57 protein-coding genes (2 of these 57 only partly in view) are annotated in these 54,421 nt (G+C 71.5%); 37 read left to right on the top strand and 20 right to left on the bottom strand.

Annotated features, from left to right (window positions below):
• A protein-coding gene (locus LH62_RS04590; RefSeq protein ID WP_052213704.1) for a cation:proton antiporter crosses the window boundary here: on the top strand, nt 1-790 show its 3' portion. 443 nt of this gene lie to the left of the window's left edge; the window shows 790 of its 1,233 coding nt (coding positions 444-1,233); the start codon falls outside the window, past its left edge; its stop codon occupies nt 788-790.
• Here LH62_RS04590 and LH62_RS04585 read toward each other — a convergent pair.
• Complete coding sequence (locus LH62_RS04585; protein WP_043358395.1) at nt 765-1,496, bottom strand: ABC transporter ATP-binding protein; 732 nt, start codon at nt 1,494-1,496, stop codon at nt 765-767. The genes LH62_RS04590 and LH62_RS04585 overlap by 26 nt on opposite strands.
• Before the next feature lie 2 nt (nt 1,497-1,498).
• Entirely contained in the window at nt 1,499-2,227 is a 729-nt protein-coding gene (locus LH62_RS04580) for an ABC transporter permease (RefSeq protein WP_236552469.1), read from the bottom strand.
• Nucleotides 2,228-2,634: 407 nt separating this feature from the next.
• Between LH62_RS04580 and LH62_RS04575 the strand changes: the two genes are divergently transcribed.
• From LH62_RS04575 to LH62_RS04525, 11 genes are all read left to right on the top strand, one after another.
• Nucleotides 2,635-4,104 (top strand): lytic transglycosylase domain-containing protein, encoded by a 1,470-nt coding sequence (locus LH62_RS04575; protein ID WP_144404375.1) that lies wholly within the window; start codon nt 2,635-2,637, stop codon nt 4,102-4,104.
• A gap of 154 nt (nt 4,105-4,258) precedes the next feature.
• Complete coding sequence (locus tag LH62_RS04570) at nt 4,259-4,474, top strand: hypothetical protein (protein WP_043359570.1); 216 nt, start codon at nt 4,259-4,261, stop codon at nt 4,472-4,474.
• A gap of 77 nt (nt 4,475-4,551) precedes the next feature.
• Nucleotides 4,552-6,684, top strand: a complete 2,133-nt coding sequence (locus LH62_RS04565; protein WP_043359568.1) for an acetate--CoA ligase family protein — start codon at nt 4,552-4,554, stop codon at nt 6,682-6,684.
• A 1-nt stretch (nt 6,685) separates the two neighbouring features.
• Nucleotides 6,686-7,546, top strand: a complete 861-nt coding sequence (locus LH62_RS04560; protein WP_043359566.1) for a MaoC family dehydratase — start codon at nt 6,686-6,688, stop codon at nt 7,544-7,546.
• Between the two features lies 1 nt (nt 7,547).
• Complete coding sequence (locus LH62_RS28035) at nt 7,548-8,138, top strand: 3'-5' exonuclease (RefSeq protein ID WP_052213702.1); 591 nt, start codon at nt 7,548-7,550, stop codon at nt 8,136-8,138.
• A gap of 184 nt (nt 8,139-8,322) precedes the next feature.
• Complete coding sequence (locus LH62_RS04550) at nt 8,323-9,018, top strand: 3-oxoacid CoA-transferase subunit A (RefSeq protein WP_043359564.1); 696 nt, start codon at nt 8,323-8,325, stop codon at nt 9,016-9,018.
• 12 nt (nt 9,019-9,030) lie between these two features.
• Nucleotides 9,031-9,669 (top strand): 3-oxoacid CoA-transferase subunit B, encoded by a 639-nt coding sequence (locus LH62_RS04545; RefSeq protein ID WP_043359562.1) that lies wholly within the window; start codon nt 9,031-9,033, stop codon nt 9,667-9,669.
• Nucleotides 9,666-10,736 carry an acyl-CoA dehydrogenase family protein gene (locus tag LH62_RS04540; RefSeq protein WP_043359559.1) on the top strand — a complete coding sequence of 357 codons (1,071 nt, stop codon included), beginning with the start codon at nt 9,666-9,668 and terminating at the stop codon, nt 10,734-10,736. The genes LH62_RS04545 and LH62_RS04540 overlap by 4 nt, the downstream gene beginning before the upstream one ends.
• Nucleotides 10,733-11,506: an enoyl-CoA hydratase/isomerase family protein gene (locus LH62_RS04535; protein WP_052213701.1), complete on the top strand. Its 774-nt coding sequence runs from the start codon at nt 10,733-10,735 to the stop codon at nt 11,504-11,506. The genes LH62_RS04540 and LH62_RS04535 overlap by 4 nt, the downstream gene beginning before the upstream one ends.
• A 4-nt stretch (nt 11,507-11,510) precedes the next feature.
• A complete protein-coding gene (locus LH62_RS04530; protein ID WP_043359558.1) occupies nt 11,511-12,680 on the top strand; it encodes an acyl-CoA dehydrogenase family protein in 1,170 nt (389 codons plus the stop codon).
• Nucleotides 12,681-12,734: 54 nt separating this feature from the next.
• Entirely contained in the window at nt 12,735-13,412 is a 678-nt protein-coding gene (locus tag LH62_RS04525) for a haloacid dehalogenase type II (protein ID WP_043359556.1), read from the top strand.
• A gap of 36 nt (nt 13,413-13,448) precedes the next feature.
• On the opposite strand, the gene LH62_RS04520 is transcribed toward LH62_RS04525, so the two are convergent.
• The 5 genes from LH62_RS04520 to LH62_RS04500 form a co-directional block, all read right to left on the bottom strand.
• The gene (locus tag LH62_RS04520; RefSeq protein WP_144404374.1) at nt 13,449-13,709 is read right to left on the bottom strand and encodes a hypothetical protein; all 261 of its coding nucleotides are present in this window, start codon (nt 13,707-13,709) and stop codon (nt 13,449-13,451) included.
• Between the two features lie 33 nt (nt 13,710-13,742).
• Nucleotides 13,743-15,026, bottom strand: a complete 1,284-nt coding sequence (locus LH62_RS04515) for an erythromycin esterase family protein (RefSeq protein WP_043359554.1) — start codon at nt 15,024-15,026, stop codon at nt 13,743-13,745.
• The gene (locus LH62_RS04510) at nt 15,026-15,235 is read right to left on the bottom strand and encodes a hypothetical protein (RefSeq protein ID WP_043359552.1); all 210 of its coding nucleotides are present in this window, start codon (nt 15,233-15,235) and stop codon (nt 15,026-15,028) included. Before LH62_RS04510 ends, LH62_RS04515 begins: the two co-directional genes overlap by 1 nt.
• A gap of 84 nt (nt 15,236-15,319) precedes the next feature.
• Nucleotides 15,320-16,756 carry a UdgX family uracil-DNA binding protein gene (locus tag LH62_RS04505; RefSeq protein WP_043359551.1) on the bottom strand — a complete coding sequence of 479 codons (1,437 nt, stop codon included), beginning with the start codon at nt 16,754-16,756 and terminating at the stop codon, nt 15,320-15,322.
• On the bottom strand, nt 16,753-18,009 hold the full coding sequence (locus tag LH62_RS04500; RefSeq protein ID WP_043359550.1) for a putative DNA modification/repair radical SAM protein: 1,257 nt from the start codon (nt 18,007-18,009) through the stop codon (nt 16,753-16,755). The genes LH62_RS04505 and LH62_RS04500 overlap by 4 nt, the downstream gene beginning before the upstream one ends.
• A gap of 54 nt (nt 18,010-18,063) precedes the next feature.
• Between LH62_RS04500 and LH62_RS04495 the strand changes: the two genes are divergently transcribed.
• The 5 genes from LH62_RS04495 to LH62_RS04475 all read left to right on the top strand — a co-directional run bounded on the left by LH62_RS04495 (nt 18,064) and on the right by LH62_RS04475 (nt 22,082).
• Complete coding sequence (locus tag LH62_RS04495) at nt 18,064-18,504, top strand: hypothetical protein (RefSeq protein ID WP_144404373.1); 441 nt, start codon at nt 18,064-18,066, stop codon at nt 18,502-18,504.
• A gap of 22 nt (nt 18,505-18,526) precedes the next feature.
• Nucleotides 18,527-19,582 (top strand): type III polyketide synthase, encoded by a 1,056-nt coding sequence (locus LH62_RS04490; protein ID WP_043359547.1) that lies wholly within the window; start codon nt 18,527-18,529, stop codon nt 19,580-19,582.
• A complete protein-coding gene (locus LH62_RS04485; RefSeq protein WP_043359545.1) occupies nt 19,582-20,262 on the top strand; it encodes a methyltransferase domain-containing protein in 681 nt (226 codons plus the stop codon). The genes LH62_RS04490 and LH62_RS04485 overlap by 1 nt, the downstream gene beginning before the upstream one ends.
• The gene (locus tag LH62_RS04480; protein WP_043359544.1) at nt 20,255-21,301 is read left to right on the top strand and encodes an NAD(P)/FAD-dependent oxidoreductase; all 1,047 of its coding nucleotides are present in this window, start codon (nt 20,255-20,257) and stop codon (nt 21,299-21,301) included. The genes LH62_RS04485 and LH62_RS04480 overlap by 8 nt, the downstream gene beginning before the upstream one ends.
• A 304-nt stretch (nt 21,302-21,605) precedes the next feature.
• The gene (locus LH62_RS04475) at nt 21,606-22,082 is read left to right on the top strand and encodes a GFA family protein (protein ID WP_043359543.1); all 477 of its coding nucleotides are present in this window, start codon (nt 21,606-21,608) and stop codon (nt 22,080-22,082) included.
• A gap of 57 nt (nt 22,083-22,139) precedes the next feature.
• Here the strand turns inward: LH62_RS04475 and LH62_RS04470 are convergent, their stop codons facing one another.
• Genes LH62_RS04470 through LH62_RS04460 form a run of 3 tightly spaced genes read right to left on the bottom strand, consistent with a single transcriptional unit; the run spans nt 22,140 to nt 25,122 of the window.
• Nucleotides 22,140-23,111, bottom strand: coding sequence for a tripartite tricarboxylate transporter substrate binding protein (locus tag LH62_RS04470; protein WP_043359541.1), 972 nt, complete (start codon nt 23,109-23,111; stop codon nt 22,140-22,142).
• Between the two features lie 27 nt (nt 23,112-23,138).
• Complete coding sequence (locus LH62_RS04465; RefSeq protein ID WP_043359538.1) at nt 23,139-24,110, bottom strand: tripartite tricarboxylate transporter substrate binding protein; 972 nt, start codon at nt 24,108-24,110, stop codon at nt 23,139-23,141.
• Nucleotides 24,111-24,141: 31 nt separating this feature from the next.
• Entirely contained in the window at nt 24,142-25,122 is a 981-nt protein-coding gene (locus LH62_RS04460) for a tripartite tricarboxylate transporter substrate binding protein (protein ID WP_043359536.1), read from the bottom strand.
• A 143-nt stretch (nt 25,123-25,265) separates the two neighbouring features.
• Between LH62_RS04460 and LH62_RS04455 the strand changes: the two genes are divergently transcribed.
• The 6 genes from LH62_RS04455 to LH62_RS04430 all read left to right on the top strand — a co-directional run bounded on the left by LH62_RS04455 (nt 25,266) and on the right by LH62_RS04430 (nt 31,479).
• Entirely contained in the window at nt 25,266-26,597 is a 1,332-nt protein-coding gene (locus LH62_RS04455; protein ID WP_052213700.1) for an MFS family transporter, read from the top strand.
• Between the two features lie 51 nt (nt 26,598-26,648).
• Complete coding sequence (gene lpdA / locus LH62_RS04450) at nt 26,649-28,040, top strand: dihydrolipoyl dehydrogenase (RefSeq protein WP_043359534.1); 1,392 nt, start codon at nt 26,649-26,651, stop codon at nt 28,038-28,040.
• A gap of 61 nt (nt 28,041-28,101) precedes the next feature.
• Complete coding sequence (locus LH62_RS04445; RefSeq protein WP_201445420.1) at nt 28,102-29,181, top strand: DNA adenine methylase; 1,080 nt, start codon at nt 28,102-28,104, stop codon at nt 29,179-29,181.
• Nucleotides 29,181-29,444: a PGPGW domain-containing protein gene (locus LH62_RS04440; RefSeq protein WP_043359532.1), complete on the top strand. Its 264-nt coding sequence runs from the start codon at nt 29,181-29,183 to the stop codon at nt 29,442-29,444. The genes LH62_RS04445 and LH62_RS04440 overlap by 1 nt, the downstream gene beginning before the upstream one ends.
• A gap of 102 nt (nt 29,445-29,546) precedes the next feature.
• Nucleotides 29,547-30,758, top strand: coding sequence for an MFS transporter (locus LH62_RS04435; protein WP_052213699.1), 1,212 nt, complete (start codon nt 29,547-29,549; stop codon nt 30,756-30,758).
• Between the two features lie 70 nt (nt 30,759-30,828).
• Nucleotides 30,829-31,479 carry a hypothetical protein gene (locus tag LH62_RS04430; protein WP_052213698.1) on the top strand — a complete coding sequence of 217 codons (651 nt, stop codon included), beginning with the start codon at nt 30,829-30,831 and terminating at the stop codon, nt 31,477-31,479.
• Here LH62_RS04430 and LH62_RS30995 read toward each other — a convergent pair.
• Nucleotides 31,465-31,620, bottom strand: a complete 156-nt coding sequence (locus tag LH62_RS30995; protein ID WP_160299771.1) for a hypothetical protein — start codon at nt 31,618-31,620, stop codon at nt 31,465-31,467. The genes LH62_RS04430 and LH62_RS30995 overlap by 15 nt on opposite strands.
• Nucleotides 31,621-31,782: 162 nt before the next feature.
• On the bottom strand, nt 31,783-32,607 hold the full coding sequence (locus LH62_RS04420) for a helix-turn-helix domain-containing protein (RefSeq protein WP_144404372.1): 825 nt from the start codon (nt 32,605-32,607) through the stop codon (nt 31,783-31,785).
• A 53-nt stretch (nt 32,608-32,660) separates the two neighbouring features.
• Between LH62_RS04420 and LH62_RS04415 the strand changes: the two genes are divergently transcribed.
• From LH62_RS04415 to coaE, 3 genes are read left to right on the top strand one after another with little or no spacing between them, the layout of a single operon-like run.
• Nucleotides 32,661-33,908, top strand: coding sequence for an MFS transporter (locus LH62_RS04415; RefSeq protein ID WP_043359529.1), 1,248 nt, complete (start codon nt 32,661-32,663; stop codon nt 33,906-33,908).
• Nucleotides 33,909-33,945: 37 nt separating this feature from the next.
• The gene (locus LH62_RS04410) at nt 33,946-34,785 is read left to right on the top strand and encodes a shikimate dehydrogenase (protein ID WP_043365156.1); all 840 of its coding nucleotides are present in this window, start codon (nt 33,946-33,948) and stop codon (nt 34,783-34,785) included.
• Nucleotides 34,782-35,375, top strand: coding sequence for a dephospho-CoA kinase (gene coaE / locus LH62_RS04405; RefSeq protein ID WP_043359525.1), 594 nt, complete (start codon nt 34,782-34,784; stop codon nt 35,373-35,375). Before LH62_RS04410 ends, coaE begins: the two co-directional genes overlap by 4 nt.
• Nucleotides 35,376-35,382: 7 nt before the next feature.
• Here coaE and LH62_RS04400 read toward each other — a convergent pair whose 3' ends face one another.
• A complete protein-coding gene (locus LH62_RS04400) occupies nt 35,383-35,838 on the bottom strand; it encodes a septal ring lytic transglycosylase RlpA family protein (RefSeq protein ID WP_082012344.1) in 456 nt (151 codons plus the stop codon).
• A 229-nt stretch (nt 35,839-36,067) separates the two neighbouring features.
• Between LH62_RS04400 and LH62_RS04395 the strand changes: the two genes are divergently transcribed.
• Genes LH62_RS04395 through LH62_RS04375 form a run of 5 tightly spaced genes read left to right on the top strand, consistent with a single transcriptional unit; the run spans nt 36,068 to nt 39,168 of the window.
• Nucleotides 36,068-36,265, top strand: a complete 198-nt coding sequence (locus LH62_RS04395; protein WP_043359522.1) for a hypothetical protein — start codon at nt 36,068-36,070, stop codon at nt 36,263-36,265.
• Between the two features lie 25 nt (nt 36,266-36,290).
• Nucleotides 36,291-37,013, top strand: coding sequence for a DNA polymerase III subunit epsilon (dnaQ, locus tag LH62_RS04390; RefSeq protein ID WP_043359519.1), 723 nt, complete (start codon nt 36,291-36,293; stop codon nt 37,011-37,013).
• 49 nt (nt 37,014-37,062) lie between these two features.
• Nucleotides 37,063-38,043, top strand: coding sequence for an SDR family oxidoreductase (locus LH62_RS04385; protein WP_043359518.1), 981 nt, complete (start codon nt 37,063-37,065; stop codon nt 38,041-38,043).
• 41 nt (nt 38,044-38,084) lie between these two features.
• Nucleotides 38,085-38,882 carry an SDR family NAD(P)-dependent oxidoreductase gene (locus tag LH62_RS04380; protein WP_043359516.1) on the top strand — a complete coding sequence of 266 codons (798 nt, stop codon included), beginning with the start codon at nt 38,085-38,087 and terminating at the stop codon, nt 38,880-38,882.
• A gap of 31 nt (nt 38,883-38,913) precedes the next feature.
• Nucleotides 38,914-39,168, top strand: a complete 255-nt coding sequence (locus LH62_RS04375; protein WP_043359514.1) for a hypothetical protein — start codon at nt 38,914-38,916, stop codon at nt 39,166-39,168.
• Here LH62_RS04375 and LH62_RS04370 read toward each other — a convergent pair.
• Nucleotides 39,146-39,922 (bottom strand): HpcH/HpaI aldolase/citrate lyase family protein, encoded by a 777-nt coding sequence (locus tag LH62_RS04370; RefSeq protein WP_043359511.1) that lies wholly within the window; start codon nt 39,920-39,922, stop codon nt 39,146-39,148. The two genes, LH62_RS04375 and LH62_RS04370, sit on opposite strands and share 23 nt — an antisense overlap.
• 77 nt (nt 39,923-39,999) lie before the next feature.
• On the opposite strand from LH62_RS04370, the gene LH62_RS04365 reads away from it, so the two are divergent.
• From LH62_RS04365 to LH62_RS04355, 3 genes are read left to right on the top strand one after another with little or no spacing between them, the layout of a single operon-like run.
• Nucleotides 40,000-42,870, top strand: a complete 2,871-nt coding sequence (locus tag LH62_RS04365) for a molybdopterin oxidoreductase family protein (RefSeq protein WP_043359509.1) — start codon at nt 40,000-40,002, stop codon at nt 42,868-42,870.
• On the top strand, nt 42,867-43,607 hold the full coding sequence (locus LH62_RS04360) for a 4Fe-4S dicluster domain-containing protein (protein ID WP_043359507.1): 741 nt from the start codon (nt 42,867-42,869) through the stop codon (nt 43,605-43,607). Before LH62_RS04365 ends, LH62_RS04360 begins: the two co-directional genes overlap by 4 nt.
• Nucleotides 43,604-44,524, top strand: a complete 921-nt coding sequence (locus LH62_RS04355; RefSeq protein WP_043359505.1) for a DmsC/YnfH family molybdoenzyme membrane anchor subunit — start codon at nt 43,604-43,606, stop codon at nt 44,522-44,524. The genes LH62_RS04360 and LH62_RS04355 overlap by 4 nt, the downstream gene beginning before the upstream one ends.
• A 44-nt stretch (nt 44,525-44,568) precedes the next feature.
• Here the strand turns inward: LH62_RS04355 and LH62_RS04350 are convergent, their stop codons facing one another.
• Entirely contained in the window at nt 44,569-45,630 is a 1,062-nt protein-coding gene (locus tag LH62_RS04350) for an SDR family oxidoreductase (RefSeq protein WP_043359503.1), read from the bottom strand.
• Between the two features lie 99 nt (nt 45,631-45,729).
• On the opposite strand from LH62_RS04350, the gene LH62_RS04345 reads away from it, so the two are divergent.
• Complete coding sequence (locus LH62_RS04345; RefSeq protein ID WP_043359501.1) at nt 45,730-46,110, top strand: helix-turn-helix domain-containing protein; 381 nt, start codon at nt 45,730-45,732, stop codon at nt 46,108-46,110.
• A gap of 134 nt (nt 46,111-46,244) precedes the next feature.
• A complete protein-coding gene (locus tag LH62_RS04340) occupies nt 46,245-47,789 on the top strand; it encodes an ABC transporter substrate-binding protein (RefSeq protein ID WP_052214934.1) in 1,545 nt (514 codons plus the stop codon).
• 43 nt (nt 47,790-47,832) lie between these two features.
• On the opposite strand, the gene LH62_RS04335 is transcribed toward LH62_RS04340, so the two are convergent.
• The 5 genes from LH62_RS04335 to LH62_RS04315 form a co-directional block, all read right to left on the bottom strand.
• Nucleotides 47,833-48,660 carry a hypothetical protein gene (locus tag LH62_RS04335; protein WP_043359499.1) on the bottom strand — a complete coding sequence of 276 codons (828 nt, stop codon included), beginning with the start codon at nt 48,658-48,660 and terminating at the stop codon, nt 47,833-47,835.
• Entirely contained in the window at nt 48,657-50,099 is a 1,443-nt protein-coding gene (locus LH62_RS04330; RefSeq protein ID WP_043359497.1) for a hypothetical protein, read from the bottom strand. The genes LH62_RS04335 and LH62_RS04330 overlap by 4 nt, the downstream gene beginning before the upstream one ends.
• 82 nt (nt 50,100-50,181) lie before the next feature.
• Nucleotides 50,182-50,871 carry an amino acid ABC transporter permease gene (locus LH62_RS04325; RefSeq protein WP_043359495.1) on the bottom strand — a complete coding sequence of 230 codons (690 nt, stop codon included), beginning with the start codon at nt 50,869-50,871 and terminating at the stop codon, nt 50,182-50,184.
• 1 nt (nt 50,872) lies between these two features.
• Nucleotides 50,873-51,691, bottom strand: coding sequence for an ABC transporter substrate-binding protein (locus LH62_RS04320; protein WP_043359492.1), 819 nt, complete (start codon nt 51,689-51,691; stop codon nt 50,873-50,875).
• Between the two features lie 11 nt (nt 51,692-51,702).
• Nucleotides 51,703-52,611: a dihydrodipicolinate synthase family protein gene (locus LH62_RS04315; RefSeq protein ID WP_043359490.1), complete on the bottom strand. Its 909-nt coding sequence runs from the start codon at nt 52,609-52,611 to the stop codon at nt 51,703-51,705.
• On the opposite strand from LH62_RS04315, the gene LH62_RS04310 reads away from it, so the two are divergent.
• Nucleotides 52,610-54,421, top strand: partial view of an FAD-dependent oxidoreductase gene (locus tag LH62_RS04310; RefSeq protein WP_201445418.1) — the 5' portion only. The gene runs 1,110 nt beyond the window's last position; the window shows 1,812 of its 2,922 coding nt (coding positions 1-1,812); the start codon lies at nt 52,610-52,612; its stop codon lies off the right edge, out of view. The two genes, LH62_RS04315 and LH62_RS04310, sit on opposite strands and share 2 nt — an antisense overlap.

Here is a 54,421-nt window from a genome sequence, read left to right as displayed (position 1 = left end):
GGTCGCGGTCGGCTGGCTGGTGGTCGAGGACCTGGCAATGGTCGTCGCCCTGGTGCTGGTGCCGGTCGGCGCCGCGCTGATCGACGGCCGCGTGCCAGCGGGGATGCTGACCGGCATGGGCGTCGGGCCGCAGGCGATCCTGCTCTCGCTGCTCGTCACCCTCGGCAAGGTCGCGGTCTTCGTCGCGCTGATGCTGGTGGTCGGCAGCCGGGTGATGCCCTGGGTGCTCTCGCTGGTGGGCGGGCTGCGCTCGCGCGAGCTGTTCTCGCTCGCCGCGCTGGTCGCGGCGCTCGGCGTCGCCTACATCGCCTATGTCGCCTTCGGCGTATCCTTCGCGCTGGGCGCCTTCCTTTCCGGCCTGGTGCTCGGCCAGTCGCCGCTCAGCCAGAAGGCGGCGGAGCAGACCCTGCCGCTGCGCGATGCCTTCGCCGTGCTGTTCTTCGTCTCGGTCGGCATGCTGTTCGACCCGGGGATCCTGGTGGAGCAGCCCTTCGCCGTCATCGCCGCGACGCTGGTGGTGATGCTGGGCAAGTCCGTCGCAGCCTGGGTCATCGCCCGGCTGCGGGGGATGAGCGAGGCGGAGGCGCTGATGATCGCCGCCTCGCTCTCGCAGATCGGCGAATTCAGCTTCATCCTCGCCGGGCTCGGCGTGGCGGAGCGGGTGATGCCGGCGATCGGGCGGGACTTGGTGCTGGCGGTCGCGCTGCTGACCATCGCGCTGAACCCGGCCGTCTTCTGGCTGGCGGACCAGGCGGCCGCACGCGTTACGTTGGTCCGAGGAGGTCGGTGACGGTTCCGTCCTGGGCGATGCGTCCTGCGTCGAGGCGGATGACGCGGGTGCACCACTCGCGGACGATGTTCATGTCGTGGGAGGCGAGGACCAGGATCTCGGCCTTGGTGATGAGGTCCTCGAGCTTGGCCCGCGCGCGCTGCATGAAGTCGGCGTCGCCGGCGAGGAACCACTCGTCCATCAGCAGCACCTCGGGGTCCATTACGGTGGCCATGGCGAAGGACAGCCGGACCGACATCCCGGCCGAGTAGGTGCGCACCGGCACGTCGAGAAACTCGGCGAGGCCCGAGAAGGCGCCGACCTCCTCGGCCAGGGCCGTGCTTTCCGCCTCGCCCAGGCCGCGGAACAGGCCGCGGAGCACGATGTTCTCCCGCCCCGTCGCATGCGGGTCCATCCCCGCCGCCGGGTCGATCAGCGCGCCGATGCTGCCCGCCACCTCGAGCCGGCCGCCGACCGGCTCGTAGACCCCGGCCAGCGTCCTGAGCAGGGTGGTCTTGCCGGCGCCGTTGTGGCCGATGAGCGCCACCCGCTCGCCGGGGCCGATGCGGAAGCTCAGCTCGCGCAGCGCCGAGACCACGACGCGGCTGGCCTCGTCCTGGCGCAGCCGGAGCGGCGAGTTGGCGAGGATGCGCTTCTTCAGCGAGCGCGCACCCAGGTGGTAGAGCGGGAACTCGATGGTCACCGCCTCGGCATGGATGTGGGGCATGCTCAGACCCAGAAGGCGATGCGGCCGCGGAAGCGGATAAAGAAGCCGAGCGCGAGCGCGGCCATGGCGGCGGTGAAGAGGCAGGCCGCGGCCCAGACGCCGGGCGAGGCGCCGCCCTCGACCAGCGGCCCGCGCACCGTCTCCATCACGACGTAGAAGGGGTTGAGCACCAGCCAGTCCGCCTTGCCGGGCCCGAGCAGCTCGGGCTTCCACAGCACCGGCGACAGGAAGAAGGCGAGCTGCATGACGCTGCCGACGATCGGGGGGATGTCGCGGAAGCGGGCACACAGCATGCCGAGGAAGAGGGCGAGCGCGCAGGCGTTGACGCCGAGCAGCACGAGCCCCGGCAGCGCCCAGAGCGCCTCCCAGCCCGGCCAAACGCCAGTGAAGAGGAAGACGGCGAGGATGATGGGCAGGCTGTGGGCGGCGATGACGGCGTTGCGCCAGACGCAGCGGAGGATGTGGACGGTATAGGGCAGCGGCAGCTGCCGGATGATGCCCTCGGCGCTGGTCAGGCTGGTGCAGGCATCGGTGACGATGGTGCTGATGGTGTTCCAGGTGATCAGGCTGACGGCAATGAAGGGCAGGTAGTCCGCCAGGCTCATCTTGAACAGCGAGGAGTAGAGCAGCCCGAGCCCCACCACCATGAAGGCGTTCGACAGCGTCAGCCAGAACGGCCCCAGCACCGAGCCGCGGTAGCGGTTGCGGATGTCGAGCGAGGCCAGCGCCATCGACAAACGCCACCGCCGAACCCCCGTCGCAATGTCCCCCAGCGCCGTCGCACGGCGCCGCGGAACACGAGCATCAAAAAGATAAAGCGCCTTGGGCCGCGCCCCGGGCATGGCAGTTCCATCCGGCATGGCCGGGCCTATAGACCGGAATTCCGCCCCGCCGCCAGGGTGGCGCAACTTTGAGTCGCAATCCGTAACAGGCAAGTGTAGGACTGCGCACAGTATTGCGATGCCAAAGCAGCCTTGCCGGCAGACCGGACGACCGTGTAGGGCTAGTGCTTCAGGACGTAGAACGTCCGCCAGGTCTTCGGGGCAAGCCTGGGACTCCAAGCCGTGGGGACGGCCGGGGGTCCATGGGGGGCAGGCTTCGGAACCCGGTGGTCCCAGACCCGGTGGAGCGAATGGGGATGCCCGAAGGGAACAGGACATCGCGTGACGGCATGGCCGGCGGGACAGGGCGCGTTGCGCGCCTGGCACAGCCGGCGATGGCGCTCTCGGTGTTGGCCATGCTGGCGGCCTGCGGCCAGCAACAAGCGACCCGGCCGAGCACCGGCCACCATGTTGCCGTCACGCATGGCAGTTACAACCGCCCGGCCAGCTACAACCCGCCGGGTCCGCCCGGCGACCCGTGGGGGCCGTATATCCGCCAGGCCGCCCGCCGGTTCGACGTGCCGGAGCGCTGGATCCGCGAGGTGATGCGCCAAGAATCCGGCGGCCGCAGCTCCGCCACCAGCCCGGTCGGCGCCATGGGGCTGATGCAGGTCATGCCCGGCACCTACCGCGAACTCCAGGCGCGCTACGGCCTCGGCGACGACCCCTACCACCCCTATGACAGCGTCATGGCGGGCGCGGCCTATATCCGGGAGATGTACGACCTTTACGGCTCGCCCGCCTTCCTCGCCGCCTACAATGCGGGGCCGCGGCGGCTCGAGGACTATCTCTGGAACAGCCGGGGCCTGCCGGCCGAGACGCGCAACTACGTCGCCCGCATCGGCCCCAACATCGTCGCCCACCATCCGAGCCGCCGCGCGGCGCCGGAGATCTATGCCGCGGCCGAGATTCCGCTGAGCATCCCGGCTGGCCCCCGCCGCATGGACCAGGCGACGATGATCGCACTGCGCGAGCAGCGTCAGGCGGTCGATCCCGGCGTCCAGGTGGCCCAGCTTCCGGCTGGCCCGGTTGTGCGGATGGAGCCGATCCCGGATGGCAGCACCTATGCGGCGCCCGCCGCCCCGCCGGTGCAACTCGCCTCGCTCGACACCAGCTCGGTCGTCCGCATGGACCCGATCCCGGACGGCTCGACCGCCGAAGGCGCGCAGCGGCTGATGGCGTCGGAAGCCCGCGCTGCCGAGTCGCTGGCCGCCCCGCCGGCACCGCCCGCCGCGCGGCGCGACCCGGGCTTCGCCGCGCCGGTGGCACGCGCCCAGGCCAGCGCATCTGCGGCGCCGCGCCCCTCCGTGCTCGCCTCGGCCAATACCGCCTCCGCCTCGCGCCCGGCAGCGCGCGGCTTCGCGCTCCAGCCCGGCCCGGCCCCGTCGCAGCCGGCGCTGCTGCAGGGCTTTGGCGGGATGGTGTCGACAGCCCATGCCAGCAGCCTGCCCGTCTCGCTCCGCCCCGGCGCCGCCCGCGCGGCCACGACAGGGGCCTGGGCCGTCCAGGTGGGCGCCTTCGCCAGCGAGAACCTGGCCCGCAGCGCCGCCAACGCGGCCCGCGAGGCCGGTGGTGGCCAGGCCCAGGTGCAGCCCGTCGCCGCCGGCCGGGGCAAGCTCTACCGCGCCCGCGTCACCGGCTTGTCGCAGGGCTCCGCCCAGTCGGTCTGCGAGCGGCTGCGGCGCAGCGGCGCCTGCATGGTCCTGTCCCCCGACGCCCAAAGCTGATCGCGCCGGGGACCCCGCCTGCCTCCCGGTGGTTGCGCGCAACCACCAGCCAGGAGCATGGTCCGCAGTCACCGGACCGCGGATCATGCTCTGGCCTCCCGTTTGGTCGCGCGATTCACGCCTCCGGCGATCACGCTCTAGTGCCGGAGCCGCCATGCCAAGCCTCGATCCAGAAACCCTGCACCGCTTCGCCCCCAACCTCCCGTTCGGCCTCCCTCCGGGAGGCGACCCGGACGAGGAGGATGAGGAGGACGATTTCGACGAAGACGAAGACGAAGATGAGGACGAGTTCGACGAGGACGAAGACGAGGAATTCGACGAGGACGAGGACGAGGACGAGGATGAAGAGGATGGCGAGGAGGAGACCTGACCTCTCCCTCTTGCCCTGATAGCCCGTCTCCCCCAGGCTGCGGCCCGTTCAAGGACCAAAAGGGGGAAGATCCAGGGATGTCTGCCGCTGCCGCGCCAACGGGGCTTTCGGGCTTCGCTTCCCTCGACCCCCTGGTGCGGCCCCGCTCCGTCGCGGTGATCGGTGCCTCCGACGAGCCGGCCCGCATCGGCGGCCGCCCCATCGCCTACATGAAGGAACGCGGCTTCGCCGGCCCGATCTGGCCGGTGAACCCGAAGCGTCCGACCGTCCAGGGCCTGCCCGCCTTCGCCTCCATCGCCGAGCTCCCCGCAGCGCCCGACGTCGCCATCATCGCCGTGCCCTCGGCCTTGGCCATCCAGGCGCTCGACGAACTCGGCGCCAAGGGCTGCCGCGCCGTCATCTGCTTCACCGCCGGCTTCGCCGAGATGGACGAGAAGGGCGCCGCCGCCCAGGTGCAGATGACCGAGGTCGCCCGCCGCCACGGCATCCGCCTGCTCGGTCCCAACTGCCTCGGCGTCTTCAACGACGCGATCCGCTTCTACGGCACCTTCACCGCGAGCTTCGAGAAGGGCTGGCCGATCCCCGGGCGCATCGGCATCGCCTCGCAATCCGGCGCCTACGGCACGCACATCTTCTCGGCGGCGCTCGACCGCGGCATCGGCACCCAGGTCTGCATCACCACGGGCAACGAGGCCGAGGTCGCGCTCGGCGACGTGCTCGGCTGGATGGCCCAGGCGCCGGAGGTGGACGTCATCTGCGCCTATGCCGAGGGCATCCGCGAGCGCGAAAGCTTCCTCGCCGCCCTCGACCTGGCGCGCCGCAACCGCAAGCCGATCGTGATGATGAAGGTCGGCCGCAGCCAGCTTGGCGGCGCTGCGGCGCAGTCCCACACCGCCTCCATCGCCGGCGACGACGCGGTGACGCAGGCGGTGCTCGACGAGTTCGGCGTGGTGCGGGCGCGGACGACGGAGGAGATGCTCGACATCGCCTATGCCGCCACGCGCCGCATCTACCCGGCCAAGAACACCCTCGGCGTGCTGACCGTCTCCGGCGGCGCCGGCGTGCTGATCTCGGATGCCGCCGAGGCCACCGGCCTCCCCATGCCGCCCATGCCGGAGGCGGCGCAGGCCAAGCTTCGGGCGCTGATTCCCTTCTGCGCCCCACGCAACCCGGTTGACTGCACCGCGCAGGTGACGAACGACCTGAAGCTCATCTCCACCTTCGCGGAGAGCGTCGCCGTCGATGGAGGCTACAGCTCCATCCTTTCCTTCTGGTCGCAGACGGCGGCCGGCCGCAGCCTCGGACCCAAGCTGCACCAGGAGATGCGCGCCGTCCGCGAGGCGCATCCCGACCGGCTCTGGGTGATGTCCATGCTCGCGCCCAACAAGGTCCGCGACTACGAGGCCGATGGCTGGCTGTGCTTCGAGGACCCGTCGCGCGCCGTCGTCGCCATCGAGGCGATGGGCCGCTTCGGCGCCGCCTTCGCCCGCGCCGAGGACCCCCGCACCGACATCCCGCTGCCGGACGTCGAGCTGCCGGCGATGACCCCGAGCGAGGCGGTGGCGAAGTCGCTGCTCGCCGGTGCCGGCATCCCCGCCGTGCCCGAGCACGCCGCCCCCGACAGCGAGGCCGCCGTCGCCGCGGCCGAGTCCATCGGCTATCCGGTGGTGCTGAAGATCCTGAGCCCCGACATCATCCACAAGAGCGAGATGGGCGGCGTGCTGCTCGACATCGCCGATGCGGCCCAGGTGCGCCAGGGCTTCGCCACCCTGCTCGACCGCGCTCGCCATCATGCGCCCGCGGCGCGCATCGAGGGCGTGCTCGTCGCCAAGCAGATCAAGGGCGCGGTGGAGATGGCGCTCGGCGTCTTCCGCGACCCGGTCTTTGGCCCGGTGGCGATGGTGGGCTTGGGCGGCATCTTCATCGAGGTGCTGAAGGACGTCGCCTTCCGCCGCTGCCCCTTCGACACCGCGGAGGCGGATCGGATGATCCGCTCGCTGCGCGGCTTCCCCCTGCTGGATGGCGCGCGCGGCCGGCCGAAGGCGGATGTGGCGGCGCTCGCCAAGGCGCTCTCGGCGCTGTCCGCCTTCGCCGTCGCCGCCGGGCCGCGGCTCGGGGGGGTGGATGTGAACCCGATGCTGGTGCTGCCGGCAGGGCAGGGCTGCTACGCCGCCGATGCGGTCATCGAGCTTCAAGGGGGGAGCCACTGACATGCCGATCAACCACGACCAGCTGATGAACTACCCCGTGCCGGAGGTCCGCCAGACCCTCCGCTGGCAGGATGTGGCGCTCTACAACTTCTCCATCGGCCTCGGCCAGGACCCGATGGACGAGCAGCAGCTCGACTTCGTCTACGAGCCGCGGCTGAAGGTGATGCCCTCGATGCCTGTGGTGCTCGCCTCGCCCGGCTTCTGGGCGCGCAACCCGGATACCGGCATCGTCTGGCAGCAGATCCTCCATGGCGAACAGGGCCTCATCCTGCACAAGCCGCTGCCGACCGAGGGGGAGCTGATCGGCCGCACCCGCATCACCGGCCTCGTCGATCGCGGCGAGGGCAAGGGCGCGCTGATGTATTCCGAGCGCGAGATCCTCGACGCCAAGACTGGCGAGCTGCTCGCCACCTCCACCTCGACCAGCTTCATGCGCGGCAATGGCGGCTTCGGTGGTCCCACCGGCCCGGTGAAGCAGCCGCACCCGGAGCCGGAGCGCGCACCCGACATCACCCTCGACCTGGCGACGCGGCCGGAGCAGGCGCTGGTCTATCGCCTCAATGCCGACCTCAACCCCCTGCACATCGACCCCGAGGTGGCGAAGGGCGCCGGCTTCCCCCGTCCGATCCTCCACGGGCTCTGCACCTTCGGCACCGTCTGCCATGCCCTGCTGAAGTCGCTCTGCGACTATGACACCACGCGCTTCGGCTCGATGGACCTGCGCTTCTCCTCGCCCGTCTTCCCCGGCGAGACCATCCGCACGGAGATCTGGCAGGAGGAAGGCGGCGCCGCCTTCCGCGCCCGCGTCGTCGAGCGCGACAAGCAGGTGATCAGCAACGGGCGTTTCCGCCACGCCGGCTGACATGGCCTGGTCGCCCGGGACCTGGACACTCGGCCCCATCACCGTCTTCGACACCGAGACCACCGGGGCCGGCGCGGGCGACCGCGTCGTCTCCCTCGGTGCCGTGCGGCTCGACGCGGCGCTGGAGCCGGAAGCGACGCTGCACCTGGCCTTCTCCCCCGGCATCCCCTGCCATTGGGGCGCCATTCGGGTGCATGGCATGTCGGATGCCTTCCTCGCCTGCCATCCGCCCTTCGAGGCGCATGCCGACGAGGTCGCGACCTTCTTCAATGGCCATGCCGCGGCGGCGCACAACTTCGCCTTCGACCGGCGGATGCTGGGCGGCGAGTTCGCCCGCCTCGGCCTCGACCCGCCCTGGGGCACCGGCCTCTGCACCATGCAGGCCTGGCGCCGCGCCTATCCCGGCGAGCGGGTCGGCCTCGCCCGCGCCGCCGCCGCCTGCGGCTTCGAGCGCGAGACGGCGCTGCACGGCGCGCTGGAGGATGCCTGGCTCGCCGTCCAGTTGCTCCGCCACCTGCACGGCCTGCCGTCGGTGCCGATGCGGCTTCACGGCATCACCAACGGCCCGGCGCATTCCCTCGCCGAAGCCTGAGGCCGGTGCCCTTCCGCGGCTTCGCTGCGGAAGGCGGGACGATGCCCCGGTAAGGAGGCCGACCTTCCGGGGCCCCCGCGGCGCCGCGCAGCGGTGTCGTGGGAGAGAGAATCGATAGCACGCTAAGGGGCTGGACCGGCGGCCCCGGTGGCGGTACTGCAATGCACCCCCGGGAGGGACAAGGATGATCAACAAGATCGTGCAGTCGGTGGCCGATGCTCTGGCCGGCGTGAAGGATGGCTCCACCGTGCTGATCGGTGGCTTCGGCAGCGTCGGCCAGCCCGACGTGCTGATCGAGGGGCTGATCGAGCAGGGCGCCCGCGACCTCACCATCGTGCTGAACAATGCCGGCTCCGGCCGCATCGGCGTCGCCAAGCTGATGGACCAGGGCCAGGTCCGCAAGATCGTCTGCTCCTTCCCGCGCAGCAAAGACCCGGTCGTCTTCGAAACCCTCTACCGCGAGGGCAAGATCGAGCTGGAGCTGGTGCCCCAGGGCACGCTGGCCGAGCGCATCCGCGCCGCCGGCGCCGGCATCCCCGCCTTCTTCACCGCGACGGCAGCCGGCACCCTGCTCGCCCGCGGCAAGGAGAGCCGCGAGTTCGACGGCAAGACCTACATCATGGAGCGCGCCCTCAAGGCCGATGTGGCGCTGGTCGAGGCCTGGGAGGCCGACCGCTGGGGCAACCTCGTCTACCGAGGCTCGGGCGGCAACTTCAACCCGATCATGGCCATGGCCGCCGAGCTGACCATCGCCCAGGCGCAGCACATCCGCGAACTCGGCGAGCTGCATCCGCATATGATCGGCACGCCCGGCGTCTATGTGAACCGCGTGGTCCAGGTGGACCGCGGCGGCGACTGGCTGAAGCCCGAGCAGAACTGAGGAGGAGCCGTCATGCCCTTCAACCGCGACCAGATGGCCGCCCGCCTCGCCGATGACGTGCCGGAAGGCTGGTGCGTCAACCTCGGCATCGGCATGCCGACCATGGTGGCCAACTACGTGCCCCCGACGCGGGAGGTGATCTTCCAGTCGGAGAACGGCGTCATCGGCATGGGCCCGGCGCCGAAGGAAGGCCAGGAGGATCCCTGGCTGATCAATGCCGGCAAGCAGCTCATCACCTTGGCAAAGGGCGCCAGCTTCGTCGGTCATGCCGACAGCTTCGCCATGATCCGCGGCGGGCATATCGACCTTTGCGTCCTCGGCGGCTTCGAGGTGGCGGAGAACGGCGACCTCGCCAACTGGGCGACCAGCGAGAACGACACGGCCCCCGCCGTCGGCGGTGCCATGGACCTCGCCGCCGGGGCGAAGCGCCTCTGGGTCATCATGGAGCACACGACGAAGGACGGCCGGCCGAAGATCGTCGAGCGCTGCGGCTACCCGCTGACCGGCCTCGCCTGCGTCAACCGCGTCTACACCAACCTCGCCGTGCTCGACGTCGTGGAAGGCAAGGGCTTCGTCGTCCGCGACCTAGCGCCGGGCGTCACGCTGGAGGAGGTGCAGGCCAAGACCGGCGCCACGCTGCACACCCAATGAGCGCCGCGCTCAGCGGGGAGGACCGCGCCGAATCCATCCGCATGATCCGGGACAGCGCCGCCGCGGTGGCGCCCACGGGCGGTGACATGAAGCGGGTGCGCGACCTCCGCTTCCAGACCCCCGGCTTCGACCCGGCCGTGCTGCGCCAGATGGGCGAGATGGGCTGGATCGGCCTCCGCCTGCCGGAAGCGGCCGGCGGCGCCGGCCTCGGCCTCGGCGAGGCCTGCGCGCTCGCCGAGGAGCTGGGCGGCGCCCTGGTGCCGGAGCCGCTGATCCCGGCGATGCTCTCGGCCTCGCTGCTCGCCGCCGTCGGCGCCGGCCCGCTCGAGCGCGTGGTCTCCGGCGAAGCGCTGGTGCTGACCGCCTGGCAGGAGCGTCCCGACACGCTGGAGGTGCCCGGCAGCCCCGACGCCCCCCGCCGCTTCCTCCCCATGGCTGCCGGTGCCGCCGTCTTCCTGCTGCCGGTTCGCGAGGGCGGCCGCATCGCCCTCTACGAGCAGCAGGCCGGCGCCGGCCTCGCCACCGAGCAGACCCAGGATGGCGGCCATCTCGGCACGCTGGAGCCCAACCTTGGCTCGGCCACCCGCATCGCCGACGACATCGGCGAGGCGCTGTCGCTCGCCCTCGACGAGGCCGCGCTGCTGACCAGCGCCTACCTCCTCGGCGGCATGGACCGCGCCTTCGCCATGACGCTCGACTACCTGAAGACGCGCCAGCAATTCGGCAAGATCATCGGCACCTTCCAGGCCCTGCAGCACAAGGCCGCCGATGTGCGGATGCAGATCGCGCTGACGCGGGCCAGCATCGAAGCCGCGGCCGCGACGCTCGATGCCGGCGCCACGGGTGATGCGCGCCGCGCGGTCATCTCCCGCGCCAAGGCCCGCGCCGCCTCTTCGTCCATGCTGGTGACGCGCGAATGCATCCAGCTGCATGGCGGCATCGGCTACACCGACCAGTACGATGTCGGCCTCTACCTGCGGAAGGCGATGGTGATGGCCAACCTCTACGGCAGCGCCGCGCTGCATCGCCGCCGCTTCATGGCCACGAGCCCGGAGATCGAGGAATGAGCGAGACCATCGCCCGCATCGTCTCCGAGCGCGAGGGCGGCGTCCTCATCCTGACGCTCGACCAGCCCGCCCGCCGCAACGCCCTCGCCATGCCGCTCCGCGTGCAGATGATCGATGCGCTCCGCGCCGCCCAGGGCGACAAGGCCACGCGCGCCATCGTCGTCACCGGCGCCGGTGGGCATTTCTGCTCCGGCGGCGACATCTCCGGGATGGACGTGAACTCGGCCATGGAAGGCCGCGAGCGCATGCGCCTCTCGCATGAGCTGATCCGGCTGATGGTCCTCGGCAGCGTCCCCGTCGTCGCCGCCATCGAAGGCTACTGCGTCGGCGCCGGCCTCTCCATCGCCTGCGCCTCCGACACCGTGGTGGCCGCCGAGGATGCCCGCCTCGCCGCCGGCTTCGGCAAGATCGGTCTGATGGCCGATCTCGGCCTGCCCCACACCCTGCCGCTCCGCGTCGGCCAGGGGAAGGCCCGGCAGATCCTGCTCTACCACAACCAGATGACGGCGACGGAGGCCGAGCGCATCGGCCTCGTCGACCATGTCGTCCCCAAGGGCCATGCCCTGGCGACCGCCATGGAGAAGGCCCGCTTCCTCGCCGAGCAGGCCCCCGCGCCGATGGCATTGACCAAGCAGATGCTCGGCGAGGGCCTCGACCGCGCGCTGGAACAGGAGCGCCACTTCCAGTCGACGCTCTTCCTCACCAAGGATTTCGCCGAAGGCCGCGCTGCCTTCCTCGGCAAGCGCACGCCCGCCTTCAAGGGAGACTGAGCCGATGGACGCCATCCGCATCCCCGCCCCGGCCGAGCTCGACGCGCTCGACGACGAGCATTTCCGCCAGGTGGTTCGCGCCTTCCTGCACGAGAACTACCCCGACGACCTGCGCAACCCGCCGAAGCGCCTGCACTGGGACGAGAACCGCCCCTGGTACATGAAGCTCGCCGAGCGCGGCTGGCTCTGCCCGGGCTGGCCGAAGGAGCATGGCGGCCTCGGCCTCTCGCCCGCGAAGCAGATCATCCTCACCGAGGAATACGAGCGCTACGGCGTGGCGCGGACCAACGACCACGGCATCGTCATGCTCGGCCCGCTCGTCATCAAGTACGGGACGGAGGAGCAGAAGCAGCGCTTCCTGCCGAAGATCCTGACCGGCGAGCATATCTGGTGCCAGGGCTATTCCGAGCCCAATGCCGGCTCCGACCTCGCGGCGCTGCGCACCGAGGCGGTGCTCGACGGCGACGAGTATGTGGTCAACGGCCAGAAGATCTGGACCACGCTGGCGACCGACGCCAACTGGATCTTCCTCCTCGTCCGCACCGACCGCCAGGCGAAGAAGCAGGAGGGCATCTCCTTCCTCCTCGTCGACATGAAGACGCCCGGCATCACCGTCCGGCCGATCATCAACCTCGAGATGCATGACGAGTTCTGCGAGGTCTTCTTCGACAATGTCCGCGTGCCGAAGGAGAACCTGGTCGGCCAGCTCAACAAGGGCTGGGACATGGCGAAGGCGTTGCTCGGCTTCGAGCGCATCTTCCTCGGCTCGCCGCGCCAGTCCGGCTACGCCCTCTCGCGCCTCAAGCTCCTCGCCGAGCGCATGGGCATCTGGGAAGATGCCGAGTTCCAGGACCGCTATGCCCGCCTCCGCCTGGAGTTCGAAGACCTGAAGGCGCTTTACGGCACCTTCGTCGAGAAGCTGAAGCGCGGCGAAAGCCTCGGCCCCGACGTCTCCATGCTGAAGATCCTGCAGACCGAGCTGTTCCAGGCGATCACCGACACCATGCTCGAGATCGGTGGCGAGAATGCCGGCCTGCTGGAGCCGATGGAGGGCAACCGCGACCTCAACATCGGCGGCCTGTTCATCCAGGCCCGGCCGGCCACGATCTACGGCGGCTCGAACGAGATCCAGCGGAACATCCTGTCGAAGAACGTGCTCGGCCTGCCCGGCTGAACGCGTCCCCCTCTTCCCCGCGGCGTTGCTGCGGGAAAGAGAAGGGAAGCCGCCATGCCCGCTCGCCCCGCCGCCATCGCCTTCGACGTTATCGAGACCCTCTTCCCGATCGAGCCGCTCGGCGCCGGGTTGGAGGCGATGGGCCTGCCGCGCGCCCTGCTGCAGGGCTGGTTCGCCGCCAGCCTGCGCGACAGCTTCTCGCTCGCCGCCATCGGCGCCTTCCAGCCGCTGCGGGCGGTGATGGAGGCCAATCTTGATGACCTGCTCGCCCGGCACGGCCGCAGCGCTCCGGCGGCGAAGAAGGCGGCGGTGCTCGACGGCATGGGCAGCCTGCCGCCGCATGGCGACGCAGCCGAAGCCGTGACGCGCCTCGCCGATGCCGGGCTGACCCTGGTCGCGCTCAGCAATGGCGGGGCGGAGGCGACGGAGGCGCTGCTCAGCGGCGCCGGGCTGCGGGACCGGTTCAGCCAGGTCGTCACCACCGCCGAGATCGGCCTCAGCAAGCCGCGGCGCGAGGTCTATCTCGGCGCGGCCGAACGCGCCGGCACTGATCCGGCGCGGCTGATGCTGGTTGCGACCCATCCCTGGGACACGAACGGTGCCAAGGCAGCCGGGCTGATGGCCGGTTTCGTCGCCCGTGGGCGGCCCTATCCCTCCATCCTGACGCCGCCCGACCTCCAGGCGGAGTCGCTGGCCGGGATCGCAGGGTCCATCATCGCCCTGCCAGGCTGAGCCCCGGCACCGGCGGTGGCAGGCCTCCGCACGAGTTCAGGATGACGGTGCCGCCTCTCTCGCGGAAGCCGCGTCCGGGCCGGCCGCGGCCTCCCGCCGGGCTTGCCAGCGCTCGAGCGAGGCCCGGAAGCGGCCGCGCCCCGCCTCGGCACGCGCCTTTGCCAATTCCTCCATGAAGAACTGGCGCTGCACCGCGTCCATGGCCCGCAGCATTTCCTGCTGCCGCGCCGGCAACTCGTCCAGCGGCTTGCGATGCCCGGCGACCGAAAGCGCCAGGTCTCGCAGCAGCGCCTGCATCGGCTCCGTCACGCCAACCATGTCCGGTGCCTCTCACATGCCAAAGGGATAGGTCTCCGCCGCCCCGGCTTCCGATGCCAGAGACAGCGGCTGCACGGCGCTTGTTTCCTCGAACCAGAGGAAGCCGTCGAACTGGTCCGGCAGCACCGCCTGGAAGTAGTGGCTGCGCCGCTCCGTCTCCGGACGGTAGATCACGCCGATCGCCCGTTCCAGCCGCGGCTCGCGCAGCGCCTCGCGCAGGCGGGGCTGGCGCAGGTCGAGCAGCGCCCGCGGCGGCAGCCCGGCCTCGCGCATTCGAGCCTCGTGGCTTCCGGAGAGGGCGGGGCGCACCGGCTTCACCCGCATCGGCCCGCCCCAGTCATCGGCCGCGGCGACGGTGCCGCGATCCGTGCCGAAGCCGATCAGCGCCGCTTCCGCGCCAAAGGCGGTGCGGCAAAGCTCGCCGATGTTGAACTCGCCCTGCCAGCCCATCTCGGTCGCGGCGGCGTTGCCGATATGGCTGTTATGCGCCCAGACCACGGCCTTCGCCCCCGGCCCGCCATGGTCGAGCAGCACGCGGAGCGTCTCGAACATGTGCCGGTCGCGCAGGTTCCAGCTCTCGGTGCCGCTGCGGTACATCAGCCGGTAGTATTGCTCGGCGGCGCGCACGACGTGGGCATTCTGCTGCGCATCGAACAGCGCCTCGGGGTCGTCCCGGCCGAGCCGTTCCTCGAGCAGCGCGTTGAGCTGGGCGAGGACAGCCGGCTCGCAGGGGTCGCGGTCGCTGAAGAGGATCGCCCGGCCGTAATCCTCGGGCTCGGCCTGCCAGGGGCTGAGGCAGCCATAGCGCCGCCGTGCCGCCCGTGCCGCCTCCGGGTCGTGCAGGTCGAGATAGGCCAGCACCGCCTCGATGGAGCCGCCGAGCGAGTAGATGTCGAGGCCGCGGAAGGCCACGCGCGCCTCCGGTGCCAGCCCGGTGTTGTGGCGGCGGAGCCAGGCGGCGAAGTCCCGGACCTCCGCATTGCGCCACATCCAGCTGGGGAAGCGGGCGAAGGCCGGCCCGTCCGCCGGCGGGGCCGGCAGGTCCCGCACCCAGCGGTCGAGCTGTGCCGCATCGGGCCAGTCGGCCTCGACGGCGACAATGGTGAAGCCGTGCCGCTCGACCAGGCGGCGGGTGATGGCGGCGCGAGCGCGGTAGAACTCGCTGCTGCCATGCGTCGCCTCGCCGAGCAGCACCACGCGCGCTGCGGCGAAGCCGTCGATGCAGGCGCCGAAGCCGGCATCCTCGAGCGGCGGCAGGGGCGCCGCCGCCGCGCGCAGGGCTTCGGCATCCAGCATCAAGGTTTCTGGTTGCTCCGGCCGCTGGCGCCGCCGGTCACGCCGCCCGCGCCACCAACCCCGCCGCCGCCCATGGCGCCGTCATTGGTGGCGTTCGGGTCATAGTCGGTCGGCCCGCCCTCGGCGAAGCCCGGCACCCGGGCCTTCACCTTCTCGTCCGCCGGCTTAACCGGCTCGTCCGGCATCAGCCTGTCCTGGTCCTGCGCCATGGTCTGTCCTCCGATCCCTATTAAGCGGATGGAACAGGCGAAGGCCCCGCCCGGTTCGGGGCGAGGGGCGCAACATGCGGCCGGTTACTGCACCTCGCGCCAGGCGCCCTTCAGGTCGCCGAGGAAGCGGGCGTATTCGCGCTCCTTGCTCTCCGGGTCCGGCAGCCGCAGCAGGTAGGAGGGGTGGACAGTCGGGAAGACCGGCACCCCATCCTCGCTCCGCACCACCTCGCCGCGCACCTTGGTGATGGCGAGCGGCTTGCCGGTCAGCGCGCGCAGCGCCGTGGCGCCGAGCGAGACCACCAGCCGCGGCCCGACGATCTCGATCTCCCGCCGGAGGAAGGGCCGGTAATGCGCGATGTCGCCCGCATCCGGCGACTGGTGCAGCCGCCGCCGGCCCGTCGGCTTGAATTTGAAGTGCTTCACCGCGTTTGTGACATAGGCCTCGGCGCGGGGGATGCCCGCCTCCTCCAGCGCCCGGTTGAACATCCGCCCGGCCGGCCCGACAAAGGGCTTCCCGGCAATGTCCTCCTCGTCACCCGGCTGCTCGCCGACGAAAAGTAGCGCGGCGCCGATGGGCCCCTCGCCGAAGACGGCCTGGGTGGCATGCTCGGCGAGCGGCCCCCGGTCGGCCAGCACCTCGGCGCGTAGGGCGGCGAGGGCGGCGGTGGGGTCCTGGGTGGCGAAAAGATCGGCTGGCATGGGCGCCTCAACGTCCGCCGCGAGGACCCGTTGCCGCCGCGGTGCGGCCGGGGTCGCCCCGCGCGCCACCATCTCCGCCACGCGGCGCGTCGCCTCGGCCATCAGCCGCGGGATGTCCTGCGCTTCGGGCAGGTTGCGCCAGTACTTCACCGGCATCTCCGCCCGCATGGCGGCGGGCTTCAGCCGCGCGGGGTTGAAGATGCTGGCGAAATAGGCCCGCCACAACTCCTCCTTCGCATCTTCGGCCGGCGCGTCGGCCCGCCTGCCGCCGGCGCCCATCCGCAGGTCCTCGCCGTCCCAATGGGCACTTGCCTCGGGCGTCAGGATGGACCAGCGCATGCCCGCGAAGCGGCGGACGAAGAACCCTGCCTCCGCCTCCAGGATGTGGTGGTCCGGTTCGAACCAGGCGACGTAGCGCCCCTCCGGCGCCTCGCGGAAGCGGACGAAAGCATGCATCTTGTGCGCGTCCCGCCGCACCGCCTTGGCCATCCCTTGCGCGCGAATCACCTCCGGGTCGGTCGCCACCTCCAGCAGCCCGTGCTCGCCATGGGTGATGCGCCAGAGCAGCCGGTAGAGCAGGGCGAAGCGCTCCTGGTCCCGGTGGCGGATGACCACCTCTGCCAGCTCGGGGAAGGCCCGCGGCACGCTGATCGTTGCCCGCCGTGGCTCCGGCACCGCCTCATGGGCGAACAGCCCCGCTGCCTCGCCGGCGAGGTGCCAGGCGACGCGCTCCGGCGCCACCTCGGCCGCCAGCAGCCGCCGCGCCGCCTCCCGCCAGGCGGGGAAGTCGGCGGGGCCGGGGAGGGCTATGCCGATCACAGCAGTGCCATCTGCACCGGCTTGGCGAAGCCGGTGCGGGGCGCGACCAGCGCCCGCAAATCGAGCCGGTCCGTCACCCGCGGCCGGTGATCCGCGGTGACGAGGAAGGGCAGGAGCTTCGCCAGCGGCAGCCGCAGCCGCGCCAGGTCCTCGCTACGGATCGCCCGGTGCCGCCGCGCCGTCAGCAGCCTGTCCACCGTTTTCGCGCCGAGCCCGGGCACGCGCAGCAGCCGCTCCCGCGGCGCCCGGTTCACGTCCACAGGGAAGTCGCCCCGGTGGCGCAGCGCCCAGGCCAGCTTCGGGTCGATGCCGAGGTCGAGCATCCCGCCCTCGCCGCCGGCCATGATCTCGTCGAGCGAGAAGCCGTAGAAGCGCAGCAGCCAATCCGCCTGGTAGAGCCGGTGCTCCCTGACCAGCGGCGGCGGCTGCGGCGGCAGCATGCGCGACGCATCGGGGATCGGCGAATAGGCGGAGAAATAGACCCGCTTGAGCCCATAGCTGCCATAGAGATTGGCCGTCGTCCCGAGCACCGCCCGGTCGTCCGAGGCATCGGCGCCGATGATCATCTGCGTGCTCTGCCCGGCTGGGGCGAAGCGCGGCGCCGCCGCCCGCCGCTCCGTCTTGCGTGCTTCCTTCGCCTCCTCGATCCGCAGCCGCATCCGACCCATCGCGCGGCGGATTTCGGACAAATCCTTCTCCGGGGCGAGGGCCTTCAGCGCCCCCTCCTGCGGCAGCTCGATGTTGATGGAGAGCCGGTCGGCATGCCGCCCCGCCTCGGCCAGCAGTTCGGGCGAGGCGTCGGGGATGGTCTTCAGGTGGATGTAGCCGCGGAAGCCATGCTCCTCGCGCAGGATGCGCGCGACATCGACCAGCCGCTCCATCGTGTAGTCGGGCGAGCGGATGATGCCGGAGGAAAGGAACAGCCCCTCGATATAGTTGCGCCGGTAGAAGTCGAGCGTGAGATCCACCAGCTCCCGCACCGTGAAGCGGGCGCGCGGCACGTTGCTCGTGGCGCGGTTGATGCAATAGGCACAGTCATAGATGCAGGCATTGGTCAGCAGCACCTTGAGCAGGGAGATGCAGCGCCCGTCCGGCGCATAGGCATGGCAGATGCCCATGCCCTCCGTGCTGCCGATGCCGCCGGGCTTCCCGTCCCCTGGGCGGCTGTCCCGCTTCTCGGTCCCCGAGGAGGCGCAGGAGGCGTCGTATTTCGCCGCATCGGCGAGGATCTCAAGCTTCTGCCGCAACTCCATGAACAGACCTCCTGTTCCTTATGTGTTCTTTTATTGCGATGCGCAAGGGCTTGAATGAACCTTTTCGGCCCCGCGTGGTTATGGCGGCCGATGATGCAGTTCCTCCGCCCCGCCCTGCTTGTGCTCCTGCTCGCCGGCCCCGCCCTGGCGCAGGAGGCTGCCTTCCTCACCCAGGACCAGCTGGCGACCGTGCTGCGCGCCCGCGGCTTCACGGATGTCGAAGGCGTGGAGCGGGAGGGCGACACCTTCCGCATCGCCCGCGCCACGCGGTATGGCGAGCAGGTCGAGAACCTCCGCATCGACGCCGCCACCGGCCTGGCCCGCGAGCAGCCGCCGCTGACCGAGGGCCAGGCGCGGGAGCTGCTGCGCGCCCGCGGCTACACCGAGGTGACGGAACTCGGCCGGGAGGGCGATGCCATCCGCCTGCGCGGCCTGCGCGAGGGCACCCCCATCGAAGTGACCGTCGATGCCCGCACCGGGGCGGTGCGGCAATAGCCCGCCACCCCATGTCCCGCCTGTGACCCAGGCCCATATCAACCGCATCGGCACCGCCGTCCCCCGGCATGAGGTGCATGACGCCTTCCGCCGCTTCGCCGACCGGCAGATCACCGAGCCGCGCATCCGCACGGCCTTCGCCCGGCTGGCGGAGCGCTCGCAGATCGACACCCGCCATTCCGTGCTGGAGGCCGAGCCGGATGCCAGCGGCACGGTCGATGGCTTCTACCGGTTCGACGCCTTCCCCGGCACCGCCGCCCGCATGGCCCGCTACGAGCGGGAGGCCCCGGCGCTGGCCGAGGCCGCCTGCCTGGCCATGGGGCTGGAGGAGGAAGGGCCCCGCATCACCCATGTCATCTATGCGACCTGCACCGGCTTCGCCGCCCCCGGCCTCGACCACTGGCTGATCCGCCGCTTCGGCATGCCGGGGAATGTCGAGCGCAGCATCGTCGGCTTCATGGGCTGCCAGGCCGCGATCAACGCGCTGAAGCTCGCCCACCACATCGTCCGCAGCGACGCGGGCGCGCGGGTGCTGGTGCTGAACCTCGAGCTCTGCACCCTCCACCTCCAGCCTTCGCCCGAGATCGAGCAGCTGCTTTGCTTCCTGCTTTTCGCCGATGGCGCCAGCGCCGCGCTGGTGACGGCGGAGCCCAAGGGCATCGGCATCGAGGGCTTCCACGCCGCGCTGATCCCGGAGGCGGCCGACCAGATCACCTGGCGCATCGGCGATGGCGGCTTCGACATGACGCTGTCCGGCTTCGTGCCGCTCACCCTCGCCCGCGCCCTGCCGGAGGAGGCGGCGGCCATTCTCGCCGGTGAGGCGGCGGATGCCTACGACCTCTGGGCGGTGCATCCGGGCGGGCGGAGTGTGCTGGACGGCGTCATCCACGGGCTGAACCTGCCGGAGCATGCGCTGGATGTCAGCCGCGCCGTGCTGCGCGAGCACGGCAACATGTCCTCCGCCACCGTCATGTTCGTCCTCCAGCGGATGATGACCGCCGGCCGCGGGCAGCGCGGCTGCGCGCTGGCCTTCGGCCCGGGCCTTTCGGCCGAGACCATGCGCTTCCGCCTCGCCTGATGCGCGAGCGCAGCGCCGCGGACGAGTGGATGGACGACGCGGCGGCGACGGAGGCCGAATTCGCCTCTGCCCTCCGCGATCTCGCCCGCATCAACCGCATGAGCCTCGCCTACCGCCCGACCCTCCGCTGGCTCGACCGGCTGGTGGCCGAGACCGGCACCCGCCACCTCTCCGTGCTCGATATCGGCTTCGGCGGCGGCGACATGCTGGCCGAGATCGCCCGCTGGGCCGCGCGCCGCGGCATCGCCGTGGACCTCGCCGGCCTCGACCGCAGCCCCTGGGCGGCGCGCTATTCGGCGGCGGCCGGGGTGAAGGCACGCTTCATCACCGCCGACCTCTTCGACCTGCCGGAGGCGGAGCGCTTCGACGTGGTGCTGTGCAGCCTCTTCACCCACCACCTGCGCGACCCCGAGCTGGTGCGCTTCCTCCGCTGGCTGCCGGGGCGGGCGCGGCGGGGCTGGCTGATCTCCGACCTGCACCGCCACTGGCTGCCCTGGGGCTTCGTCTGGGGCGCGGTGCGGCTGCTCAGGATGGACCCGATGGTGGTGCATGACAGCACCGTCTCCATCGCCCGCGGCTTCACCCGCGCCGACTGGGAGCGGCTGATGGCCGAGGCCGGCGTCGCGGCGCGGATCGACTGGGCCTTCCCCTTCAAGTGGATCGTCAGCAGCCGTGCCTGATGCCGTGGTGATCGGCGCCGGCCCGGCCGGCTGCGCGGCGGCCATCGCCCTCGCCCGCGCCGGGCGCGATGTCATGCTGCTGGAGCGCAGCCCCGAGCCCCGCGAAAGCGTCTGCGGCGAATTCCTCGGCCCCGACGCGGCGGCGGCGCTGGCCCGCCTCGGCCTCGACCCGGCCACGCTCGGCGGCGCTCCGCTGCGGCGGATGCGGATCGGCCATGGCGGGCGCGAGGCGGATGTGGCGCTACCCTTCCCCGCCTGGGCCCTGCCGCGCCGCCTGCTCGATGGCGCCTTGCAGGAGGCGGCCGGCCCGGCCCTGCGCCGCGGCACCACCGTGCTCGGCGCCGTGCCGATGGGGGAGGGGTGGCGGCTCCGCACCTCCTCAGGCGAGATCGAGGCGCGGCGCATCATCCTCGCCACCGGCAAGCACGCGCTGCGCGGCCATCCGCGCGAGGGCGCTCCGCCGCCCGCCATCGGCCTCAAGCTGCACCTCGCCGGGGTGGCGATGGCGGATGCCGTGGCCCTGCTGCCCTTCGACGGTGGCTATGCCGGCCTGCAACCCCTGCCCGGCGGCGGGGCCAATCTCTGCGCCGCCCTGCACGGCCCGCCCAGGGGACTGCCCGGCGACCTGCTCGTCCGGGTGCGCGCCGGCTCCGCCCTCGCCGAAGCTCTGCTCCGCGACGCCCACCCGCTATGGGACCGGCCGCTCGCCATCGCCGGCGTGCCCTACGGCTTCCGCCAGCCCGCCGCCGGGCCGCCCGGCCTCTACCGCGTCGGCGACCAGGCGGCGGTGATCCCGAGCTTCACCGGCGAGGGCGTCGCGCTCGCCCTGCATTCCGGCCTGGCGGCGGCCGAGGCGATCCTTGCCGGCCAGGAGGCCGATACCTTCCATGCCGCCTGGCGCCGCCGCAGCGCCGGGCCGATGCGCTGGGCCGGCCTCGCCGCGCATGTGCTGCGGGCCTCGCCCCCCGCCTTCGCCGCGCTCGGCGCGGTCGGCCCGCTGGCGCGCCTGGTCGCGGCGCGGACGCGGGTGGCGGCCTGAACGTCAATCTGGAAGGTCTGGCACAGCCGTTGGAATGCGCCGCCTGGCGCATTCTCAAACAGGCCTTGGGAGGTGCCTCGGAGAGCTGGCGGAACGGTCGCTGAAGCGGTTTCCGTTCGCACCGGTCACGGACCCCGCTCAAGCTCGTTGTCATGGCGAGCGAATTACTCTGATCGGAGTCTGCCCCAGGTTCCCCCTGCCCGCACGAAGCTGGCGATCTCGGCGTGATGCCGCCTCGAGCCTTGCATCGGCGGCGCCATGTCCGCCACCCTGAACAATGGCAAATCGGGTTGTGAGCGTTCGCATGAAACAGGACCAACTCGAAGGCGGCTGCGCATGCGGCCATGTCCGCTATCGGCTGCGTTCAGCTCCGATGTTCGCACAGTGCTGCCACTGCCGCGACTGCCAGCGGCAGGTTGGTAGCGCCTTCGTGGTCAACGCGCTGATCGAGACCGACCGCATCGAGGTCAAGGGGACTGTACCGGAGGCTGTCTCGATGCCCACGGACAGCGGGCGGCCGCACGATGTCTACCGCTGCACGGCGTGCCGGACTGCCGTATGGAGCGACTACGGCAGGCGGCCATCCTTGCGCTTCGTGCGGGTCTGCACGCTGGACGATCCTTCCTTGATCGAGCCCGCCGCACACATCTTCACCCGTTCGAAGCTGCCATGGGTCGATCTGCCGAAGGGCGTCCCCGCATTCCCGATCTACTACGACATGGCGGCGCTTTGGCCTGCGGAGAGCCTGGAGCGGCGCCGCGCCATTCTTGGCGATGTGTAGGCCCGCCGTCACCTGTCCCGCCCTCATGTCAGGACGGGCCCTGACCTGCCGCCCGGCTCAGTCGATGCTGATGCCAAGCCGGGCCACTGTCTCCCGCTCATAGACCATCCGCTCGCGGGCGAAGGCGAGGTACTCGCGCGGGCCGAGATACTCGTTCGGCAGCTCCCAGCGCTTCATGATCGCCTGGCTCGCCTCGTCCTCGAAGGCCTTCCGCAGCGTGCGGTGGAGGATGTCCACCACCTCCGGCTCCATCCCCTTCGGCCCGGCGAGGCCATAGGGCGAGGTGACGCTCATCCCGTAGCCGAGATCCCGCAGCGTCGGCACATCGGGGAAGCTCGGCAGCCGCGTCGGCGTCCAGGCGGCGAGCAGGCGGAGCTCGCCGGTCTCCACCTGCGGCCGCCAGGACTGGCTGTCGGCGACGATGTCGATCTGCCGCCCGAGCAGCGCCGTGACGCCCTCCTGGCTGCCGCGCATCGGCACATGCGTCATCTCGGCCCGCTCGCGGGTGAGGATGTCGTCCATCGCCAGGTGGTTGGTGGTGGCGATGCCGCTGGTCGAATAGGTCAGCCGGCCGGGGGCGCGGCGTGCCGCCTCCATCAGCTCGGCATGGGTCTTCCACGGGCTGTCGCCGCGCACCGCGGTGCCGAAGACGAAGCCGGCCAGCTGCATGATGTAGGTGAAGTCGCCCACCGGGTCCCAGGTCGTCTGCCGCGTCAGGAAGGGGTGGCGGAGGATCGAGAGGTGATGGTGCGCGATGGTGTAGCCGTCCGGCTTCGCCTGCTGGATCAGGAAGGTCGCGGCGCGGGTGCCGCGGGCGCCAGCGATATTCTCGATGATGATGGGCTGGCCCAGGTCCTTGGCCGCGATCTCGAACATCTGCCGGTGCAGCGCGTCGAGCGAGCCGCCCGGCGGCCAGGGGATGAGGCAACGGATCTGCCGGTTGGGAAAGCGCCCCTGGCCGAGCGCCGGGGCCGCGAGCAGGCCGGCCGCCGCGCCGAGGGCGGCGCGGCGGGTGATCGTTCTTGTCATTCGTTCCTCCCGAAGTCGTTGGGGCGCCTAGCCGTCGAGGGTGAGGTTCAGCCGCTTCACCATCATCTTCTCGTACTCGACGCGCCTGGCGACGAAGTCGCGGTAGTCCTCCGTGTTGCGGTAGGCCAGCGGCATGTCGAACTGGCCGCGGATGCGCTCGTTCTCCGGGTCGAAGAGCGCGGCCTTGAAGGCATCGTGCAGCACCCGCACCACGCCCTCGTCCATCCCCTTCGGGCCGCTGACGCCATAGGGCGAGGTGACCTCCATGTCGTAGCCGAGCTCCTTCAGCGTTGGCACGGTCGGGAAGCGGGCGGCGCGCTCGGCGGTCCAGACCGAGAGGGCCCGCATCGAGCCCGCCTCGACGAAGGGCGCCCAGGCGCTGCTGTCGGAGACCATGTCGACCTGCCCGGCCAGCGCCGCCGTCACCCCCTCGTTGGAGCCGCGGAAGGGGATGTGGGTGATCTCCACCTTCTCCTGCTCCAGCATGGTCTCCATCGCCAAATGGTTCGTCGTGCCGGTGCCGCTGGTCGAATAGGTCAGCTTGCCGGGATTGGCCCTGGCATAGGCGATCATCTCCTGCCAGGTGCCGAAGCGGCTGTCGGCCTTGACGGCGGTGCCGAAGAGCCAGCCGGTGAGGCCGATGATATGGGTGAAGTCCCGCACCGGGTCCCAGAGCGGGGTCTTCATCATCCAGGGCCGCCGCAGCACGGAGAGGTGCATCTGCGTCAGCGTGTAGCCATCCGGCCGCGACTGCTGGGCGACGGTCATCGGCCCGAGCGTGCCGCCCGCCCCCGGCTTGTTCTCGAGCACCACCGGCTGTCCGAGTGCCCGGCTGGCGATCTCGCCCATGGAGCGGAGCTGCGCATCGGCCGAGGCGCCCGCCGGCCAGGGGATGACGAGGCGGATCGGCCGGTCCGGGAAGCGCGCCTGGGCGAGGGCTGGGGCGGCAAGGCTGGCCGCGGCAAGCGTGAGCGCCCCGCGGCGGGTGATCGGTGGCATTCTTCAGGCGTCTCCCGGTTACTGTCTTGCTTCAATCGATCCGCAGCTTCAGCCGTTCCGCCATCGCCTTCTCGTACTGGGCCCGGCGGATGATGAAGCTGCGGTAGTCCTCAGTATCGTAGTACTCGAGCGGCATGTCGAACTGCCCCCGCACCGCGGTATTGGCCGGATCGAACAGCGCCGCCTTGCAGGCATCGTGCAACACGCGGACGACACCCGGGTCCATCCCCTTCGGCCCGGCAAGTCCATACGGGGATGTCACGACCATGTCGTAGCCCAGATCCTTCAGCGTCGGCGCATCGGGGAAGCGGGGCGAGCGCTCAGCCGTCCAGACGCAGATGAGGCGGAGCTGCCCGCCATCCACAAGCGGCGCCCAGGCGGAGCTGTCGGCGACGCTGATCACCTCGCCGGCCGCGACGGCGACGGCCGCCTCGTTGGAGGCGCGGTAGGGGACATGGACCAGCTCCAGCTTCTCGCGCGCCGCCAGCTCCTCCATCGTCAGGTGGTTGGTCGTGGCGATGCCGGAGGTGGTGTAGGTCAGCCGCCCCGGATTGGCGCGGGCATAGGCGAGGTAGTCCGCCCAGGTCTTGATCGGCCCGTCCGCCTTCACCGCGATGCCGAACATCCAGCCGCAGAGGCCGATGATATGCGTGAAGTCGTTCACCGGGTCCCAGGGCGGGGTGCGGGTGATGAAGGGCCGCCGCACGATCGAAAGGTGCATCTGGCTGATCGTGTAGCCGTCGGGCCGCGCCTGGGTCGTCAGGTGCAGCGCGCCCATGGTGCCCGAGGCGCCGGGCCGGTTCTCCACCACCACGCTCTGGCCCAGCGCCCGCCCGGCGATCTCGGCCAGCGAGCGGAGCTGCGCATCCGCCGAGCCGCCCGGCGGCCAGGGGATGATGAGGCGGATGGGCCGGTCGGGGAATCGTCCCTGAGCCAGGGCAGGCGCCGCCAGCGCTGCCCCGCCAAGGGCCAGCGCACCGCGCCGGCCGAGCCGTGTGCCTTCGAAATCCATGGCCGTGACCTCCCGTGGGCGGGGGCCGGTTCCGCGTCCGGCCCCTCATCGTTGCCAGGCCAGTCTGACGGGACGGCGGGCGGAGGGGAAGCGCCTTGCCACCGCCGAAGCGTCGCCGCGTTGCAGGGGCGAAGGAGCTCCCCATGCCCAGCGCAACCACCATTCCTCTGGATGCGGCCGCCGACCGCCGGCGCCGGATCCTCGCCATCATCGGCGGCTCCTCCGGCAACCTCGTCGAGTGGTACGATTTCTACGTCTATTCCTTCTGCTCGCTCTATTTCGCCTCGTCCTTCTTCCCTTCCGGCGACCGCACCTCGCAGCTGCTCGCCGCCGCCGGGGTCTTCGCTGCCGGCTTCCTCGTGCGCCCGCTCGGCGGCTGGATCTTCGGGCGGCTGGCCGACCGGCGCGGCCGGCGCTTTTCCATGATGGCCTCGGTCCTGCTGATGTGCGGCGGCTCGCTGATGATCGCCATCCTGCCGACCTATGCCAGCGCCGGCGTCCTCGCCCCAATACTGCTGACGGTCGCGCGCCTCGCCCAGGGCCTCTCGGTCGGCGGCGAGTACGGGACGAGCGCCACTTATATGTCGGAGGTCGCGGAGCCCGGCCACCGCGGCTTCTATGCCAGCTTCCAGTACGTCACGCTGATCGGCGGGCAACTCCTCGCCGTGCTCGTCATCGTCATCCTGGAATCGATGCTGACCAATGAGGAGATGCGCGCCTTCGGCTGGCGCATTCCCTTCGTCATCGGCGCGGCGGCGGCGGTGGTCGCCCTCTTCCTGCGCCGCGCCCTGCATGAGACGCAGAGCGCCGACGCGGCGAAGCGCCCCGAGGCCGGCTCGCTCCGCGCCCTGCTGCGGCACCCGAAGCCGCTGCTGTTGGTGCTCGGCCTGACCGCCGGCGGCAGCCTCAGCTTCTACGTCTTCACCACCTTCATGCAGAAATACCTGGTGAACACCGCGCATTTCGAGGCGCGCACGGTCAGCGCCACCATGGCCTGGGTGCTGCTGGCCTTCATGGTCGCACAGCCTGCCTTCGGCGCCCTCTCCGACCGGATCGGGCGGCGGGCGATGCTGCTCGCCTTCGGCGGCCTCGGCGCGCTGATGACCGTGCCGCTGCTCAGCGCCATCGGCCGGGCTGCCTCGCCGCTGGAGGCGGGGCTGCTGGTGCTGGCAGGGCTCGCGGTGATCTCCTGCTACACCTCGATCAGCGGGGTGGTGAAGGCGGAGCTCTTCCCCGCCGAGGTCCGGGCGCTCGGCGTCGGCCTGCCCTATGCGGTGGCCAATGCGCTGTTCGGCGGCACGGCCGAGTATGTCGGCCTCTGGTTCAAGTCGGTGGGGGCCGAAAGCGGCTTCTTCTGGTACGTCACCGGTTTCTTCCTCCTTGCCCTGGTGACCGCCTGGTTCATGCCGGAGACGCGGGTGGAGAGCCACCTGAGCCGAGAGGAGCGGGAAGCCGCCGCCCCAGGCTTGCCTTGAGCCCCGCCTCGGGCCAGTTTCCGCCGCGAAATCCCGGCCCGAGGACCCCCAATGCCTGACAGCTTCGACCTCATCGTCATCGGCTCCGGCCCCGGCGGCTATGTTTGCGCCATCCGCGCCGCCCAGCTCGGGCTGAAGACGGCCTGCGTGGAAAAGCGGGAGACGCTCGGCGGCACCTGCCTCAACATCGGCTGCATCCCCTCCAAGGCCTTGCTCCAGAGCAGCGAGAATTTCGAGGAGGCGGCCCACAAGCTCGCCGACCACGGCGTCCTGATCGACGGCGTGAAGCTCGACCTCGCCAAGATGCAGGCCCGCAAGGGCGAGGTCGTCTCGGCCAACGTCAAGGGCGTCGAATTCCTCTTCCGCAAGAACAAGGTCACCTGGCTGAAGGGCGCCGGCAGGATCACCGCCCCCGGCCAGGTCGAGGTGGGCGGCGAGACCTACGCCACCAAGGCCATCGTCATCGCAACGGGCAGCGACAGCACCCCGCTCCGCGGCGTCGAGGTGGACGAGAAGCGGGTCGTCACCTCCACCGGCGCGCTGGAGCTGGACAAGGTCCCCGGCCACCTCGTCGTCATCGGCGGCGGCGTCATCGGCCTCGAATTGGGCTCGGTCTGGAAGCGTCTCGGCGCCCAGGTCACGGTGATCGAGTATCTCGACCGCCTGATCCCCGGCATGGATGCCGAGCTGGCCAAGCAGGCCGAGCGCCTCTTCGCCAAGCAGGGCATGAAGTTCCGCCTGAAGTCGAAAGTGGTCGCGGCCGAGCAGGATGCCGAGGGCGTCACCCTCAAGGTGGAGCCCGCCGCCGGCGGCGACGCCGAGGAGATCCGCGCCGATGTCGTGCTGCTGGCCATCGGCCGCCGCCCCTATGTCGAGGGGCTCGGGCTCGATGAGGTTGGCGTGAAGCGCGACGAGCGCGGCCGCGTCGTCACCGACGCGCATTTCGCCACCAGCGTGCCGGGCATCTACGCCATTGGCGACTGCATCGCCGGCGCCATGCTCGCCCATAAGGCCGAGGAGGAGGGCGTCGCCGTCGCCGAGATCCTCGCCGGCCAGGCCGGCCACGTGAATTACGGCGCCATCCCGAGCGTCGTCTACACCTGGCCCGAGATCGCCTCGGTCGGCGCGACGGAGGATGAGCTGAAGGCCGGGGGCATCGCCTACAAATCCGGCAAATTCCCCTTCACCGCCAATGGCCGGGCGCGTGCGATGAACGACACGGACGGCTTCGTGAAGGTCCTGTCGGACGCCAAGACCGACAAGGTCCTCGGCGCCCACATCATCGGCCCCGATGCCGGCACGCTGATCGCCGAGATGACGCTGGCCATGGAGTTCGGTGCCAGCGCCGAGGATGTGGCCCGCACCTGCCACGCCCACCCGACGCTGAACGAGGCGGTGAAGGAAGCGGCGCTGGCCGCCGACGGGCGCGCGCTGCACATCTGAGGCGGCGGGGCGGCCATGGGGTGCGGGGCATCCCGCACCCCGGTGCTGCCCGGCTGAGCGCTTGCCTCGAATCGCCCCGCCGGCCGATCCTGTGCAGGTGATCAAGTATATCGGCTCCAAGCGCGCCCTGCTGACGCAGATCCTGTCCGCCATCGGCGCCGCCGCGCCAGCCGGGGCGACGGTCGCCGACCTCTTCTCCGGCACCGCCCGCGTCGGCCATGCGCTGAAGGGCGCCGGCTACCGCGTCATCGCCAACGACCACAACGCCTTCGCCCATACGCTCGCCACCTGCTACGTCCAGGCCGATGCGGAACGCTGGGCGGAGCAGGCCACCCGCATCCTCGCCGACCTCGGGCGCCTGCCTCCCCGCGCCGGCTGGTTCACCGAGACCTATTGCGTCGCCGCCCGCTACTTCCACCCCGACAACGGCGCCCGGATCGAAGCCATCCGCAACGGAATCGCCGCCCTCGGCGCCGAGCCGGAGCTGGAGGCGGTGCTGCTCACCTCGCTCCTCGAGGCGGCCGACCGGGTGGACAGCACCGCCGGCCTGCAGATGGCCTACATGAAGCGCTGGGCTGCCCGCGCGCTGAACCCGCTCTCGCTCCGCCTGCCTGCGCTCCGCCCGCGTCCGCCTACCGGTCCCTGCACCGCCCTCTGCGGCGAGGCGGAGGAGGTAGCGGCCACGCTCGACTGCGACCTCGCCTATCTCGACCCGCCCTACAACCAGCATTCCTACCTGCGGAACTACCATGTCTGGGAGACGCTGGTGCGCTGGGACCAGCCGGAGGTTTATGGCATCGCCAACAAGCGCACCGACTGCCGCACGCGGCGCTCCGCCTTCAACAGCCGGCCCGGCATAGGCCCGGCACTGGCGCGCACCATCGCCGCGCTGCGGTGCCCGACCGTCGTGGTCTCCTTCAACGACGAAGGCTATCTCGGCCGCGCCGCGCTGGAGGCGATGCTGGCGCCGCGCGGGCCGCTGCGGGTGATCGAGATCCCCTATGGCCGCTATGTCGGCGCCAAGATCGGCATCCACAACCCGAAGGGCGAGAAGGTCGGTACGGTGGGGCGGTTGACCAACATCGAATATCTTTTCGTCTCCGGCGAGCGCGCCCTCGCCCTGCCGCCGAGGGCCGCCTGATGAGCCCCTGGACGCGGAAGCTCCTCGGCTTCAGCCTGCTGGCGCTCGGCGTGCTCGGGCTGATCCTGCCTTTCCTGCAGGGGCTGCTCTTTCTTGCCCTCGGCATCTTCGTGCTGCGCGACCAGTACCCCTGGGCGCGGCGCTGGATGGGCAAGCTGGAGGCCCGCTTCCCACGCCAGATGGTGCAGGTGGAGGCGATGGAGGCGCGGCTGATCGGCTGGAGCCGCCGGCAGGGCGAGAAACTGCGGCGCCTGCTGTCCTGATCCCGCCACGCAATGGAATTTTCCATTCGGAAGATGAACGGAGTATTAACCATCTGACGCTGGGCCCTTGGCGGATTTCTCAACCTTGCCGAGAACTAGGGCATGGCCGATTTCCGCACGGACTCCCGATTCGTCGCCCTGCTCCTGGGCATCGGCCAGACCCTGGCCTGGGCCACCAGCTACTATCTGCCAGCCCTGCTGGCCCCGGTGGTGGTGGAGGACCTCCAAGCGGACCGGACGCTCGTCTACGGCGCCTTCTCCCTCGCCCTGCTGATCTCGGGCCTCGCCGCGCCGCGGATCGGCCGGACCATCGAGCGCTTCGGCGGGCGGCCGGTGATGATGGCCTCCGCCGTCACCCTCGCCGCCGGGCTGACGCTGCTCGGCCTGCTGCCGGGGCTGGCGGGCTGGTTCGTCGCCTGGATCGTGCTCGGGGTCGGGATGGGGCTCGGCCTCTATGAGGCGGCCTTCGCCACGCTCGGCACGCTCTACGGCCGGGCGGCGCGGCGGGGGATCACCATCGTCACCCTGCTCGGCGGCTTCGCCAGCACCATCGGCTGGCCGCTGACCGCGGCGTTGATGCCTGCCCTTGGCTGGCGCAACACCTGCCTCGTCTTCGCCACGGTCAATCTGCTGCTGCTGCTGCCGGTCTATGCCATGCTGCCGCGTGCCGGGGCGGGCGGCGAGGTGACGTCCGCCGCCGCCGATCCCGCCGAGATTCCGCTGCCGGCCGCCTGGGTGCGGCGCAGCTTCCTCTTCCTCGCCGCCTTCTTCACCCTGCGGGCGCTCATCAGCACCACCATGTCGGTGCAGCTCCCGGTGATGCTGGCGGGGCTCGGCCTCTCGGTCGGGGCCGCGGTCGCCGCCGCCTCGCTGATGGGCCCGGCCCAGGTCGCCGGGCGGCTGCTGGAGTTCACCGCGGGCAAGTCGGTGCACCCGTTGCGCGTCGCCTGGCTCGGCGCCGGGCTGCTGCCGGTCGCCGTGCTGCTGCTGGTGCTGGTCGGGCCGGTGGCGGCAGTGCCCTTCGTGCTGATGCACGGCGCCAGCAACGGCATCATCACCATCTGCCGCGGCTCGGTGCCGCTCGCGCTGTTCGGCCCGCGCGGCTACCCGGTGCTGATGGGCAAGCTGGCGTTGCCGGTGCTGATGGCCCAGGCCGCGGCGCCGATGCTGACCGCGCCGCTGCTGGCGCATCTCCCAGCCATGGCGGTGCTGGGCCTCGCCGGCCTGGTTGGCCTTGCCGCCCTGCTTTGCTTGCTGCCCCTCCGCGCCGCCCCGCCGCCGGCGCCGCGCGTCGCCGAAGCGGTGCAGGGCTGAGGTCCGGCCCGCAACCAATGCTGGACCGGGCCGGCGGGTGTGATACCTAGAAGATCGGAGGTCCGGCCCGATGTCCGAGAAGTTCGACGAATACATATCGCTCGGCAGCGACTGCGAAGTCGGCTTCCAGTTCCGCCGGGTCCTCGGCCACGACAGCTCCTCCTTCTTCAGCTGGAACGTCACCAGCATCGCCGCCCTGGAAAGGCTGCTCGCCACCCGCTTCGACGGCGTGCTGCAGGAGGCCAACATCTCCGCCCATGCCGATGGTTCGATGCTGCTCGACGGCGGCTATGGCTACAAATTCCACTCGCCCTTCCGCGGCCACGACTTCCGGGCCGACCCGGACTACCACGCCCGCTGGGCCGACCACCTGGAGAAGACCGGCTACCTGATCGGCAAGTTCCTCCGCGGGCGTCCGGCCGGGCACCGTACCGCCTATTTCTACAAGATCGAGCCGGAGGAAGCGGTGGCGGAGCTGCGCCGCCTGCTGCCCGCCGTGCGCGGCCAGTTGCTCGACATCCATGGGCCGTCGCATTTCGAGCTGGTCGTGGTGCTGCCGCAGGACCGCTTCGAGCAGGATTGGGGCGAGGCCCGCATCCACAACCGCTATGTCCGCCGCCTCGCGCCCTGGCACGATGCGACGGATGGGCACGTCGCCTCCTGGGACCGCATCTTCAGCGAGTTCCCGCACACGGAGCCGCTGCGCCTAGCCGGCTACTGAGCCCCGGCGCACGGCGGCCTCCCGCCTCGGCTCCTGCCGGGCGCGGCCGATGGCGACCCAGGCGCCGAGGGTGGCCACCAGCAGGGTCGATCCGGCGCTCCAGATCGCCAGGTATTCCAGCGCCACCCATACCCATGCCATGGGCGCCAGCCCAAGCCATACCACGGTCGTTATGATAACGGCGCCCAAAACGGCATTGCCAAGCATCGGGGGGTTTCTCCTGGCGTTTCCTGGGGCATGGGGGGACATGCACCCATCACATTCGTATATTGCACGCGGAGTTGATTCAAGTATTTCCCGATATTACAAATCCCCAATTCCGCCTGCGGTCCGACCGCTGCCTGGCGTGACCCCGAAGGCAGCGCGGAAGGCCGCCCCGAAGGCCGGCGCGCTGGCATAGCCGACCCTGGCCGCCGCCCGCGCCGGCGGCACTCCCTCGGCCAGCAGCGCCGCCGCCTCGGCCAGCCGCAGCGCCTGCCGCCAGCGGCCGAAGCTCATCCCCGTTTCCTCGCGGAAGAGGCGGGTCAACGTGCGCGGGCTTGCCCCGCAATGCCGCGCCCAGTCCTCGAGCCCGAGCGGCTGCGCCGGGTCCGCCTGCAAGCCAGCCGCCAGCCGCCGCAGCCGCGCATCGCGCAGCGCCGGCAGGCCGAGCGGCAGGCGCGGCGCACGGGCGATCTCGTCGAGGATCAGGGCCGTGATGTGCCCGCCCCGCCCGGCCTGGTCCCATTCCAGCGGCTCGGCGCAGGCGGCCAGCACCAGCTCCCGCAGCAGGGGCGAGACGGCAAGCACCGTCACCGCCCCCGGCCCCGCCGCAGCCGCATCGGCGCGGAGGAAGAGCGCCCGCATGGCGACCGGCCCCTGCATCGCCGTCACATGCGGCACGCGCGCCGGCATCCACAGCGCCCGGCCCGGTGGCAGGACGAAGGCCGCCGTGTCGGTTGCGATGCGCATCACCCCGCGCGTCGCATAGAGCAGCTGCGCGCGGGTATGGGCATGCCGCTCCACGCTTTCGCCGTCGCGGTAGTCGCGGGTGAAGCCGGCCAGCGGACGGTCGACGCCGTCCTGCGGCAGGTTCCGGAGCGGCGCCTCGGGCAATTGGCCGGAAGCCGACAGGGTTTGGCCAGCCATCGTCATCCGGCCAGGCTAGTCTTGCGCAACGGCCCAGCCAAACGGAAATCGCCATGCACGACCAGGCCAAGCGGCAGATCCTTTTCGTCAACATCGCCCATGTCTTCACGCACTACAGCCTGCTGATCCTGGCGACGGCGGTGCTCGGCATGGTGACCCAGGCGCCGGCCGCCTTCGGCCAGGATTACGGCCCGATCCTCGCGCTGGGGACGGGGATGTTCGTGCTCTACGGCCTCGGCTCCTTGCCGATGGGCTGGCTCGCCGCCCGCTTCGGCCGCAAGGCCATGATGGCCGGCTTCTTCCTCGGCACCGGAGGGGCGATGATGCTCGCCGGCCTTGCCGAGCGCCCGCTGACCCTGGGCCTGGCGCTCGCGCTGATGGGCGCCTTCGCCGCCATCTACCACCCCATCGGCACGGCGATGCTGGTCGAGGCGGCGAGCGCCGCGCCCGGCGGCAAGGTCGGCCGCGCGGTGGGCGTCAACGGCGTCTTCGGCAATCTCGGCGTGGCCTGCGCCCCGGTGGTGACGGCGCTGGTCGCGGCCCGCCTCGGCTGGCATTGGGCCTTCATCCTGCCCGGCGCGCTCTGCGCCCTCGCCGGCCTCGCCTGGCTGCGCGAGCCCGCCTTCGACGCCGCGAAGGCCGCCGCCGGCACCAAGCCCTTTCCCGAGATTCCCGCCCCCGTCGTCCGCCGCGCCGTCGCCGTGTTGCTGACCATCGCCGCCGTCTCCGGCCTCGTCTTCAACGCCTTCACCCTGCTGATCCCGAAGCTGATGGAGGAGCGGCTGGCGACCTCGCCCGGCCTGCTGCCGGTGGTCGGCATGCTTGCCTTCGCCGCCACGCTCTGCGGCGGCCTCACCCAGTTCACCGTTGGCCGCCTGATCGACCGCCACAGGCTGAAGCGCGTCTTCCTGCCGCTCGCGCTGCTGCAGCTGCCCTGCCTGCTCGCCCTTTCCTTTGCCGAAGGGTGGTGGGTGCTGCCGCTCTCGGCGCTGATGGCCGCCTCGATCTTCGGCCAGGTGACTGTGAACGAGACGATGACGGCGCGCTACGTGGCGCCGGCGCTCCGGGTGAAGCTCTACTCCATCCGATTCACCATCGGCTTCCTCGGCGCCGCCGCGGCCTCGCCCCTGGTCGGCCTGCTGCACGAGGCGACGGGCGGGCTCGCCGCGCCGATGCTGGTGCTGGCCGGGTTCGGTGCCGTCACCTTCCTTTGCGCCCTGCTCTTCCCCGACCGGCCGGAGGAGCTGCAGCCGGAGCTCTGGTCGCGGCCGCGGCAGCCGGGCCTCGCCGCTGCCGAATAGGTTGACCGCCGCCGCCCGCGCGGCGACCCTCGGGGGCATGACCATCCTCACGGGCCACGCCCGACTTGCCGGGATCATGGGCTGGCCCGTCGCCCATTCCCGCTCGCCCCGCCTGCACGGACTCTGGCTGCGCCGCCACGGCATCGACGGCGCCTACCTCCCCCTGCCGGTGCGGCCGGAGCGCTTCGCCGATGCGGTGCGCGCGCTCGCCGAGCTTGGCTTCCGCGGCGCCAACGTCACCATCCCGCACAAGGAGGCGGCCTTTGCGGTGTGTGACCGGGTGGAGCCCTCGGCCGAGCGCGCCGGGGCGGTGAACACGCTGGTCTTCCGCGACGGCCTGATCGAGGGCTCGAACACCGACGGCTACGGCTTCCTCGCCAACCTGCGCGAGGGCGCGCCGGGCTGGCGGGCCGATGCGGGCCCCGCCGTGATCCTTGGCGCCGGCGGCTCGGCGCGGGCCGTCGCGGCGGCGCTGCTCGATGCCGGCTGCCCGCGCCTTGTCCTGGTCAACCGCACCCCGGCGCGGGCCGAGGCGCTGGCCCGGGCGCTGGGCGGGCCGATCGATGTGGCGGATCGTGCGCCGCTCGGGGATGCGGCCCTGCTGGTCAACACCACATCACTCGGCATGCAGGGACAGCCGCCGCTCGGAATCGACCTCGCCTCGCTGCCCGCCGGGGCGGTGGTCGCCGACATCGTCTACGTGCCGCGCGAGACGGGGCTGCTCGCTGCGGCCCGCGCCCGCGGGCTGGCGGCGGTGGACGGGCTCGGCATGCTGCTGCATCAGGCGCGGCCGGGCTTCGCCGCCTGGTTCGGCGCGGAACCCGTTGTCGATGCCGAGCTGCGCGACTTCGTCGGCGGGGACATCCCCGCGCGATGAAAATCGTAGGGCTGACCGGCAGCATCGGCATGGGCAAGTCCACCGCGGCGAACACCTTCCGCCGCCTGCACGTCCCCGTCTTCGACGCCGATGCCGCCGTCCACGCGCTGCAATCCCGCGGCGGCCGCGCCGTCGCGCCGATCGGCGCCGCCTTTCCCGGCACGATCCGCGACGGGCGGGTGGACCGCGAGGCATTGCGCCGCGCGGTGCTCGGCGACGACGGCGCGCTGACCCGGCTGGAGCGCATCGTCCACCCGCTGGTGCGCGATGCCGAGCGCCGCTTCCTCGGCGCCGCCCGCCGCCGGGCGGAGCCGCTGGTCGTGCTCGACATCCCGCTGCTCTACGAGACGGGGGGGGAGGGACGCTGCGACCTCGTCGTGGTGGTATCCGCCCCCGCTGCCGTGCAGCGCATCCGCGTCCTCCGCCGCCCGGGGATGACGGAGGCGCGCCTCGCCGCCATCCGCGCCCGGCAGATGCCCGACCGCGAGAAGCGCCGGCGCGCCGACCGGGTGGTGGAGACGGGTCTCTCCCGCCACGCCGCCCAGCGCGCCATCCGGGCGCTGGTGCGGGAGATCCGCGGCGGCCGGTAAGCTTCGCCTACCGCGTCGAGGCCAGCGCCGAGGCCGCTTCCGCTTCCTTGCCCGGCGGCACCGCGACCGGCCGCACCTCCACCGGGGCGACGCCCTGCTGCTTCATGCCGAGCCGCTCCGCCGTCCGCGGGCTGAGATCGACCACCCGCCCGCGCACATAGGGGCCGCGGTCACGGATGGTGACGCGGGCGGTGCGCCCGGTCTCGATGTTCTTCACCTCGGCGACCGTGCCGAGCGGCAGGGTGCGGTGCGCGGCGGTGTCGGAGTTCGGGTCGAAGCGGGCGCCGCTCGCGGTCTGCCGCCCGTTGAACTGCGGGCCGTAATAGGAGGCCTGCCCGACCTGTGTTGGCGCCGGCTCCGGCGCGGCTGCCTGGGGCTCCGGCGCGGGCGGCGGCGGCGTGGCGCAGGCGGCGAGGCCGCCCAGGATCAGGCTCGGCAGGACAAGGCGAAGGCCGGTCCGCATGGCGTCGTCTCCATGAAAGTTGCGATCGCGTTGACGCCCGGAGACGGTACGGGTTGTGGCCTGCCAGGGCTCGAGCGGGCTGCCTCCCGCCCTCGTGTCCCCGCCTTGCCGCCTGGCGCGAGCGCCAGCGTCAGCGCCTCAATCCGGCGGCGTGATGGTGCCGGCCTGGCATCCGCGGGCCCCGCCCGGCGTTGTCACCATTCCATGCCAGCCGAAGGGAGGGATGAGCATGAACGGCAAGGATATGCACCGCATCGTCGGCCGCTGGACGGCCGGCAAGCCGATCCGCGACAGCTTGGCGGAGCTGCACCGCCAGCAGCAGGCGACCCCGCCCGCAACGGCCGTCGAGCTGTACCGCCGCCGCCGTGCCGAGGCCGCCGAGCCGGGACCGCAGGCCAGCCAACCCGCCCGCACCGTGCTAAGATAGCCCCCGGAATCGAGGCGAGGGGCGGATGAGCCAGGCGGGACGGGATGCGCGGCAGCGCGCGGTGGTGCTGGATACCGAGACCACCGGCCTCGACCCCGCCACCGGCGACCGCGTCATCGAGGTGGCGGCGATCGAGCTGGTCAACCTGATGCCGACCGGCGCCACCTACCACACCCTCATCGACCCCGAGCGGGACGTGCCGCCGGAAAGCACCCGCGTCCACGGCTTCACCGCCGAGATGCTGAAGGGTCAGCCGAAATTCGCCGAGATCGTCGAGGGGATGCTCGGCTTCATCGGCGATTCGGCGATCATCGCCCACAATGCGCCCTTCGATTTCGGCTTCCTCGATGCCGAGCTGGTGCGCGCCGGCCACAAGCCGCTCGACCGGACGCGGATGGTGGACAGCCTGGCGCTGGCGAAGGAGCGCTATCCGGGCATGCCGAACAGCCTCGATGCGCTTTGCCGCCGCCTCGGCATCGACAATTCGATGCGCACCAGCCACAACGCGCTGCTCGACGTGAAGCTGCTCGCCCAGGTCTATCTGGAGCTGATGGGCGGCCGCCAGCCCGGCTTCGTCCTGGCGCTGAACATCGGCGGCGGCACCCGTGCGCTGGCGGGGCTGGACCGCCCCCGCACCCCCCGCCTCGTCACGCCGAGCGAGGCGGAACTCGCTGCCCATGCCGCCTTCCTGCGGAAGGTGAAGGAGCCGCTCTGGCTCCAGCCGCCCTTCGCCGCCGGAACCCCCTGACGCCCCGCGGCTTCCTTCGGCTGTTCCCGACAGTCCGAGAGAGGCCGCCATGCCCCGCATCCCGAACGCCGTCACCGTCATCACCGGCGCCTCCTCCGGCATCGGCAAGGCGACCGCCCTTGCCTTCGCCCGCGAGGGTGCCCGGCTGGTGCTCGCCGCTCGCCGGCCGGAAGCGCTGGAGGACACGGCGCGGGAATGCCGTGCCCTCGGCGCCGAAGCCATTGCCGTGGCGACCGACGTCTCGGACGGCGCACAGGTCGAGGCCCTGGCCCGCGCCGCCATCGATGCCCATGGCCGCATCGACGTCTGGTTCAACAACGTGGGCACCGGCGTCTTCGGCCCCTATTGGGAGGCCTCGGCCGAGCTGCAGCGCAAGGTGGTGGAGATCAACCTGATCGGCACCATGCAGGGCAGCTCCGCCGTGCTGCCGCATTTCCTCCGCCAGGGCGGGGGCGTGCTGATCAACATGTGCTCGATGGGCGGCTGGTCGCCGACGCCCTTCGCTGCCTCCTACGCCGCCAGCAAATTCGGAATCCGCGGCTTCAGCGCCAGCCTCCGCCAGGAGCTGACGGGCAAGCCCGGCATCCATGTCTGCGCCGTCTTCCCGGCGCTCGTCGACACGCCCGGCCTCGACCGCGCCGCCAATGTCTCCGGCCGGCGGCTGGAGCCGAAGGCGCTCTATCTGACCCCGGAGGCGGTGGCGGCGGTGGTGCTGAACCTCGTCCGCCGGCCGCGCGCCGAGGTGGCGGTCGGCTGGGAGGCGACGGCGGCGCGCGTCGCCTATGGCCTGGCGCCCGGCCTGACCGAGACGGTGTCGGGGGCGGCGATCCGTGCCGCCCTGCGCCGTGCCAGCGGCGTGCCGCGGAGCGAGGGCGCCGTCGCCCAGCCGATTGCCGCGGGCACCAGCCCACGCAGCGGCAAGCCCGTCCCCCATGTCCGCGGCCCGAGCCTCGGCACGCTAGCCCTCGGCGGCCTCGGCCTGCTGCTCGGCGCCGAACTGCTGAGCGGGGCCATGACGCGGCGCCGATAGCTGGCTAACCTTCCGGCCGGGACAATAACCGGAGGAAACGAATGGCCCAGCTTCAAGGCAAGGTCGCGCTCGTCACCGGCGCGGCCGCCGGCATCGGCGCCGCCTGCGCCGCGACCCTCGCGCGGGAGGGGGCGAAGGTCCTCCTCACCGATCTCGACGATGCCCGCGGCGAGGCCATGGCCGGCCGCATCCGCGAGGCCGGCGGCGAGGCCCACTACCTCCACCAGGACGTCACCGACGAGGCGCGCTGGGCCGAGGTGGTGAAGGAGGCCGAGACGCGCTTCGGCCGGCTCGACGTGCTGGTCGCCAATGCCGGCATCGCCATCCTCAAGTCGATCCTCGACATGTCGCTCGACGAATGGCGGAAGCAGATGGCCGTCAACGTGGACGGCGTGTTCCTTTCGGTGAAATACGCCATCCCGGCCATGAAGCGCGCCGGTGGCGGCTCCATCATCCTGCTGTCCTCCGTCGCCGGCATCCGCGGCTCGGCCGGGCTCGCGGGCTACTCCGCGAGCAAGGGCGCCGTCCGCCTTTTCGCCAAGTCGGTGGCGCTGGAATGCGCGCGGGACAACATCCGCTGCAACAGCGTCCATCCCGGCATCATCGACACCGAGATCTGGGACAAGATGCCGATCGGCCCCGGCGGCCGCAACGCCCCGCTCGACGCCCGCGCCATCGCCGCCGCCAGCGTCCCGACCGGCAAGCTCGGCACGCCGCAGGACATCGCCAACGGCGTGCTCTTCCTCGCCTCCGACCAGTCGGGCTATGTCAACGGCTCGGAGCTGGTGATCGACTCGGCGCAGACGGCCGGGCGGGTCGGCAGCCTCAAGCCGGACTGAGGCCACAGCCAGCCAGGATCGCCCGCCCGCCATGAAGCTTTTCGATATTCCCGGCATCTGGTGGCTGCTGGCGAAGACCCTGGCCGCCGCCCTCATCGGCGCCGCCCTCTTCGGCGCCGCCGTTTCCAGCATGGCGATGCTCGATGCCGGCACCGATGACCGGGGCCTCGCCGCCGGCACCAGGGCGGCGGCCATTGCCGCCCCGGTCCTGCTGGTGCTGGGCCTCGCCTGGATCGTGGTCCGCGCCCGCACCCTCCGCCGGACTAACCCCGGGCAATCCCCCTGAGCCGCCCCACCCCCTCCGCCACCGCCGCCTGCAACAGCCAGGCATCCCCACCCCAGGCCAGCAGGCGGAAGCCGTCCTGCCAAGCGCGCTCCGCCTCCTCCGCCCCCGTCACCAGCCGCCCCAGCCCCTTGCCGTGCTTCCGCGCTGCCGCGCAGACCCGCCTTGTCGCCTCGCGGAAGGCCGGATGGTCGAACTCCCCCGGGATGCCGAGCGAGGCCGAGAGGTCGAAATGCCCGACCCAGAGCGCATCGACGCCCTCCAGCGCCGCGATCGCCTCCGCCTGCTCCACGCCCTCGGCCGTCTCGATCATCAGCACCAGCACGGTGCGCTCGTTGGCCGCCGCCAGCTTCGCCGCCGCCGGCCCTGCCCGGTAGTTGTCATGCGCGATCTGCAGGGCGACGCCGCGCCGCCCCTGCGGTGGGTATTTCAGTGCGGCGACGGCGGCCCGTGCCACCTCCAGGCTGCCGACTAGCGGCAGCATCACCCCCTCCGCCCCCACATCGGCAAGGCGGGCGATGTCATGGGCATCGCGCGAGGGCACCCGCACCAGCGTCGGGATGCCGCCCGCCTCCAGGTAGCGCAGCGCGGACTTCACCGTCTCGGTCGAGAAGCCGCTATGCTCCATGTCGAGGAAGGCGAAGTCGCAGCCCGCACCCGCCAGGATATGCCCGATCCCCGGCGTGACGAACTCGACGAGGAAGGTTCCGGCGGCGAGCCGGCCCGACTGCACCAGGGACTTCAGGCTTTGCGGCATGGACTTCTCCTCCCGGTTTGCCCAGAACGGGCCCTCGTGGCTTACTGACATTTCAGGGTAAGGGAGAAGGCCAGTCTATGCCCGAAGCGCCGATGCCGCTGGCGACGGAAAGGCCCGACCGGGCGGTGGACTACTCGCCCCCCGTCGGCGATGAGGTGAAGACCACCACCTGCTACATGTGCGCCTGCCGCTGCGGCATCCGCGTCCACCTGAAGGACGGCCGCATCCGCTACATCGAGGGCAACCCGGACCACCCGGTCAACAAGGGCGTGCTCTGCGGCAAGGGCAGCGCCGGGATCATGACGCAATACTCGCCCGCCCGCCTGCGTGCGCCGCTGAAGCGCATCGGCCCCCGCGGCTCCGGCGAGTTCGCCGAGATCACCTGGGAGGAGGCGCTGGAAACCGCCACCGGCTGGCTCCGCCACGTCCGCGCCACCGACCCACGCCAGCTCGCCTTCTTCACCGGCCGCGACCAGTCGCAGAGCCTGACGGGCTTCTGGGCCGCGCAATTCGGCACGCCGAATTTCGCCGCGCATGGCGGCTTCTGCTCGGTCAACATGGCCGCCGCCGGTCTTTACTCCATCGGCGGCAGCTTCTGGGAATTCGGCGAGCCGGACTGGGACCGCGCCAAGTACCTGCTGATGTTCGGCGTCGCCGAGGACCACGACAGCAACCCGATCAAGATCGGCCTCGCCAAGATGAAGGGCAGGGGGGCGAGGGTCGTCTCCATCAACCCCGTACGCACCGGCTATTCCGCCATCGCCGACGAATGGGTGGGTCTCCGCCCCGGCACCGACGGGCTCTTCGCGCTCGCCATCGCGCATGAGCTGCTGCGCACCGACCAGATCGACCTCGACTTCCTCGCCCGCTACACCAACGCCTCCTGGCTCGTGGTGCGCAACCCGGGCGGCGAGGATGACGGCCTCTTCGCCCGCGACGAGAACGGCAAGCCGCTCGCCTGGGACCGCGAGCGCGGCGCTATCGACGCTTCGCTGATGGACCTCTCCGCCGTCATGGCGGGCGAGTTCACCCTGCCCGACGGCCGCCGCGCCCAGCCCGTCTTCCACCTCATGGCCGAGCGCTACCTCGCCCCCGAATACGCGCCGGAGGCGGTCGCCGAGCGCTGCGGCCTCCCCGCCGAGCGCATCCGCCGCATCGCCGCCGAGATCGCCGATGTCGCCTTCAACCAGGCGATCACGCTGGACCAGCCCTGGACCGATGTCTGGGGCCGCCGGCACGAGACGATGACGGGCCGCCCCGTCGCCTTCCACGCGATGCGCGGCATCAGCGCCCACAGCAACGGCTTCCACACCTGCCGCGCGCTGCACCTGCTGCAGATGCTGCTCGGCGCCATCGATACCCCCGGCTCCTGGCGCTACAAGTCGCCCTTCCCACGGCCGATTCCGCCCGGCCCCGGCCCCGCCGGCCGCGCCGCCAAGCCGAACACCCCGCTCGCCGGCAACATCCTCTCCTTCCCGCACGGGCCGGACGACCTGCTGGTCGATGACGACGGCAACCCGATCCGCATCGACAAGGCCTTCTCCTGGGACGCGCCGCTCTCGCTGCACGGGATGATGCACACCGTCATCGGCAATGCCGGCGCCGGCGACCCGTACAAGATCGACACGCTCTTCATGTTCATGGCCAACATGGCCTGGAACAGCGCGATGAACCCCGGCGAGGTCATCCGCATCCTCACCGAGACGCAGCCGGATGGCGAATACACCATCCCGCACGTCATCTACTCGGACGCCTATTTCTCCGAGACGGTGCCCTATGCCGACCTGATCCTGCCCGACACGACTTACCTCGAGCGGTGGGACTGCATCTCCATCCTCGACCGGCCGATCGGCAGCGCGCATGGCGCGGGCGACGCCATCCGCCAGCCTGTCATCAAGCCCGACCGCGACGTGCGCCCCTTCCAGGACGTGCTGATCGAGCTGGGCGCCCGCCTCGGCCTGCCCGCCTTCACCAAGCCCGACGGCTCGCCGAAGTTCAAGGACTACCCCGACTACATCACCAACCATGAGCGCATGCCCGGCGTCGGCCCGCTCGCCGGCTTCCGCGGCACGGATGGCAGCAAGAAGGGCGTCGGCGAGCCCAACCCCGACCAGCTCCAACGCTACATCGAGAATGGCTGCTTCTGGCGCGACCACCTGCCGCCCGAGCAGGGCTACTACAAGCACGCCAACAAGGCCTATCTCGAGCAATCGAAGGCCATGGGACTTATGGGCAAGTCGGACCAGATCGTCATGCAGATCTGGTCTGAGCCCTTGCAGAAATTCCGCCTCGCCGCCGAGGGCCACGGCGCGAAGCAGCCGCCCGACCGCCTCCGCGAGCGCATCCGCACCTATTGCGACCCGCTGCCCATCTGGTACCCGGCGCTGGAGCACGAGGGGCAGGACCTCAACCGCTTCGGCCTTTCCGCCATCACCCAGCGGCCGATGGCGATGTACCATTCCTGGGGCTCGATGAATGCCTGGCTGCGGCAGATCATCGGCGCCAACAAGCTCTATATGGCGCGCAGCCGCGGCGCCGCGCTCGGCGTCGCCCAGGACGATTGGGTCTGGGTCGAGAGCCGCGCCGGCCGCCTCAAATGCCAGGTCTCGCTGATGGAGGGCGTGAACCCCGACACGGTCTGGACCTGGAACGCCATCGGCAAGCGCGCCGGCGCCTGGAACCTGGACGAGGGCAGCCCGGAATCGACCCGGGGCTTCCTGCTCAACCACGTCATCAGCGAGTGGCTGCCCGCCCAGGGCGGCTTCCGCCAGGCCAATGCCGACCCGGTGACCGGCCAGGCCGCCTGGTACGACCTCCGCGTCTCGGTGACGAAATGCGCGCCCGGCGAGGAGGGCATCACCAGCCCGCACCCGGACGCGCCCGCCCTGCCGCCGCACATGCCCGCCCGTCCCGACATCCTCCGCTATTCGACGAAGGCCAAGCCGTGACCTGCCTGCCCGAGATCACCCCAGGCCAGAAGAAGCTTGGCCTCGTCATCGACCTCGACACCTGCGTCGGCTGCCAGGCCTGCGCGACCAACTGCAAGGAGTGGAACGCCTCCGGCCATAGCGGCCCGCTGCCGGACACCAAGCCCTATTCGGCCGGCGCCGAGGGCGTCTGGTTCAACCGCGTCCACAGCTACGAGGCAGGCGAGGGGGAGCGCGGCCGCACCGTCAACTTCCCCCGCTCCTGCCTCCACTGCGAGACGCCCGACTGCGTCACCGTCTGCCCGACCGGCGCCTCCTACAAGCGCATCGAGGACGGCATCGTCCTCGTCGACCACGACCTCTGCATCGGCTGCGGATTGTGCGCCTGGGCCTGCCCCTACGGCGCGCGCGAAATGGACGAGGACGAGGGGGTGATGAAGAAATGCACCCTTTGCATCGACCGCATCTACAACACCAATATCCCCGAGGCGCAGCGCCAGCCCGCCTGCGTGCTGACCTGCCCGACCAGCGCCCGCCACTTCGGCGACCTCGGCGACCCGGAAAGCAAGGTCAGCAAGCTCGTCGCCGAGCGCGGCGGCCAGCCGCTGATGCCGGAGCTCGGCTACAAGCCGGTCAACAGCTACCTGCCGCCGCGCAACCGCAGCAGCGTCGCGGCGAAGCCCGAGGAAGCCGCGCCGACGCCGATGGACATCAAGAACCCGCTGCTGCGCTGGATGGACAAGGTGCTCACCCGGTGAACCCCGCCCCGTCGATCGTCTTCTTCACTACCGCCTCCGGTGCCGGATACGGGTTGCTCTTCTGGCTCGGCCTGCTGCGCCCGCTCGGCCTCGTCCCCGGTCAGGGCCTCGTCGCCCTCGCCTTGGCGCTGCTGCTGATCACCGCCGGCCTGCTCTCCTCCATGCTGCATCTCGGCAACCCGCAGCGGGCCTGGCGCGCCGTCTCGCAATGGCGCTCCTCCTGGCTCTCGCGCGAGGGCGTGGCGGCGATCCTCACCTACATCCCGGCCCTGCTGCTCGGCCTCGCCCTCTGGATCGACGCCCCGGCGCTCGCCCTCGTCGCCGGCCTGCTGGCGGCGGCCGGGGCGGTGGCCACGGTCTATTGCACGGGGATGATCTACGCCTCGCTGAAGCCGATCCGACAGTGGCACCACCCGCTGGTGGTGCCCGGCTACCTGGCGCTCTCCGCCTTCAGCGGCGCCGTGCTGCTGGCGATGCTCGCCGCCTTCGCCGGCGGCGGCGCGGTGCCGGCCCTGCTCGCGATCCTCACCGGCGCCGCCGCCCTCGCGCTGAAGCGCGCCTACTGGCAGGCGATCGACAGCGCGCCGCCCATCGCCACCATCGAGAGCGCGACGACGCTCGGCTTCATCGGCAAGGTGCGCCAGCTCGACCCGCCGCATACCGAGCAGAACTACCTGCTGCGCGAGATGGGCTTCCGCATCGCCCGCAAGCACGCGGCGAAGCTCCGCCTCATCGCCCAAGGCGCCGGCTTCGCCCTGCCGGTGCTGCTTGCCCTGCTCGCGGTCCTGGTCGGCGGCACGCCGGCAGTGCTGGCGCTGACCCTCGGCGCCGTGCTCGCCATCGGCGGCTTGCTGATCGAGCGCTGGCTGATGTTCGCCGAGGCGACGCATACGGTGATGCTCTATTACCGCGGCTAGAGCCGCGGGACCTGGGGGACGCGGCCGGTCGAAGGCCGCTCCACTCAGGGGATCAGCCGGTCGGCGCGAAGCTGCCCGAACAGGTCGAAGAACGCCTCGTCCGTCGTCTGGTAGGCGGTGAAGCCCAGGCGCCGGCTCTTGCTCATGTCGGTCACCACCTCGATCGGGCGGCCGAGATCGGCATCGGTGTGCCAGGCCGAGGCGAGGCGGCCGAGCTCGGGCTCCACCAGCCCCTCGCGCCCGGCGATGCGCCGCCAGACCGGCGCGTCCTCCGCCATCTGCGCCTCGAGCGGCCGCACCGTGCCGTCGAAGGGCGCCGCCTCCAGCCCGAACCAGCCGGCGATGCGGCCCCACATCCAGCTCCAGCGGAAGACGTCGCCGTTCACCACGTTGAAGGCCTCGTCGCGCGCCGCGGGCGTGGTCGCCGCCCAGAGCAGGTGCCGCGCCAGCAGCCGCGCATCGGTCATGTCGGTCAGCCCGTTCCACTGCGCGGCCGAGCCCGGGAAGCGGAAGGGCCGCCCCGTCTCGCGGCAGAGCGTGGCATAGGCCGCCAGCGTGGTGCCCATGTTCATCGCATTGCCGACCGCCTTGCCGATCACCGTATGCGGGCGATGGACGCTCCAGCCGAAGCCGTCGCGCGCGGCGGCGGCGAACACTTCGTCCTCCTGGGCGTAGTAGAAATTCTCGACCTCCAGCCGGCCCTGCTCCTCGCGGAAGGGCGTCTGCGGCAGCATGCCTTTGCCATAGGCCTCGAAGGGGCCGAGGTAGTGCTTCAACCCGGTGACCAGCGCGATGTGCCGCAGGCTGCCGGCGGGGCGCAGCCCGTCGAGCAGGTTGCGCACCATCGCCGCGTTGACCCGGATGTTCTCCGCCTCGCTCTCCTGTCGCAGCCAGGTGGTGATGAACATGACCTCCGGGCGAAGGCCGGCCAGCGCTGAGGCGAGGCCGGCCACGTCCTGCAGGTCGGCTGCGACCGGCAGCACGCCCTCCTGCCCGGTTGGCCGGCGCGCCAGCCCGTGCACCGTCCATCCCTCCGCTGCCAGCAGCGCCGCTGTCGCACCGCCGACGATGCCGCTCGCGCCTGCGACCAGTGCCGTGCCCGCCATCCTCAACTCCTGCATCCGTTGGCGGCGGAACTGGGCCCGGGGGCCGCGGCGTTCCAGACGGAACCGAATTGGGACATAGGCACCAGGAGGTTACCACCCATGCAGCCCGGCAGCGCCGAGGAGGAATGGCGGGAGGATTGCGCGCCGCGGCGCGTGCTCGACCTGTTCACGACCAAGTGGACGAGCATGGTGCTGCACACGCTCCACGCCCGGCATGGCGGCGCGGCCCGCACCGGCGTGCTCCAGCGCAGCCTGCCCGGCATCTCGAAGAAGATGCTGATCCAGACCCTGCGCGAGATGGCGGAGAGCGGCCTCGTCACCCGCCACGTCCAGGGCACGGTGCCGCCGGCGGTCGAGTACCGGCTTTCGGCGCTCGGCCAGCGCTTCGTCGAGCCGGTGGAGCTGCTCTATGCCTGGGGCCGCGCCAATGCCGAGGCGCTCGACCAACTTGGGAGCCGCCCCACCTCGCGCCGCGGGTGACCATGCTGGCAACCGGCGAAGCGGCCCGCCCCTTGCATGTCCTCCCTGCGATCCGCCACGCTGCGGAGCAGGGATGGCATAAGGGAGACGGGATGATGCGACGCAGCGCGCGATGGGCCCTCGCGGCCATGGCCATGACAGCCCCCTTGGGGACCGTGCCGGCGAGGGCCGCCGACCTCACCATCGCGGTGGGCGGCGCCTTCACCTCGATGGACCCGCATTTCTTCGACCTCTCGCCCAACCACGCGCTGACCTGGCACGTCTTCGACCGCCTGGTTCACCCCGATGCCGACCAGCGCCCATCGCCCGGCCTCGCCACCTCCTGGCGCGTCATCGACGAGCGCACCTGGGAGTTCAAGCTGCGCGAGGGCGTCCGCTGGCAGGACGGCACGCCCTTCACCGCGGACGACGTGGTCTACACCTTCGAGCGCGCGCCGAACGTGCCCAACAGCCCGACCTCCATGGGCCAGTACATCCGCCCGGTGACGCGGCTCGAGGTGGTCGATGCCCACACCATCCGCATGCACACCGCCGAGCCCATCCCGCTCATCCCGCAGATGATGATGTCCTTCTCCATCATCGGCCGGAAGCAGGGCGAGGGGATGAGCACAGCCGACTACAACAGCGGCAAGGCGGCGATCGGCACCGGCCCCTACCGCCTCGTCTCGCTGGCCCTCGGCGACCGCGCCGTCTTCGCCCGCAACCCGGACTACTGGGGCCGCCCCCAGCCCTGGGAGCGCGTCACCTACCGGATGATCACCAATGACAGCGCCCGCGTCGCCGCCCTCCAATCCGGCGACGTGGACGCCATCGACACGGTGCCGACGCGCGACGTCGCCCGCATCTCCCGCGACAACCGCCTCACCGTCGCCTCCCGTCCCGGCCTGCGGCTGATCTACCTCTATGTCGATGCCAACCGCCCGGTCTCGCCATTGGTCACCGACCGCGACGGCAAGCCCATCCCCAACCCGATGCGCGACGTGCGCGTGCGACAGGCCCTCTCCATCGCCATCAACCGCGAGGGCATCCAGCGCCAGATCATGGAGGGCTACTCGAAGCCCACCGGCCAGGCCCAGCCGGAAGGCGCGATGGGCTACGACCCCTCGATCCCCGTCCCCGCCTACGAGCCCGACCGCGCGAAGCGCCTGCTCGCCGAGGCCGGCTACCCGGACGGCTTCAACATCACCCTCAGCGGCCCGAACGACCGCTACGTGAACGACGACTCCATCGCCCAGGCCATCGCCCAGATGTGGGCCCGCATCGGCGTCCGCACCCAGGTAGCAACGACGCCGGCCAGCGTCTTCTTTACCGCCGGCGGCGTGCGCGACGAGCACAGCATCGCGCTGACGGGCTGGAGCACCTCCACCGGCGAGCCCGACACGCATCTCTCGCTGATGCTGGCGACGCCGGAGCCGGAGCGCGGCCGCGGCACCCGCCTCCGCCCCAGCCACTACAGCAACACCTCGCTCGACCGGCTGATCGACCGCGCGCTGACGACGATCGACCAGGAGGCGCGGGAGAAGCTCTACTTCGAGGCCATCCGCATCGGCTACCAGCAGGAGCTGGCGGTCATCCCCATCCACCACCAGGTGAATATCTGGGCGATGCGCAAGGGCATCTCCTACACGCCCCAACTCTCCGAGCAGACCCGTGCGATGGAGTTCGCCCCGGCGCGCTGAGGACGTCCCTGGCGTCGGGAAGGGTGGCGCCCTCCCCGACGCCCTATTTCAGCAAGCTCAACCCACTGAGCAGCCCGCGCAGCGCCTCCAGCCCCGGCCCCGCCGCCTCGCTGTGCAGTGGCCGCCCTTGTGCATTGCCCCACGCCACGCCGAAGCGCCCGCGGTCCTGCGCCAGCTCCTCGGCAGAGAGCCGCCCGTCGCCGTCATAGTCGAGGCTTGCGACGGTCAGCTGCGCCGCCAGCTGCCCCGCCAGCGCCCCCGCGGCGACGGCGCCCGCCAGGTTCTCCCCAGTCACCCCCTCCTGCACCGCCACCAGCCAGGCGGCGCCGCGCGCCAGCCGCGCCAGCTCCGCCTGCGTTAGCCTGCCGTCGCCCGAGACATCCGCCTGCGCCACCACGGCGGCGAGGCAGCCAGCGGTATCGGTCCCGCCGCAGGCCGCCTCGGCATGTTCGAGCGCCGCCATCACCGCGACGCCCTCGCCATGCAGCAGCGCCACCGCCGGCGGCACCGCCTCGCAGCGATGCCAGCGGGCGAGGGGGGCATCGCCCGGCAGCCGGTCCTCGCGCGCCTTGGCCTCGGGCTCCGCCGTCTCCAGCGCGTCGCCGGCGGCACGCAGCATCAGCCGCGGCGCCTCCGGCCCGCGCCCGGTGCCGATCAGCCAGCCGTCCTGCTGCCGCATGGCGGAGAAGCGGAGCAGCCGCCCCGCCCTCTCGCGCGGCACCCGCGCCGCGGCGCGATGGGTGAGGTACAGCAGCGCGTCCGGCCGCGCGCAGTCTCCCTGGAACCAGGCGCCCTGCACGGCCTCGGGCACCGGCTGCGCGGTGGCGAGGCCGGGCGCCAGCAGCAGGGCGAGGAGGAGAAGGCGCTTCATTGCAGCACCACCTCTCGCCCGGCGCAGAGATCGGTGCCGGGCAGGGCCAGCTCCCGCCCGTCGCGGAACACCGCGACCAGATCCGCCTGGCATTCGCCGGGGCCGCCGGGTGGGGCGAAATCCATCGCCTCCCCGGTGCCGAGCACGGTCCGGCCGAGCCGGTCCTCGCCGCGCTTGCCGCCCGGCGGGTCGGCATAAAGCTCCACCACCGGCAAGCCGCCGGCATTGCGCAGGCGGATGCTGCCCGGCTGCGGCTCCTTCACTCCATCCCCTGGCCCCTCCGCCGCCAGCTCGTCCACCGTCCAGCCCGGCCGGAGCGCCAGGGTGCCGAGCGCGCAGATGTCGATGTCCCGCCGCTCCTCGGCCGAGTCGTTGTCGAAGACGATGCGCAGGTCGGCCCGGCAGCCACCCTCCATCGGCAGCGCCCGATGCGCGCCGGGGGCGATCACCTCGTTCTCCAGCGCATCCTCGCCCCAGTCGTCGCTGTCGGCAGGCGACAGATAGGCCTCCCGCACCGTGCGGCTGAAGCCGTTGACCAGCGTCACCCGCCGCGCCCCGCCCTCGCCGATCACTGGCGCGCCGAAGCCGACCCGCTGCTGGGCGCAAAGGTCGAGGCCGCGCTGCACCTCCTCGCGGTTGTCCTCGAAGACGGCGCGCAGGTCGAAGCGGCAGGACTCGCCGCGCAGGCGGAGACGGAAGTCGCCGCGCGGGTCGATCATCTCGGCGCCGAGCCGGTCTCCGCCCCAGCCCTCCCGCCCGGCGGCGCGGGCATAAAGCTCGCGCAGCATCCGCCGGCCGCGGTTGGTCACCGTCACCTCCCGCACCGGCAGGTTCGGGTCGCCGAAGGCGAGGCGCGGCGAGCGGCACACATCCTGCCGCTCGCGCACCTCCTCCTCGTCATCGTCATAGACCACGCGCACATCGACGCTGCAGCCGGCCATGTTGCGCAGGCGCAGGCGGAAATCCTCGCCCGTCGCGACGGTGCCGCTGCCCAGGCGGTCGGCGCCCCATTCCCGGCCCCGGCCGCCGCGGCTGCCGGCCGGCGCCAGGTAAAGCTCGCGCACCACCCGGTCGGACTGGTTGCTGACCGTCACCTCGCGCACCGGCCCGGTATCGGCGAAGGCGATTCGGGGCGAGCGGCAGAGATCGGCCCGGCGGCGCATCTCGTCGCCGCCCTCGAAGACCGCACGCGCCTCGAAATTGCAGTCCCGCGTGCGGCCGAGCGGCACGCGCAGCGTCGCCCGCGGCGGCAGCACGCCGCTGCCGAGCCGGTCCGGCCCCTCATCCGCGCCCAGGCGATGAACGTAAAGCTCCTGCAGGATGCGGTCGGTGTCGTTAGCCACCACCGCCTCCCGCGCCGGGGCGGGGGCCGGCTGGGCATGGACGGACCCGGCCAGGGAGAGGGCGGCCAGCAGGGCTGCCAGGAGCGGGCGATGCATCGGGACTCCGGGGACCATTCGCCTGGACAGTGCCGCCCTGCCACCCCTGGTTGCAAGCCCGATGCGCATCACGGGGGGAAGCTCACCGCCGGTCGGCGCCCTCCTGCCCATAGCCGCGGCCGTAGTGCCGCTCCAGCCGGCGCTGCACCAGGTCCCAGAGCGTCGTCATGGCCAGGTAGTAGAGCGCCGCGACTGCGAAGAGCTCTAGCACCAGGAAGCGCTCCTGGATCAGGATCTGCGTCCGCCGCAGCAGCTCGTCGACCGAGATGACGCTGGCGACGGAGGTGGTCTTCAGCAGCCCGTTCACGCTGTTGCCGAGCGGCGGGATGACGATGCGCAGCGCCTGCGGCCAGGTGACGAGGCGGAAGACCTGCCCGCGCCGGAGGCCGAGCGCCAGCGCCGCCTCCCGCTGGCCCTTCGGCACCGAGAGGATGCCTGCGCGCAGGATTTCGGAGAGGTACGCCGCCTCGTTCAGCGAGAGGCCAAGCAGCGCAGCCTCCCAGACCGAGAAGCGCAGCCCGAAGAGCGGCAGCCCGGTATAGATGACGAGCAGCTGCACCAGCAGCGGCGTGCCGCGGAAGATCCAGCAATAGAAGCCAGCCGCCCCCCGCAGCACCCGGCTGCCGGAGAGCCGCATCACCGCGATGCCAAGCCCGATGACCAGCCCGCAAGCGAGCGCCGCCACGGTGAGCGCGACCGAGATCGCCGCGCCCTCCAGCAGATAGGCATTGAAGAGGTAGTCGAGGAACCCGTCCCAGCGCCAGGCCTGCACGCTACGAGGGACCGACCACCTCGAAGGCCCCCTCGTATTCCTTCACCCCATAGCGGTCGAGCAGCGCGCGCAGCGACCCGTCCCCGCGCATCTCCGTCAGCACGCCCGCGACCGCCTCGGCCAGCGCCTTGCTGCGGAAGCCGAAATTGATCGGCGTGCCGTAGAGCCCGGTGATGGCACGGCTGAAGTCGCCGCGCTCCTCGTATTCCTTGCCCGTGCTGTCGATGGAGATCGCCGCATCCAGCTGTCCGACGCGCAGCGCCTGGAAGGAGACGGCGAAATTGTCGAAGGGCCGGATGGTGATCGGCCGCAGCTTCCGCTCCTCCAGCGCCTTGGCGATGTCCTGCGTCCGCCGGAACTCGAACCCGCCCTGCTCCACGCCGACGGTGAGCCCGGCCATGTCCTCGATGCGGCTGATCTTCTTCGGGTTGCCGCGCGGCACGCTGACGCTGATCGCCTGCTCCTCGTAGCGGACGAGGTACATCAGCTTCGCCCGCTCCTCGGTATAGAACATGCCCGTGTTGATCATGTCCCAGCGCCGCGCCGCGAGCCCCGGGATCATGGCCGCGAACTCGACGCGCACATGCTCGACGCCAAGGCAGAGGCGCTTCGCGATCTCCGCCCCCAGCTCCACCCGCATCCCGACCAGCTGCCCCTGCGCATTGACGAACTGCATCGGCGCCAGGGTCGGGTTGGTCGAGAGGGTGAGGGTGCGCGCCTTCACCAGCTCGCCATCGGCGACCTTCGGCGCACAGCTTTGCCCGAAAGCGGGCAGGCTGACCGCGGCGCAGGCGGCGCCGAGCAGGGAACGGCGAAGCATCGTGGGCACTCCTATTCGGCGGCAGCGCGGGCGGCCGGCATCGCGCCCATCGCCTGCAAGACCGAGGCCAGCGCCGGCACGTCCCGCTCCGGCAGCGGCAGGCGCGGCGGCCGCGGGTCGCCCATCTCCATCCCCATCAGCCGAAATCCTGCCTTGGTACCGGAAACGTAGCGCGGCCCGCCCACCCAAGGCAGCAGCGGCGCCAGCTTGCGGTAGAGCGGTAGCGCCTTCGCCCGTTCGGCCTCGAAGGCCGCTGCCGCGAACATGTCCCGCGACAGGCGCGGCACCAGGTTGCTGCACACCGCCACCCAGCCGATCGCGCCCAGCCAGGCGCTCTCATACCCAAGCACGCCCGCGAACACCTCCATCCGGTCTCCGCAGAGCGCGATGATGTCGCGCACCCGCGTCGCCTCCAGCGTGCTCTCCTTGACGTAGAGGCAGTTCGGGATGGTCGAGAGCCGCGCCAGCGTCGTCGGCAGCAGGTCGACATTCGCCGTCGCCGGGTTGTTGTAGACCATGATCGGGATGCCGATCGCATCCGCCACCGTCTTGTAGTGGTGGAACAGCTCGTCCTCCGTCGGCACCGCATAGAAGGGCGGGATGATCATCACCCCGTCCGCGCCGAGCGCCTCCGCCTCGCGCGACAGGGCGACGACCTCCCGCGTGTCCTCCGCCCCCGTGCCCATCAGCACCGGCACGCGGCCGGCGGCGGTCCGCACCACCGTCTCGGTGATCGCCGTCCGCTCCTCCCGGCTGACGCTCAGGAACTCCCCCGTCGAGCCGAGCGGGATCAGCCCGTCGATCCCCTCCGCGATCTGGAATTCCACCAGCCGCTCCAGCGCCTTGAGATCGACGGCCGCGCCATCCGCGGTGAAGGGGGTGATGAGGACCGTGTAGGTCCCGCGGAACGGCCTGGCCATGCTGCTTGCCCCCTCGCTTCTGCATGCGATGATGCCGACTGAACAGGAAGTGGCGGACCCCGGCAAGCGCATGCGCCTCACCCATCCCGATATCCGCCCCGTCACGACCCCCATCCGCATCAGCTTCGACGGCCAGGCGCTGGAAGCGCTGCCCGGCGAGACCATCTCCGCCACCCTCTCCGCCGCCGGCATTCTGGCCTACCGGGAGACGCAGTCCGGCGCCCCGCGCGGCCTCCATTGCGGCATGGGCGCCTGCTTCGACTGCCTCGTCACGGTCGATGGCAAGCCCGGCCAGCGCGCCTGCCTGACCAAGGTTCGGGACGGCATGGCGGTCGGCAGCGCCCCGCCCGCCGTGCCCGCCCCCCTCGCCGACCCGCCCGAGGCGATCCCCGAGCGCCACTGCGACGTGCTGGTGATCGGCGCCGGCCCCGCCGGCCTTTCCGCCGCCCGCGCCGCCGCCGAGGCCGGCGCCCGCACCCTGGTGCTCGACGAGCGCGGCGATGCCGGCGGCCAGTACCTCAAGCCGCTCGCCGCCTCCCACAGCCACGCCGCGCCCGACGCCCAGTTCCGCAAGGGCGAGACGCTGCGCGCCCTCGCCCAGGCCGCCGGCGCCGAGATCCTGACCGGCGCCACCGTCTGGGGCGGCTTCGCCCCCGACGAGATCGGCGCCCTCATCGACGGCGCCGCCGTCACCCTCTGCCCGCGGCGCCTCATCCTCGCCGCCGGCGCGCATGAGCGCCCCGTCCCCGTCCCCGGCTGGACCCTGCCCGGGGTGATGACAACGGGCGGCATGCAGACCCTGGCCCGCGCCAACCGCGTTTCCCCCGGGCGGCGGATCGTCATCGCCGGCAACGGCCCGCTGAACCTGCAACTCGCCTGCGAGCTGCTCGACGGCGGCGCCGAGGTCGTCGCCGTGGCCGAAGCCGCCCCGCGCCCCGGCCTCGCCCAATGGCGGGACGCCGCCCGCATCCTCCGGGCCTCCCCCGACCTCGCCTGGGACGGCCTCCGCTACCTCCGCCGGCTTCACCGCGCCGGCGTCCCCGTGCTCTGGGGCAGCACGATCCTCGCCTGCGAGGGTGAAGCCCGCTTCGCCGCCCTCCGCCTCCGCACGCCCGAGGGCGAGCGCCGCATCGAGGCCGATGCCTGCGCCCTCAATTTCGGCTTCCAGCCGGAGACCGGCCTTGCCCGCGCGCTCGGCGCCGAGCACCGCTTCACCGGCGAGCGGCTGGAGACGGTCGCGGCCGAGGATGGCCGCACCTCCCTCGCATCGGTCTTCGCCGTCGGCGACGGCGCGGCGATCGGCGGCGCCCGCATCGCCCTCGCCCGTGGCCGCCTGGCCGGTCTCGCGGCTGCCGCCGATCTCGGCCTCGCCACGCCGGAGGCCGGGTCGGCCCGCGCCGCGCTCCGCCGGGCGCTCGCCTTCCAGTCCGGCCTCTGGCGTCTCTTCGCCGCCCCGCCCCCCGACCTCACCGCCCTCCCGGACGAGACCATCCTTTGCCGCTGCGAGGAGGTCACCGCCGGCCGCCTCCGTGCCGAGCAGGCCGCTGGAATCCGCTCCCTGGCCGGGCTGAAGAAGGCGACCCGGGCGGGCATGGGCCGCTGCCAGGGCCGCATGTGCTCCACCTCCGTCGCCCGGCTCTGCGGCGTGGCGGAGGAGGCCGGCTTCGCCGCCCCGCGTGCCCCGGTAAAGCCCGTCCCCGCCGCCGCCCTCATGCTGGAACTGCCCGAGGGCGGCGACTGGCCCAGCTTCCCGCTGCCGCACTACAACCAGTGGGCCGCCAGGCCCCCCGCACCGCTCGCTGAATCCTGC

Origin of the sequence: Belnapia sp. F-4-1, assembly GCF_000802185.1 — a bacterium.
GTDB lineage: Bacteria > Pseudomonadota > Alphaproteobacteria > Acetobacterales > Acetobacteraceae > Belnapia.
The sequence above is the reverse complement of the archived record's forward strand: the minus strand, read 5'-3'. Positions and strand labels throughout refer to the sequence as shown.

What these genes read in the sequence shown, in the direction of transcription:
- LH62_RS04585 (WP_043358395.1), bottom strand. Translation starts at nt 1,496, where the DNA reads ATGCCCCACATCCATGCCGAGGCGGTGACCATCGAGTTCCCGCTCTAC.
- LH62_RS04580 (WP_236552469.1), bottom strand. Translation starts at nt 2,227, where the DNA reads ATGGCGCTGGCCTCGCTCGACATCCGCAACCGCTACCGCGGCTCGGTG.
- LH62_RS04575 (WP_144404375.1), top strand. Translation starts at nt 2,635, where the DNA reads ATGCCCGAAGGGAACAGGACATCGCGTGACGGCATGGCCGGCGGGACA.
- LH62_RS04570 (WP_043359570.1), top strand. Translation starts at nt 4,259, where the DNA reads ATGCCAAGCCTCGATCCAGAAACCCTGCACCGCTTCGCCCCCAACCTC.
- LH62_RS04565 (WP_043359568.1), top strand. Translation starts at nt 4,552, where the DNA reads ATGTCTGCCGCTGCCGCGCCAACGGGGCTTTCGGGCTTCGCTTCCCTC.
- LH62_RS04560 (WP_043359566.1), top strand. Translation starts at nt 6,686, where the DNA reads ATGCCGATCAACCACGACCAGCTGATGAACTACCCCGTGCCGGAGGTC.
- LH62_RS28035 (WP_052213702.1), top strand. Translation starts at nt 7,548, where the DNA reads ATGGCCTGGTCGCCCGGGACCTGGACACTCGGCCCCATCACCGTCTTC.
- LH62_RS04550 (WP_043359564.1), top strand. Translation starts at nt 8,323, where the DNA reads ATGATCAACAAGATCGTGCAGTCGGTGGCCGATGCTCTGGCCGGCGTG.
- LH62_RS04545 (WP_043359562.1), top strand. Translation starts at nt 9,031, where the DNA reads ATGCCCTTCAACCGCGACCAGATGGCCGCCCGCCTCGCCGATGACGTG.
- LH62_RS04540 (WP_043359559.1), top strand. Translation starts at nt 9,666, where the DNA reads ATGAGCGCCGCGCTCAGCGGGGAGGACCGCGCCGAATCCATCCGCATG.
- LH62_RS04535 (WP_052213701.1), top strand. Translation starts at nt 10,733, where the DNA reads ATGAGCGAGACCATCGCCCGCATCGTCTCCGAGCGCGAGGGCGGCGTC.
- LH62_RS04530 (WP_043359558.1), top strand. Translation starts at nt 11,511, where the DNA reads ATGGACGCCATCCGCATCCCCGCCCCGGCCGAGCTCGACGCGCTCGAC.
- LH62_RS04525 (WP_043359556.1), top strand. Translation starts at nt 12,735, where the DNA reads ATGCCCGCTCGCCCCGCCGCCATCGCCTTCGACGTTATCGAGACCCTC.
- LH62_RS04520 (WP_144404374.1), bottom strand. Translation starts at nt 13,709, where the DNA reads ATGCAGGCGCTGCTGCGAGACCTGGCGCTTTCGGTCGCCGGGCATCGC.
- LH62_RS04515 (WP_043359554.1), bottom strand. Translation starts at nt 15,026, where the DNA reads ATGCTGGATGCCGAAGCCCTGCGCGCGGCGGCGGCGCCCCTGCCGCCG.
- LH62_RS04510 (WP_043359552.1), bottom strand. Translation starts at nt 15,235, where the DNA reads ATGGCGCAGGACCAGGACAGGCTGATGCCGGACGAGCCGGTTAAGCCG.
- LH62_RS04500 (WP_043359550.1), bottom strand. Translation starts at nt 18,009, where the DNA reads ATGGAGTTGCGGCAGAAGCTTGAGATCCTCGCCGATGCGGCGAAATAC.
- LH62_RS04495 (WP_144404373.1), top strand. Translation starts at nt 18,064, where the DNA reads ATGAACCTTTTCGGCCCCGCGTGGTTATGGCGGCCGATGATGCAGTTC.
- LH62_RS04485 (WP_043359545.1), top strand. Translation starts at nt 19,582, where the DNA reads ATGCGCGAGCGCAGCGCCGCGGACGAGTGGATGGACGACGCGGCGGCG.
- LH62_RS04475 (WP_043359543.1), top strand. Translation starts at nt 21,606, where the DNA reads ATGAAACAGGACCAACTCGAAGGCGGCTGCGCATGCGGCCATGTCCGC.
- LH62_RS04470 (WP_043359541.1), bottom strand. Translation starts at nt 23,111, where the DNA reads ATGACAAGAACGATCACCCGCCGCGCCGCCCTCGGCGCGGCGGCCGGC.
- LH62_RS04465 (WP_043359538.1), bottom strand. Translation starts at nt 24,110, where the DNA reads ATGCCACCGATCACCCGCCGCGGGGCGCTCACGCTTGCCGCGGCCAGC.
- LH62_RS04460 (WP_043359536.1), bottom strand. Translation starts at nt 25,122, where the DNA reads ATGGATTTCGAAGGCACACGGCTCGGCCGGCGCGGTGCGCTGGCCCTT.
- LH62_RS04455 (WP_052213700.1), top strand. Translation starts at nt 25,266, where the DNA reads ATGCCCAGCGCAACCACCATTCCTCTGGATGCGGCCGCCGACCGCCGG.
- lpdA (WP_043359534.1), top strand. Translation starts at nt 26,649, where the DNA reads ATGCCTGACAGCTTCGACCTCATCGTCATCGGCTCCGGCCCCGGCGGC.
- LH62_RS04440 (WP_043359532.1), top strand. Translation starts at nt 29,181, where the DNA reads ATGAGCCCCTGGACGCGGAAGCTCCTCGGCTTCAGCCTGCTGGCGCTC.
- LH62_RS04435 (WP_052213699.1), top strand. Translation starts at nt 29,547, where the DNA reads ATGGCCGATTTCCGCACGGACTCCCGATTCGTCGCCCTGCTCCTGGGC.
- LH62_RS04430 (WP_052213698.1), top strand. Translation starts at nt 30,829, where the DNA reads ATGTCCGAGAAGTTCGACGAATACATATCGCTCGGCAGCGACTGCGAA.
- LH62_RS30995 (WP_160299771.1), bottom strand. Translation starts at nt 31,620, where the DNA reads ATGGCATGGGTATGGGTGGCGCTGGAATACCTGGCGATCTGGAGCGCC.
- LH62_RS04420 (WP_144404372.1), bottom strand. Translation starts at nt 32,607, where the DNA reads ATGGCTGGCCAAACCCTGTCGGCTTCCGGCCAATTGCCCGAGGCGCCG.
- LH62_RS04415 (WP_043359529.1), top strand. Translation starts at nt 32,661, where the DNA reads ATGCACGACCAGGCCAAGCGGCAGATCCTTTTCGTCAACATCGCCCAT.
- LH62_RS04410 (WP_043365156.1), top strand. Translation starts at nt 33,946, where the DNA reads ATGACCATCCTCACGGGCCACGCCCGACTTGCCGGGATCATGGGCTGG.
- coaE (WP_043359525.1), top strand. Translation starts at nt 34,782, where the DNA reads ATGAAAATCGTAGGGCTGACCGGCAGCATCGGCATGGGCAAGTCCACC.
- LH62_RS04400 (WP_082012344.1), bottom strand. Translation starts at nt 35,838, where the DNA reads ATGCGGACCGGCCTTCGCCTTGTCCTGCCGAGCCTGATCCTGGGCGGC.
- LH62_RS04395 (WP_043359522.1), top strand. Translation starts at nt 36,068, where the DNA reads ATGAACGGCAAGGATATGCACCGCATCGTCGGCCGCTGGACGGCCGGC.
- dnaQ (WP_043359519.1), top strand. Translation starts at nt 36,291, where the DNA reads ATGAGCCAGGCGGGACGGGATGCGCGGCAGCGCGCGGTGGTGCTGGAT.
- LH62_RS04385 (WP_043359518.1), top strand. Translation starts at nt 37,063, where the DNA reads ATGCCCCGCATCCCGAACGCCGTCACCGTCATCACCGGCGCCTCCTCC.
- LH62_RS04380 (WP_043359516.1), top strand. Translation starts at nt 38,085, where the DNA reads ATGGCCCAGCTTCAAGGCAAGGTCGCGCTCGTCACCGGCGCGGCCGCC.
- LH62_RS04375 (WP_043359514.1), top strand. Translation starts at nt 38,914, where the DNA reads ATGAAGCTTTTCGATATTCCCGGCATCTGGTGGCTGCTGGCGAAGACC.
- LH62_RS04370 (WP_043359511.1), bottom strand. Translation starts at nt 39,922, where the DNA reads ATGCCGCAAAGCCTGAAGTCCCTGGTGCAGTCGGGCCGGCTCGCCGCC.
- LH62_RS04365 (WP_043359509.1), top strand. Translation starts at nt 40,000, where the DNA reads ATGCCCGAAGCGCCGATGCCGCTGGCGACGGAAAGGCCCGACCGGGCG.
- LH62_RS04350 (WP_043359503.1), bottom strand. Translation starts at nt 45,630, where the DNA reads ATGGCGGGCACGGCACTGGTCGCAGGCGCGAGCGGCATCGTCGGCGGT.
- LH62_RS04345 (WP_043359501.1), top strand. Translation starts at nt 45,730, where the DNA reads ATGCAGCCCGGCAGCGCCGAGGAGGAATGGCGGGAGGATTGCGCGCCG.
- LH62_RS04340 (WP_052214934.1), top strand. Translation starts at nt 46,245, where the DNA reads ATGACAGCCCCCTTGGGGACCGTGCCGGCGAGGGCCGCCGACCTCACC.
- LH62_RS04335 (WP_043359499.1), bottom strand. Translation starts at nt 48,660, where the DNA reads ATGAAGCGCCTTCTCCTCCTCGCCCTGCTGCTGGCGCCCGGCCTCGCC.
- LH62_RS04330 (WP_043359497.1), bottom strand. Translation starts at nt 50,099, where the DNA reads ATGCATCGCCCGCTCCTGGCAGCCCTGCTGGCCGCCCTCTCCCTGGCC.
- LH62_RS04320 (WP_043359492.1), bottom strand. Translation starts at nt 51,691, where the DNA reads ATGCTTCGCCGTTCCCTGCTCGGCGCCGCCTGCGCCGCGGTCAGCCTG.
- LH62_RS04315 (WP_043359490.1), bottom strand. Translation starts at nt 52,611, where the DNA reads ATGGCCAGGCCGTTCCGCGGGACCTACACGGTCCTCATCACCCCCTTC.